General features: G+C 35.3%; 52 protein-coding genes, 1 tRNA gene, 1 riboswitch and 1 other annotated feature (1 of these 55 running past the window's edge). Of the genes, 11 read left to right on the plus strand and 42 right to left on the minus strand.

What is annotated here, in order from left to right; translation table 11 throughout:
* The first annotated feature begins 128 nt into the window (after window positions 1–128).
* Window positions 129–226: riboswitch (THF riboswitch) on the plus strand.
* Window positions 227–275: 49 nt separating this feature from the next.
* From ACQV2S_RS04530 to ACQV2S_RS04540, 3 genes are all read left to right on the plus strand, one after another.
* Entirely contained in the window at window positions 276–833 is a 558-nt protein-coding gene (locus tag ACQV2S_RS04530) for a folate family ECF transporter S component (protein WP_428872986.1), read from the plus strand.
* Between the two features lie 279 nt (window positions 834–1,112).
* Window positions 1,113–2,084: a rhodanese-related sulfurtransferase gene (locus ACQV2S_RS04535; protein ID WP_428874653.1), complete on the plus strand. Its 972-nt coding sequence runs from the start codon at window positions 1,113–1,115 to the stop codon at window positions 2,082–2,084.
* A gap of 26 nt (window positions 2,085–2,110) precedes the next feature.
* A complete protein-coding gene (locus ACQV2S_RS04540) occupies window positions 2,111–5,200 on the plus strand; it encodes a transglycosylase domain-containing protein (protein WP_428885084.1) in 3,090 nt (1,029 codons plus the stop codon).
* 65 nt (window positions 5,201–5,265) lie between these two features.
* On the opposite strand, the gene ccpA is transcribed toward ACQV2S_RS04540, so the two are convergent.
* From ccpA to zapA, 16 genes are all read right to left on the minus strand, one after another.
* Window positions 5,266–6,270, minus strand: coding sequence for a catabolite control protein A (gene ccpA / locus ACQV2S_RS04545; RefSeq protein WP_428872981.1), 1,005 nt, complete (start codon window positions 6,268–6,270; stop codon window positions 5,266–5,268).
* 811 nt (window positions 6,271–7,081) lie between these two features.
* Entirely contained in the window at window positions 7,082–7,516 is a 435-nt protein-coding gene (locus ACQV2S_RS04550) for a YtxH domain-containing protein (protein WP_428872980.1), read from the minus strand.
* 1 nt (window position 7,517) lies between these two features.
* Entirely contained in the window at window positions 7,518–8,072 is a 555-nt protein-coding gene (locus tag ACQV2S_RS04555) for a DUF948 domain-containing protein (RefSeq protein ID WP_428872979.1), read from the minus strand.
* Window positions 8,073–8,154: 82 nt separating this feature from the next.
* Complete coding sequence (cbpB, locus tag ACQV2S_RS04560; protein WP_428874651.1) at window positions 8,155–8,667, minus strand: cyclic-di-AMP-binding protein CbpB; 513 nt, start codon at window positions 8,665–8,667, stop codon at window positions 8,155–8,157.
* The gene (locus tag ACQV2S_RS04565; protein ID WP_428872975.1) at window positions 8,664–9,191 is read right to left on the minus strand and encodes a metallophosphoesterase; all 528 of its coding nucleotides are present in this window, start codon (window positions 9,189–9,191) and stop codon (window positions 8,664–8,666) included. The genes cbpB and ACQV2S_RS04565 overlap by 4 nt, the downstream gene beginning before the upstream one ends.
* Window positions 9,192–9,193: 2 nt before the next feature.
* Window positions 9,194–9,790: an XTP/dITP diphosphatase gene (locus ACQV2S_RS04570; protein ID WP_428872973.1), complete on the minus strand. Its 597-nt coding sequence runs from the start codon at window positions 9,788–9,790 to the stop codon at window positions 9,194–9,196.
* Window positions 9,771–10,613, minus strand: a complete 843-nt coding sequence (gene racE, locus ACQV2S_RS04575; protein WP_428885085.1) for a glutamate racemase — start codon at window positions 10,611–10,613, stop codon at window positions 9,771–9,773. The genes ACQV2S_RS04570 and racE overlap by 20 nt, the downstream gene beginning before the upstream one ends.
* 137 nt (window positions 10,614–10,750) lie before the next feature.
* Window positions 10,751–12,094 (minus strand): ABC transporter permease, encoded by a 1,344-nt coding sequence (locus ACQV2S_RS04580; protein WP_428872969.1) that lies wholly within the window; start codon window positions 12,092–12,094, stop codon window positions 10,751–10,753.
* Window positions 12,087–12,995 carry an ABC transporter ATP-binding protein gene (locus ACQV2S_RS04585; RefSeq protein ID WP_428872967.1) on the minus strand — a complete coding sequence of 303 codons (909 nt, stop codon included), beginning with the start codon at window positions 12,993–12,995 and terminating at the stop codon, window positions 12,087–12,089. Before ACQV2S_RS04585 ends, ACQV2S_RS04580 begins: the two co-directional genes overlap by 8 nt.
* A 26-nt stretch (window positions 12,996–13,021) precedes the next feature.
* Entirely contained in the window at window positions 13,022–14,770 is a 1,749-nt protein-coding gene (locus tag ACQV2S_RS04590; RefSeq protein WP_428872966.1) for a hypothetical protein, read from the minus strand.
* Between the two features lies 1 nt (window position 14,771).
* Window positions 14,772–15,665, minus strand: a complete 894-nt coding sequence (locus ACQV2S_RS04595) for a bifunctional hydroxymethylpyrimidine kinase/phosphomethylpyrimidine kinase (RefSeq protein ID WP_428872965.1) — start codon at window positions 15,663–15,665, stop codon at window positions 14,772–14,774.
* A gap of 117 nt (window positions 15,666–15,782) precedes the next feature.
* Window positions 15,783–16,889, minus strand: a complete 1,107-nt coding sequence (ald, locus tag ACQV2S_RS04600) for an alanine dehydrogenase (protein ID WP_428872963.1) — start codon at window positions 16,887–16,889, stop codon at window positions 15,783–15,785.
* 124 nt (window positions 16,890–17,013) lie between these two features.
* On the minus strand, window positions 17,014–17,325 hold the full coding sequence (gene trxA, locus ACQV2S_RS04605) for a thioredoxin (RefSeq protein WP_428872961.1): 312 nt from the start codon (window positions 17,323–17,325) through the stop codon (window positions 17,014–17,016).
* Window positions 17,326–17,407: 82 nt separating this feature from the next.
* A complete protein-coding gene (locus tag ACQV2S_RS04610; protein WP_428872960.1) occupies window positions 17,408–19,765 on the minus strand; it encodes an endonuclease MutS2 in 2,358 nt (785 codons plus the stop codon).
* 30 nt (window positions 19,766–19,795) lie between these two features.
* Complete coding sequence (locus ACQV2S_RS04615; protein WP_428872958.1) at window positions 19,796–20,335, minus strand: CvpA family protein; 540 nt, start codon at window positions 20,333–20,335, stop codon at window positions 19,796–19,798.
* A 72-nt stretch (window positions 20,336–20,407) separates the two neighbouring features.
* Window positions 20,408–20,656: a cell division protein ZapA gene (gene zapA / locus ACQV2S_RS04620; RefSeq protein ID WP_428872956.1), complete on the minus strand. Its 249-nt coding sequence runs from the start codon at window positions 20,654–20,656 to the stop codon at window positions 20,408–20,410.
* 135 nt (window positions 20,657–20,791) lie between these two features.
* On the opposite strand from zapA, the gene rnhC reads away from it, so the two are divergent.
* On the plus strand, window positions 20,792–21,730 hold the full coding sequence (gene rnhC / locus ACQV2S_RS04625) for a ribonuclease HIII (RefSeq protein WP_428872954.1): 939 nt from the start codon (window positions 20,792–20,794) through the stop codon (window positions 21,728–21,730).
* Window positions 21,731–21,788: 58 nt separating this feature from the next.
* On the opposite strand, the gene ACQV2S_RS04630 is transcribed toward rnhC, so the two are convergent.
* The 4 genes from ACQV2S_RS04630 to ACQV2S_RS04645 all read right to left on the minus strand — a co-directional run bounded on the left by ACQV2S_RS04630 (window position 21,789) and on the right by ACQV2S_RS04645 (window position 25,106).
* Window positions 21,789–22,364, minus strand: coding sequence for an NADPH-dependent FMN reductase (locus tag ACQV2S_RS04630; RefSeq protein ID WP_428872952.1), 576 nt, complete (start codon window positions 22,362–22,364; stop codon window positions 21,789–21,791).
* Between the two features lie 11 nt (window positions 22,365–22,375).
* The gene (locus ACQV2S_RS04635) at window positions 22,376–22,996 is read right to left on the minus strand and encodes an NADPH-dependent FMN reductase (RefSeq protein WP_428885086.1); all 621 of its coding nucleotides are present in this window, start codon (window positions 22,994–22,996) and stop codon (window positions 22,376–22,378) included.
* Between the two features lie 32 nt (window positions 22,997–23,028).
* On the minus strand, window positions 23,029–23,748 hold the full coding sequence (locus ACQV2S_RS04640) for a DUF554 domain-containing protein (RefSeq protein WP_428885087.1): 720 nt from the start codon (window positions 23,746–23,748) through the stop codon (window positions 23,029–23,031).
* Between the two features lie 101 nt (window positions 23,749–23,849).
* A complete protein-coding gene (locus ACQV2S_RS04645; protein ID WP_428872946.1) occupies window positions 23,850–25,106 on the minus strand; it encodes an AI-2E family transporter in 1,257 nt (418 codons plus the stop codon).
* A 128-nt stretch (window positions 25,107–25,234) separates the two neighbouring features.
* Between ACQV2S_RS04645 and ACQV2S_RS04650 the strand changes: the two genes are divergently transcribed.
* The gene (locus ACQV2S_RS04650; RefSeq protein WP_428885089.1) at window positions 25,235–26,275 is read left to right on the plus strand and encodes a lactonase family protein; all 1,041 of its coding nucleotides are present in this window, start codon (window positions 25,235–25,237) and stop codon (window positions 26,273–26,275) included.
* 99 nt (window positions 26,276–26,374) lie between these two features.
* Here ACQV2S_RS04650 and ACQV2S_RS04655 read toward each other — a convergent pair whose 3' ends face one another.
* The gene (locus tag ACQV2S_RS04655; protein WP_428872944.1) at window positions 26,375–26,860 is read right to left on the minus strand and encodes a PTS sugar transporter subunit IIA; all 486 of its coding nucleotides are present in this window, start codon (window positions 26,858–26,860) and stop codon (window positions 26,375–26,377) included.
* 148 nt (window positions 26,861–27,008) lie between these two features.
* On the opposite strand from ACQV2S_RS04655, the gene ACQV2S_RS04660 reads away from it, so the two are divergent.
* Window positions 27,009–27,824, plus strand: coding sequence for an undecaprenyl-diphosphate phosphatase (locus tag ACQV2S_RS04660; protein ID WP_428873012.1), 816 nt, complete (start codon window positions 27,009–27,011; stop codon window positions 27,822–27,824).
* 378 nt (window positions 27,825–28,202) lie between these two features.
* On the opposite strand, the gene ACQV2S_RS04665 is transcribed toward ACQV2S_RS04660, so the two are convergent.
* The 7 genes from ACQV2S_RS04665 to ACQV2S_RS04695 form a co-directional block, all read right to left on the minus strand.
* Window positions 28,203–29,738 carry an ATP-binding cassette domain-containing protein gene (locus ACQV2S_RS04665; protein ID WP_428874646.1) on the minus strand — a complete coding sequence of 512 codons (1,536 nt, stop codon included), beginning with the start codon at window positions 29,736–29,738 and terminating at the stop codon, window positions 28,203–28,205.
* A gap of 279 nt (window positions 29,739–30,017) precedes the next feature.
* Window positions 30,018–31,310: a serine--tRNA ligase gene (gene serS / locus ACQV2S_RS04670; protein ID WP_428872942.1), complete on the minus strand. Its 1,293-nt coding sequence runs from the start codon at window positions 31,308–31,310 to the stop codon at window positions 30,018–30,020.
* A gap of 41 nt (window positions 31,311–31,351) precedes the next feature.
* Window positions 31,352–31,575, minus strand: a binding site (T-box leader).
* 33 nt (window positions 31,576–31,608) lie between these two features.
* A complete protein-coding gene (gene trmL / locus ACQV2S_RS04675) occupies window positions 31,609–32,136 on the minus strand; it encodes a tRNA (uridine(34)/cytosine(34)/5-carboxymethylaminomethyluridine(34)-2'-O)-methyltransferase TrmL (protein WP_428872940.1) in 528 nt (175 codons plus the stop codon).
* 3 nt (window positions 32,137–32,139) lie between these two features.
* Complete coding sequence (queG, locus tag ACQV2S_RS04680) at window positions 32,140–33,321, minus strand: tRNA epoxyqueuosine(34) reductase QueG (RefSeq protein WP_428873011.1); 1,182 nt, start codon at window positions 33,319–33,321, stop codon at window positions 32,140–32,142.
* Window positions 33,322–33,391: 70 nt separating this feature from the next.
* Window positions 33,392–34,003 carry a 50S ribosomal protein L25 gene (locus ACQV2S_RS04685; RefSeq protein WP_428872939.1) on the minus strand — a complete coding sequence of 204 codons (612 nt, stop codon included), beginning with the start codon at window positions 34,001–34,003 and terminating at the stop codon, window positions 33,392–33,394.
* Between the two features lie 652 nt (window positions 34,004–34,655).
* Window positions 34,656–34,727, minus strand: a tRNA-Arg gene (locus ACQV2S_RS04690).
* A gap of 120 nt (window positions 34,728–34,847) precedes the next feature.
* On the minus strand, window positions 34,848–35,615 hold the full coding sequence (locus ACQV2S_RS04695; protein ID WP_428885090.1) for a hypothetical protein: 768 nt from the start codon (window positions 35,613–35,615) through the stop codon (window positions 34,848–34,850).
* Window positions 35,616–35,855: 240 nt separating this feature from the next.
* Here ACQV2S_RS04695 and ACQV2S_RS04700 point away from each other — a divergent pair, with 240 nt between their 5' ends.
* From ACQV2S_RS04700 to ACQV2S_RS04710, 3 genes are all read left to right on the plus strand, one after another.
* Window positions 35,856–36,290 (plus strand): HIT family protein, encoded by a 435-nt coding sequence (locus tag ACQV2S_RS04700; RefSeq protein WP_428874644.1) that lies wholly within the window; start codon window positions 35,856–35,858, stop codon window positions 36,288–36,290.
* A 1-nt stretch (window position 36,291) separates the two neighbouring features.
* Window positions 36,292–36,651, plus strand: coding sequence for a YtxH domain-containing protein (locus ACQV2S_RS04705; protein ID WP_428872935.1), 360 nt, complete (start codon window positions 36,292–36,294; stop codon window positions 36,649–36,651).
* Window positions 36,652–36,791: 140 nt separating this feature from the next.
* On the plus strand, window positions 36,792–37,763 hold the full coding sequence (locus ACQV2S_RS04710; protein WP_428885091.1) for a peptidylprolyl isomerase: 972 nt from the start codon (window positions 36,792–36,794) through the stop codon (window positions 37,761–37,763).
* A gap of 67 nt (window positions 37,764–37,830) precedes the next feature.
* On the opposite strand, the gene ACQV2S_RS04715 is transcribed toward ACQV2S_RS04710, so the two are convergent.
* The 14 genes from ACQV2S_RS04715 to ACQV2S_RS04780 all read right to left on the minus strand — a co-directional run bounded on the left by ACQV2S_RS04715 (window position 37,831) and on the right by ACQV2S_RS04780 (window position 54,951).
* Window positions 37,831–38,484: an SRPBCC domain-containing protein gene (locus ACQV2S_RS04715; protein WP_428885092.1), complete on the minus strand. Its 654-nt coding sequence runs from the start codon at window positions 38,482–38,484 to the stop codon at window positions 37,831–37,833.
* Between the two features lie 8 nt (window positions 38,485–38,492).
* Window positions 38,493–39,440 (minus strand): 3'-5' exoribonuclease YhaM family protein, encoded by a 948-nt coding sequence (locus tag ACQV2S_RS04720; protein WP_428872931.1) that lies wholly within the window; start codon window positions 39,438–39,440, stop codon window positions 38,493–38,495.
* Window positions 39,441–42,260, minus strand: a complete 2,820-nt coding sequence (locus ACQV2S_RS04725) for an AAA family ATPase (RefSeq protein ID WP_428872930.1) — start codon at window positions 42,258–42,260, stop codon at window positions 39,441–39,443.
* Window positions 42,250–43,518, minus strand: a complete 1,269-nt coding sequence (locus ACQV2S_RS04730; RefSeq protein ID WP_428885093.1) for a metallophosphoesterase family protein — start codon at window positions 43,516–43,518, stop codon at window positions 42,250–42,252. The genes ACQV2S_RS04725 and ACQV2S_RS04730 overlap by 11 nt, the downstream gene beginning before the upstream one ends.
* A 96-nt stretch (window positions 43,519–43,614) precedes the next feature.
* The gene (locus tag ACQV2S_RS04735; RefSeq protein ID WP_428872927.1) at window positions 43,615–43,959 is read right to left on the minus strand and encodes a YlbF family regulator; all 345 of its coding nucleotides are present in this window, start codon (window positions 43,957–43,959) and stop codon (window positions 43,615–43,617) included.
* A 92-nt stretch (window positions 43,960–44,051) separates the two neighbouring features.
* Window positions 44,052–46,178, minus strand: a complete 2,127-nt coding sequence (locus tag ACQV2S_RS04740) for a transglycosylase domain-containing protein (RefSeq protein ID WP_428885094.1) — start codon at window positions 46,176–46,178, stop codon at window positions 44,052–44,054.
* A gap of 218 nt (window positions 46,179–46,396) precedes the next feature.
* Window positions 46,397–47,848 (minus strand): glycogen synthase GlgA, encoded by a 1,452-nt coding sequence (gene glgA, locus ACQV2S_RS04745; protein ID WP_428885095.1) that lies wholly within the window; start codon window positions 47,846–47,848, stop codon window positions 46,397–46,399.
* 10 nt (window positions 47,849–47,858) lie between these two features.
* Window positions 47,859–49,013 (minus strand): glucose-1-phosphate adenylyltransferase subunit GlgD, encoded by a 1,155-nt coding sequence (glgD, locus tag ACQV2S_RS04750; protein WP_428872924.1) that lies wholly within the window; start codon window positions 49,011–49,013, stop codon window positions 47,859–47,861.
* Window positions 49,014–50,150: a glucose-1-phosphate adenylyltransferase gene (locus tag ACQV2S_RS04755; protein WP_428872923.1), complete on the minus strand. Its 1,137-nt coding sequence runs from the start codon at window positions 50,148–50,150 to the stop codon at window positions 49,014–49,016.
* Between the two features lies 1 nt (window position 50,151).
* On the minus strand, window positions 50,152–52,086 hold the full coding sequence (gene glgB / locus ACQV2S_RS04760; RefSeq protein WP_428885096.1) for a 1,4-alpha-glucan branching protein GlgB: 1,935 nt from the start codon (window positions 52,084–52,086) through the stop codon (window positions 50,152–50,154).
* Window positions 52,087–52,575: 489 nt separating this feature from the next.
* Window positions 52,576–52,968 carry a lactoylglutathione lyase gene (gloA, locus tag ACQV2S_RS04765; protein WP_428874635.1) on the minus strand — a complete coding sequence of 131 codons (393 nt, stop codon included), beginning with the start codon at window positions 52,966–52,968 and terminating at the stop codon, window positions 52,576–52,578.
* 20 nt (window positions 52,969–52,988) lie between these two features.
* Window positions 52,989–53,396 (minus strand): cytidine deaminase, encoded by a 408-nt coding sequence (gene cdd, locus ACQV2S_RS04770; RefSeq protein ID WP_428872834.1) that lies wholly within the window; start codon window positions 53,394–53,396, stop codon window positions 52,989–52,991.
* A gap of 36 nt (window positions 53,397–53,432) precedes the next feature.
* Window positions 53,433–54,713 (minus strand): hypothetical protein, encoded by a 1,281-nt coding sequence (locus ACQV2S_RS04775; RefSeq protein ID WP_428874634.1) that lies wholly within the window; start codon window positions 54,711–54,713, stop codon window positions 53,433–53,435.
* Window positions 54,700–54,951, minus strand: coding sequence for a hypothetical protein (locus ACQV2S_RS04780; RefSeq protein WP_428881688.1), 252 nt, complete (start codon window positions 54,949–54,951; stop codon window positions 54,700–54,702). Before ACQV2S_RS04780 ends, ACQV2S_RS04775 begins: the two co-directional genes overlap by 14 nt.
* 140 nt (window positions 54,952–55,091) lie before the next feature.
* Here ACQV2S_RS04780 and ACQV2S_RS04785 point away from each other — a divergent pair, with 140 nt between their 5' ends.
* On the plus strand, window positions 55,092–55,925 hold the full coding sequence (locus ACQV2S_RS04785; protein WP_428872831.1) for a DUF368 domain-containing protein: 834 nt from the start codon (window positions 55,092–55,094) through the stop codon (window positions 55,923–55,925).
* A 187-nt stretch (window positions 55,926–56,112) separates the two neighbouring features.
* Window positions 56,113–57,671, plus strand: the 5' portion of a protein-coding gene (locus ACQV2S_RS04790; RefSeq protein WP_428872830.1) for a glycogen/starch/alpha-glucan phosphorylase. 727 nt of this gene lie beyond the right edge of the window; 1,559 of the gene's 2,286 nt are visible here — the first part of the coding sequence; it begins with the start codon at window positions 56,113–56,115; its stop codon lies beyond the right edge, outside the window.

Consider the following 57,671-nt stretch of genomic DNA (forward strand, 5'->3'; position numbering starts at 1 on the left):
CATAAGCATGCCCATTTAGAAGCACCTTGTGTAACATATGTTTGACAACTCTAGAATACCACAAGTCCTCCTAAACGATTTTCCCTTCCAATTTCTTTGAAAGTAAGTTACACTGATGTATATCATTAGACAGAGTAAAAGATAGAACGTCAAGTGTTGTTGGATGGGATGTGGCCAACAAACGAAAAGAATTTATTCTTGCGATACTATCTTTGCATTCGCTGCATTAATATTATTTGTAGCGCTCTCTTGTCAAAAAAAGGAGCGTATTTTTTATGCAAAAACCTGATTCCCGTCGTATTATTTCATATGGTAATAAAGGAAAACTAACCACCCTACAATTAACTACCATGGCTTTATTATTAGCGTTTCGTATTATGTTAGCTTATATACCAGCGTTTAGAGTAGGTGAAATTGCCCAAATTGGAGTTGGCTTTATTGGTACTGCTATTTCCAGCGCTATAATTGGTCCATGGTGGGCTATCGTTATATCGGTAGCTAATGACATTATCACTGCTCTTCTAAATGGCTATAGCTTCTTCTTCGGTTATACCTTTAGTGCCGGTTTAGCTGGTTTCATTTATGGTTGGTTTTTGTGGCGTAAAGAACGTAATTGGAAAAATATTCTTATAGCAGTTGTTTTAGTAACCTTTATTGTAAACTTAGGATTTGGATCTCTATGGATTAAAATGATGCAAGGTAAAGCTTGGGCAGCATTCATGCCAATTCGTATCGCTAAAAACGCTGTCTCTCTTCCATTGAACACAATTATTTTAGTGATTATCCTAAAATTGCCTGTAATTGATCGTTTAATCAAAAAATTCCAATTTTAAACTTTATGGTAGCTCTTTTAGGTAGGTAACGCACTACTTACTATTTATGAATTATCTTATAAAATTAATAAAAAGGGCAGAAGTTTAAGCTTCTGCCCTTTTTATTAACGAAAATTTACTGTACTAAATATTATAAACTTCACTCAAAAAATCAAAAAATACTAGTAAACTTATTTAACAATCAGATTAAAAATTGTAAAAACTTGTGACATTTACTATATTTACGTATAATATGAAGATATGAAAATAAATGTAGCTTGCAACTACAGGAGGTATACTATGAAGAAAAATTATCGTGTATTGTTATATTACAAATATCAAAGAATTGAAGACCCTGAGTTATTTGCCAAAGAACACTTAGAGTTTTGCCGTCGTATCGGTTTAAAGGGGCGCGTATTAGTCGGTGAAGAAGGAATAAACGGAACCGTTTCAGGCACCCTAGATCAAACACAAAAGTATATGGACTATGTTCATTCACTAGAAGGTTTTGAAGATTTATGGTTTAAACAAGATCTTGCTGATGATTATGCGCATAAAAAGATGTCTGTGAGAACGCGTGAAGAAATTGTAGCTTTAAACTTAGATGATGATATTGATCCACATGAAATTACAGGACAATATCTATCCCCTAAAGAATTTAAAGATGCTCTACTTGACAAGGATACAGTTGTTCTTGACACTCGTAATGACTATGAGTATGATTTAGGTCATTTTAAGGGTGCGATCCGTCCTGAAATTCGTAATTTCCGTGAACTTCCTGACTGGGTGAAAGAAAACAAAGAAAAATTTATGGACAAACGCGTTGTTGTCTATTGCACAGGTGGTATCCGCTGCGAGAAATTCTCAGGTTGGTTACTTAAAGAAGGTTTTAAAGATGTTGGGCAATTACATGGTGGTATTGATACTTATGGAAAAGACCCTGAAACTAAAGGTGAGCTTTGGGAAGGTAAGATGTATGTTTTCGATGAACGCATTGCTGTCCCAGTTAATCAAGTAAATCCTACAGTAGTCGGAAAAGATTATTTTGATGGAACACCATGTGAAAGATACGTAAATTGTGCAAACCCAGAATGTAATGAACAAATATTAACTTCTAAAGCAAATGAAGATAAGTATTTACGTGGATGTAGTGAGGCCTGTCGTCGTCATCCTCGAAACCGCTATGTCGCTGAACATAACTTTTCCACAGAAGAATGGGAAGAAAGATTAAATGCAATTGGAGAAAGCTTAAGTAAAACACATTCTGCATAATTTAAGCCGATAAAGGGGATAATGAAATGACTAATAAAGAAAGCAAGAATCATCTGCCACCTTTGGAGGGTCATCATTTAAAAGATAGTAAGCCAAATCTCAATCAAAGGCGGCAAAGATTAATCAACCAGAAATCTTCTAACTATGTTAATAGCGAAGAAGCTCGAGCAAGAAGATTGAAAAGAATTAGTGAACTTGAAAATAAGAGCTTTAATAATTTTGATAAGGCTATTCCTCAGTCAAATGAGGATAGAAGACAGTTTTCTTCTAATCATTATCAATCGCTTAAAGTCAAAAAAGAAACTCCTATAGGTGAGTCAGTAAGCAATTTACACAATAAATCGATTAAAAAAGATCGCTCAGAGAAGAAAGTTATTAAAAAAACTGAAACTGACACTGATTTAAAGCTAGAAAATAAGACTATTAATCATACTAGCAGTAATAATTCTAGTAAGTTCAGTCGAGACGCTATAGAATCAAACAGACCTCAACAGAAGTCAAATCAAAAAACTGAAAGTGAAAGTGACAACCACTCAACGGATAAAAATCTTTTTCAGACTTACCTTGATAAAAGAAGAAAAAGAAAAAAAGAAGTGCGTAGTCAACTATCTTTGGAAGGGCTTGACCGGTTTTCAAAAATTTCCTTAGTCCTTTCGATTATCTTTAATGTATTTAGACGTCTATTCATCTACTTTGTAGTTGTGGGTCTTCTTTTTGGCTTTCTCTTATCAGGTGTTGGATTAGGCTACTTCACTTCATTAGTATCTGATACGACTCCACCAAGTAAACAAGAGATGGCTGAAGCTATTAATCAAGTCGAACAACAATCTAGTTTATATTATGACTCTGGCGACCTTATTGCTGATATAAGATCGGACGTCGTTAGATCTGTTACTAATTTAGAAGATATTTCACCCTATATTAAAGAAGGTTTAATTTCCATTGAAGATCAAGCTTTTTATGAGCATTACGGTGTTAACCCTAAATCAACACTTAGAGCAGTGCTTCAAACGCTTATTACCGGGTCTGGTACTGGAGGATCAACATTAACTCAGCAATTAGTTAAGCAGCAGTTATTAACAAATGATGTTACTTTCTTTAGAAAGGCTAACGAAATTCTCTTGGCCTTAAGAGTTGAAAAATATTTTACCAAAGACGAAATATTAAACGCTTATCTCAATGTTTCTCCTTTTGGCCGTAATAATGAAGGAGATAATATTGCGGGAATTCGTGAAGCTTCTGAAGGCATTTTTGGCAAAGAACCAAATGAAGTTAATTTAGCTCAAGCTGCCTTTTTAGTTGGTTTGCCTCAAGATCCTTATAGCTATACTCCTTATAACTATAACAGTTCACTTAGAGAGGATTTCAATCCTGGTATCAATCGAATGAAAGCTGTGCTATTCAGTATGTATCGTAACAAGGCTATTACTAAAGAAGAATACGAAACTGCGATTGATTATGATATTAGTAAAGATTTTATTAAACCTGAAAATCGTCCAATCGAACGCCAATCCTACCTGTATCAAACCGTCATGAATGAAGCCATTAAGAAATTAATGGAAATTAATGTCAATGACGATGGAAATCAGATGAGCGATGTTTTACAAGACATTGAATGGTATAATCAATATTATTCTGAAGCAGAAAACCAGCTGCGTACCGGGGGCTACAAAGTATATTCAACTATTGATAAAGAAATTTATGATCAATTACAAGAAACTGCTAAAGAAAACGTAGACTCATTAGGAGTAAGCTATGATGGGGTTTATACAGATCCTAGTACCGGTGAAGAAATCTATTATGTTGAAAATATTCAAACTGGTGTTGTGGTGATTGAAAACACTAGTGGAAAAGTACTGGGCTTTGTGGCTGGGACCGATTATGATAATAATCAAATTGACCATGCCTTTGCCACTCGCCGCTCTCCTGGTTCAACCATCAAACCACTTGCAGTCTATGCACCAGCAATTGAGAATAATCTTATTGCTCCTGCCACAATTGTACCCGATACACCATTTGTAGAAACTTATCCCGATGGAACTGAGTGGAAACCGACCAACTACGGCGAATCAATTTCTAATAAGTTTATCTCTGTCAGAGAATCATTAGCTAAGTCACTGAATTTACCAACTATTCGAATTTATCAAGGGCTTATACAGCAAAACGTACCAGTCTATGATTATCTTGAACTCATGGGCTTTAAAGATGGCTTTGCATATGATCAAGAAGAAACATACAACCTAGCCTTTTCCATTGGTGGAGTGAATACCGGACCGACTGTTTTTGAACAAACATCTGCTTTTTCAACTTTTGCCAATAATGGTTATTATATTCAAGGGCATATTATCAGTAAGATTGTCGATTCATTTGGAAATACTGTATTTGAACAAGAAGTAGAGCCACAAAAAGTATTTAGTGAGGATACAAACTACTTAATGGTAGATATTTTAAGGGATACAACCGAATTCGGTTCAGGACAATATGCCAAAGCTAATCTGCAAGTTCCAGGAGACTGGATTGCCAAATCCGGAACTAGTGAGAATGCTAAAGATCTATGGTTTATTGCCTCTACTCCTTCTGTTACCATTGGTACATGGGCTGGCTATGATTCACAATATTATGAATACTTTGTTAACCCAGATGATGGACTTGGCAATGAATCGGTTCGTTCACAAATATACTGGGCTAATATCGCCAACGCCTTATTCAGAGTTCGACCTGATATTTTTGGATCTAATGAAGTCTTTGCACAACCCGCTTCTGTTGTTAGCCAAAATATTGTAGCAATGACAGGAACTTTACCTGGAAACATTACCTATAATAACCGAATTGCTAGTCTAAATGGCCCTATTAAACAAGATTTGTTTAAAAATTCAAATCCTGCTGCTCCACTCTCTTATAACTTCATGTTTAACGCTAGTGATCAAGATACTGCACGTTTTTGGAATGCTTATATGGAATCTATTGAGGAAAAGACAACATCAACGACCTCTGCTGAAGAAACAACGGATGAGGATGATGAGTCTCGTTCTGAAAGCACAGATGAAAATGGTAATCTAATACCGGCGCAACCAGAAAATAGCGAGACTGTTACTGAAGAAGTATATTATGAATAATTTTGCAAAATAAAGGCTCTATAATAAAAAGCTATGAGTTAAAATCTCATAGCTTTTTAATGTTTTTATTCACTCAGTGTTGAACCACGGTGTACTAATTTATGGGGAAGAATGATTTGACGCTGCTCGATACCCTCATCATTCATAATTTTCGTTAGCAAGCGCATTGCTACCGCTCCAACATCATATAAAGGATATTGTAAAGATGATAGTTGAGGACGCGAATATTTTGTAAGGACTGAGTTTTTACTAGTAAGTACTTGAAAGTCTTCAGGTACTTTAATATTTCGATCAGTTAGGGCATTTAAAATGGCTACTGCTAAGAAATCTTTAGTAGCGATAACTCCGGTAGCTTTAGCAGCTAATAATTGATCTACAATTATATCTCCTTCATCATCAGTAAAGTCACTTTGGATAATCAAATCTTCATCTACCGCTATATTATGCTTAGCCAATGCTGATTTATAACCAGGAATCCGATGCACTCGATTGACATAATACTTTTCTGAATCGGTGATAATAGCTGGTCTGTTACCCTTTTGAAGTAAGAAATCTGTCATTTCTTCTATTGCTAATCGAATATCAATTGATACTGTATAGAGATCAGGATCTTCACTAATCATACCCGCAATAACTACAGGTGTTCTTGAAGTTTTAATTAATGACTTAAGTTCTTCGCCGACATTATAACCCATATAGATAATACCATCTACTTGTTTAGCTAATAAATTATTAAAAACATTAATTTCTTTGTCGACACTTTCGTCGGCATTTGCTAAAATAATGTCATATTTGTACATAGCTGCTATATCATCAATTCCGCGTGCCAATGCCGAAAAGAAGATATTAGTAATGTTAGGAATAATAACGCCTACTGTGGTTGTTTTTTTACTGGCTAGTCCTCTTGCTACAGCATTAGGTCTATAATCTAAACGTTCTATAACTTCTGAGACTTTTTTTCTAGTACTTGGCTTTACATTTGGATTACCATTTACAACTCGAGATACGGTGGCCATTGATACGCCAGCTTCACGAGCTACATCATATATTGTAATTGTTTGCTTTTCCATGCCTACCCTTCTTTCAAATTTTTAATTTACTCTTTGTAATTTAACATAAGCAGACAGATAGTGCAAGCGTTTTCTAGCTTTATTCTCAAGTTTTCACAGTTTTTTCATAAATAATGAACTCGCTCATTAGAGGGTGTTTGCTGTCTTCTCCAAACCAAAAGATAGGTTAACACTGATTTCATTTGTAGAGCAGTTTACCCTTCAACTTTTTGGATGGTCGGTGACACCAAATATGGCAGTGAGGAAAATTTAACTTAATTAACCTACCATGGGAATAAGCACCTTATCAGATATAATCTATTCGAGAAAGAAGAAACGAAGAAACATCATCGGAGCTTTTAATTTATGGGAATCGCCGAATCGAGCGCAATGACAGACCATCATACTGCTTAAAGGAAGTAGTTATTATTAATAGCATTCAAGATTTTTAAAATACGCAATGATTATGAAAGTACGAGCGATGTTTACCGACCGAAGGAGACAGACACGGCACCTCAAAAAGCAATCTACTACAAACCGTCTTATGAATCACTCAAGTTTAACGAACGAGCCAAGCTCTTATCTGACGAAGGAAAGACACTCTACAGTCAACGAAGAATTGCTGTAGAGTCTGTATTCGATCATGTAAAGACAAATTTAAGCTCCTTCTTCGCCTTAGAGATAAGGTGAAGACTATTGTAAGACTGGTATTAATGGCCAATAATCAAGCAAATATGCAAAGCAGCGAGCTTAGAACGAAAAACACCTTTCCATTCTAAGCTCGCTGCGTTTTATGTAGCGGGTGAAGAGGCCTTTTGTCCAGCCTCTAAATTTATTTTAGTAGTTCATCTGTTTGCTTCTCGACTTCTTTTTTCACATCTTTTAGTTCTTCTTTTGTATCAACTTCAATATCTTCAATTTTGGCACTCAAGATGTCTTTAGATTGACTGAGGTCTTCTTTTACATGATCCCATTCTTTGCTTGCTTCTTTCTTTAATTCTTCAGCAGAACGTTTAATATGATCAGCTGAAGTTTTAAGATTTACACGGAAATCTTCACTCGCATCAGAAGCTGCGTCATACATCTCTACACCTCTTTCCACGGCATAGTCTGTATAATCATTAGCCCGATCAATCCAATAATCTAATTCTTCATTTAAATCTTCACGTAACTCTCTACCTGATTTAGGAGCATATAAAAGAGCAGCTGCCCCTCCAATAAGAGCGCCTAATAAAGCTCCCGCTAAAAATCCATCATTATTTTTCATATTATTTTGCCTCCTTTAAATTAATTGAAATCTCACCAGCTGTTTTAGAAGGTTTTCCTTGAATAAAGGAATCTAAGCTTCTCTTTTCCTGTTTAGCTGGATCCTTAGCCAAAATCTCTGAATTTTTGGCTTGTGGCTTCACTTTGAAACGATTTACCATTCGCGATGCTTTTTGAATTGAATCAATTGGTGATTTTTTCTTGTTTTTCTTAAGCATATTTGAAACAAAGTTCGATGTCATTTCTTTAGTCGAGTCATTTAATTCTGAAACGGATGTTCCGACATCACCGATAGCAGTAAATAACGGATCGGTTTTTCCTAATTTAGCATTTAAATCATCTACAAGTGTATTTGACTTGTTCAGTAAACCTTCTACCTCAATTGATAGATGGTCAACATCTTTAGTCACCACATCAATGGTATTATTTAATTTGCTCACCGTTTCCTTCAGATTTGTCAGAATTTCACCAATTTTCATCAAGGTCATCGATAAGAATACAACGAGAATTGCAAAGGCTAAAGCTGCAATCATGGCTGCAATTTGACCAATTGTCATATCTAATCCTCCTTTGCTAAGTTACTAGCTTAAATATATCATGAAAGCGCATTTAACTCAAAGATAAGGGCTTAGAAATGAGCTATTTATTTATTAATTTTTTCTCACGCCCTTGTTGGAAGTTTGAAACCCTTAACTCTTTTAAACTTGTACGATGCAAGAAAGCATTTATTCGTTTTAAAATCATATTTCGAGTAATAATACCAATGAATTTCTTTTCTATATGGTTTTCAACCACACATAAAAAATTATTATCTACCAGTTTATGCAAAATTGATTCGAGCTTTTCGTTCATTGTTATAAATTCTGGTTTCCTTAAGTCTAAATGCTTAATTAATTTATAATTAAGGTTGTCAAAGTCTATGTCTTCTAAAGTAATAGCTTCTTTAACAATCATGTTAATACTTACTAAGCCCACTATTTGACCATTTTGATTGACCACAGGAATCATTGAATAGTCGACTTGATTAAGGACTAATAAGCCGTGAATTAATGAATTAAAGTCATAAAGATAGACTACATTATCAGCCGGGATAATAACTTCTTTTAGATTTTCAACAATATTTTTTGATAAGTTAGGATCTATCAAGATCAATCAGCTCCATCTAGTTTAAAATAATAAGACAAATCTTCTAACTGTATTGCATGTGAATTATAATAATCAACCTTAATAAAGTCATCGGAAATTTCAACTATAGAAAATGTTTTTTCTTGAATTTCGCCCCTTGCTTTTGCAATGGAACCAGGGTTCATAAATAAGATTCCTCGCTTCATTTCAGCATATAGGCGATGTGTATGGCCGTGGAAAACATATTTGGCATTCTTTTGTAAAGCTAATTCTAAAAGATTAATGTTTCCTTGATTTACTTGATACAAATGGCCATGAGTAATCAAAATTTTTCCCTTAGGGGTCGATAAAATTTCGCTAGATGGATAGCCTGGAGAAAAATCCATATTTCCTGCTACTTTAACATCGACAGCCTGCCAAATAGGATCATCAAATGAAAATTCTGAATCACCACAATGAATAATATAATCTACTTTATCCCTAAACTGCTGAATAATGTTTTTTACAATAGAGTAATTTCCATGATTGTCACTTAATACTAACAATTTCATCTCTATCCCTCCAACCAATCATTTAGTTTTTCTTTTAACTTCTCCACTGCTTGGCCTCTGTGAGAAATTTGGTTCTTACGTTCCGCAGAGATTTGAGCAAAGGTTTGTTGATCTTGAGGATAGTAAAATAGTGAATCATAACCAAAGCCACCCTCACCGATAGGCTCTTTGGTAATGATTCCTTCTACATTACCTTCAACAACTAATGAATCTTTTTGTGGATCTGCTAATACGATAACAGTTGTGAAATAGGCTTTTCGTTGATCACCGTTAAATTCTTTCAAATTTTCTAAAAGTTTCAAACGGTTTCTTTCGTCATTTTTTTCTTCTCCAGCATAGCGAGCCGAATAGACACCCGGCTCATTATTCAGTGCTGGAACACATAAGCCTGAATCATCTGATAGGGCTAAGCAGTTCATTTCCTTAGCGATTGTTTCTGCTTTTAAACGTGCATTCTCCTCAAATGTTGTACCTGTTTCTTCTACTTCTGGAATTTCAGGATAATCAAGCAAAGATTGAACTTGTAAATCAAAAGCTTCAAAAAGAGCTTTAAACTCTGCTATTTTTCCTGGATTATGACTAGCTATAATCAGTTTCATAAATTACTTCTCCTTTAATTTCACATTTTCTGACATCAAGATCTTTTCGAGCTAGCCAGTCGCTAGCCATTCGATCAAAGTGTTCGATGTCTCCTGTTGTATAGAAAGTTTGTGTAGGAGATTGTTGTAAGGCATCATTTGCTGTTCGACTTAAGTTAAAATAATCCAACAGCATACTAACATCATTAATTGTTTCAACTCCTGAATCAATCAGATGAACCTTAGGACCAACTACTTCTTGAATTAAACCGCGCATGATTGGATAGTGGGTACAACCAAGTACTAATGTGTCAATTTCTTTTTTTAATAGCGGGGAAAGTTCTTGCGACACTTTTTCTTTAGCTTGGCTACTATAAATTTGGCCAGTCTCTACCATTTCAACAAAAAACGGACATGCAAGTCCTTCTACGACCACATCATTTTTTTTATTGATAATCGTTTTTTCATAAATTTTACTCTGAATAGTTCCGATTGTTCCAATCACACCGATTTTTTTATTATTAGTTTGGATAATGGCAGCTCGACTACCGGGTTCAATTACGCCAACAACAGGTATGGGTAAAGTTCGCTTCAAATCTTCTAAAGCTGCAGCAGTCCCAGTATTACAAGCAATCACAAGCATTTTAATGCCTTTTTCACGCAAGAAATTGCTGAGTTGCCAAATATACTTCTTAACTTCATTTAACGGACGCGGACCATATGGACAACGAGCATTATCACCAATAAAAAGAACGGATTCATTAGGAAGTTGTTTTAAACTCTGTTTAACAACTGTTAATCCGCCGAATCCAGAATCAATAAAACCGATGGGTAAGTCTTTCATAAAATTCTCCTCACTTCACAATTATTATTTTAACATATCTATGCAAAAAAAGAATGGAAGTCATCTTGTTATTTACTAAAAAACAAGGCCCTTAATTAACAACCTACTGAAGTTGTTTGCAAGGCCTTGTTTTAAAATTAATTAACTTTTTTCTCGTTTTTCCATATAGCAAAGGACTTTTTAAAACTACCAATTAATCCTTTTTCACTATAAACTAGAACATTTGATTTATAGAACACAACCGATAACCAAATCGATAAGGCTAAGAAAACAATCGCAACTAATACCGATAACCATATTTCACTAGTGGCAACTGTGTCATTAGCCAAACGGAAAGGCATAATAAAAGGCGTAAATAATGGGAAATAAGAGCCTAAACGAACAATGGCTGAGTTAGGTGACTGCATACCGTATAAGGCAATATAAAAGCCTGCTACTGCTAATAAGGTGATTGGGGTGATCATTTTATTGACGTCTTCAGTTTTAGAAACTAATGAACCTAAGAAAGCTGCAAGTATTGAATAAATTGCCATTCCTATAACAGCAAACAATATTCCATATAATATCACCGGTCTAGCTTGTGAAATATAATCGCTGATTATGGCCGGATCAAAACTTTCGCTCATGGCTTGTGTGCCAGCTTGAATATTTTCCATATTTTCAGATGAGTTTACAAAAAATTGGGCTAATACTAAGCCGGATACATAGGAAATAATAACTCCTAGTATACCATATATGACTAATTGAGTAAGAATTACCAAGCCCACTCCAATCAGCTTACCTAAAAAATGCTGGGTAGCGGTGATACTGGAAAGAATAATTTCCATGATTTTAGAGCCCTTCTCTGCCGCAATTTCTTGAGAGACTATGGATACGTAACTCATAATAAACATTAAAACCACAAAACACACTACATAAGCCACTCCAATTTTAGCGGCAGTTACTGGATCATTTTCTGAAACCTCTGTAACAGCGCCATCATCGTCTGGTTGGATGCGAATAGTTTCAATGTCAACAGCACTATCTTTTAATTGATTCACTTCTTCTTGTTTTAAATTAAATGCTTCTGCTTGTTTTTGAATGCGATATTCTGAAAGTACTTCTTCGATATTATAAGTGGCAATATTCTTGCCTGAATTATGGCGATAGAACTTAGCATTAAGATCTACATTTTCGCCTTCAACAACTAAATAACCATCAATTTCTTCTGCAAATAAGGCTTCTTCAGCTTGCTTTTCATTTAAGTCAAATTGGTAGTCATTTTCATCTTCTATTGCAGCAATCAATTGATTAATCTCTGCATTTTCAGATACAATTCCAACATTGCCGACTGAAGAGCTGGATTGGTCAAGATAAATAAAATAACCGATTGCTAAAATAACCAACCCCATAATAATGGGGCCTGCTATCATCCAGAAAAAAGCCCAAGACTTCACATTTTTCCGATAAACCTCTTTTGCTACAAGCCACATTTTATTCATGAATTCGGTCACCTACTTTCAACTTAAATATTTCCTCTAAGGTCGGTGGTTGTTGAGAGAACATTGGGATAAATTGTCCTTGAGTGATTGTTTGGAAGATGCTAGGACCAAATGATTCATCGCTAAGATTTAAGGTGTAATGATCAGGGCTGGTACGAACTACCGAATCTACCCCTTCAATTTCTAGCAGGCTAGCTTCATTCCACTTTTTACTTTCAATATAAATGCGAATACGTCCAAACTGTTCTCTAACTTCATTAATCGAACCGTAAAGAACTTGCTCACCATCAAGAATCATGGCTAACTTATCACATATTTGTGACACATTTTCCATATTATGACTAGAAAAGATAATGCTCGATCCACCTTCTTTTAATTCTAAGATGCCTTGTTTTAAAAGGTCAGCATTGACTGGATCTAGGCCAGAGAATGGCTCATCTAAAATAACTAATTTAGGTCGATGGATTAATGTAGCAATCAATTGTATTTTTTGCTGGTTTCCTTTAGAAAGCGTATTAATCTTATCTTTTCGTTTACCTTTTACGGCAAATTTATCCATCCATTCATCTATTTGAGTGATAATATCAAGGTATTTCATTCCTCTAAGGCTAGCGAAATAGACAATTTGTTCTTCAATAGTCATCTTTTCATAAAGACCACGTTCTTCTGGTAAGTAACCAACTAAATCATATAATTGATTATTAATCGGCTTTTGATTCCAAGTAACTAGTCCCCCAGGTTCAGGATTTAAGAAATCTAAAATCATTCGAAAAACAGTTGTTTTCCCTGATCCATTTGGACCAATAAATCCCATAATCGTTCCCGATTCAATGTCAAAAGAAACATTCTTTACAGCTTGAAAACTACCAAATTTCTTGGATAGGTTTTTTACTTCTAACATTATATCCTCCTCTTAACTTTTTATGATTATTCCACATTGTCTAGCAGCGGATCAGTATCTTCACTGGTTGGAATCACTTCTTCTTGAGCCGCTTTGTCGCCAAATATTTCCGTCAAATCGACTAAATGAATGTTTGATCGATCATCTAATTTAAGCGTGATTGTTTGTCCTTCTTCTACAAATGGTAGGTAATCATTCAATTTTGCAGGCACTTGATAAACATTACCATCTAACATGAAATAATAGAAAGTTTCCCCCTCTTTTATAACAGCTTGGATTTTTTCAACTTTTCCGGTTACTTTTTCTAATGTGTCCTCATTGATTGCCTCTAAAACCACAGGATTATCTTCCCCATACTTTTGGATAAGCTGAGTCATATTGCTAGCAATGTAGACTTTCTGATAATCTTGAACATCTACTAAGCTATAATTTTTAATAAGACCGGAAGAGTCTTTTAAAGTTAAAATATACATAGGATTGCCTTGTAAGTTAATCAAGAGAGGGAATGTTGCAATATATCCTTTTTCTTGAACAGACCCTTCAGCTGAAGCCATAGCAGAGAACTCTTCGGCAGCAGATAAATTGTACATAGTAGCTTCTTTGGTTCTTAGATTAACTAATACAAAGCCAATGTTTGATTCATCTGATACAACAGAAGTGATACCAGTATAGAGGTAAATATCATCATTCATTGGTAGATAATTATAACCTTTGGAGGTTTCTGTTACGCCTTCTTTGGCAAAAACTGAGTTCCAAAAACCATTTTTAAATTTACCGTTTTGGTCTAACTGGTGCATGATTAAGTCAGCAGAATAAACGCGGTCTACCCAAGATGGGATCTCATCCATGGAGTATTTTTGGTGTTCTCCTGTCATCGCATTAACAATAATTAAACCATTAGGTTCTGGCTCATTAAGAAAGAAATTTCGTCCATAGCTAGTAGCTATATAATAAGGATTGCCCTCATCATCGATTTCAAAGTCAGGGCTTTCAAAAATACTGAATGGATAATTGAATCTTAAATGTCTAGAAATATTCCGACCGAAATGATCTGAATAAGAATATCTAATCGGTTTTTCAGGTGTTTTTACTTCCACTTTTCCAGTAACATTATCAACTTGAAGATAATGTGGGATTCCTTCTGAAAAGTTGTTTAACCACTTAAACAGTCCTGCATACTTCAAAGGAGTTACCCGGTAGGGTTCTGCTTCAATATTGATTTGGGTATATTCATCCGATACTTCAAATTGAGAAACAAGCTCAGTTAAAGCTCCTAAATAGCGATCTCCAAGGCGCACTGCTGTATCTCGATCCACTAATGGCACATTATCAATATTAACTTCAGGAAAAGTGGTCTCGAAATCTTTATTGACTGGTGAGATCATTTGACCATAATCTTTTGCCATAAAGAAAGGAGAAAAAACAAACTTCCCAATTAATCCTACTAATAAGACAATAACAACCGGCCAATAGAACAAGCGGTATTTCTTTGGCAATTTGCCGAATTTAATCTCAGTAACTTGATTAGGATTATTCTTGATCTGCTTGAACCACTGATTGGAATCTTTAATCAATTCGATGGCAAAAACACCGGCCACAATTAATAGAAGAAAAAACCAGCTTTGATAAGAAGCGTAATGGATAGGTGGTAGTGTGAGATAATAATAAACAAAGATAGCCAATGCTAATAATACATACAAATAGTTTGGATTAAATGAACGCTTGTTGGCTTTTTTATTAATCGTTTTTTCAGGTGTCACATCTTTAATAATCAATTTAAAACCCACTTTCTTTTTTCTGACTGAAATATGTAGAAATTTCTTTTATAAAAGGCTCAAAATGAATAGGACCCACATTACTTTCATTTTGACTAATAGAAAAAGGAATCATTTTCTCAATAATATCTGCTGTCAATCTAACAGAGTCTTTCAAGCTGTCACCAGCGATTCGACTGGCAGTAATGATTGAAGCAACAGTGTCTCCAGTTCCAAATATGTAACCATCAAAATACTCGTGAACTACAAGTCCTTTTTCACCCGATTGGCTGGCATAGTAGAAACCTAAGCGATTATTATCACTTCGATCATCTTTAGCTCCTGTAATAATGACATTTTTACAACCTAAAGTTAATAATTCATCGGCGATATCAGCAATCTCATTTAATCTGAAGTCCTCTTTGTAGTCTCGTCCTAAAATCAAACAAGCTTCTGTTAGATTGGGCATGACTAATTCTGCATACGGTATTAATTCACGCAAATGATGAGCGACGTCTTGATCAAAACCAGCATAGAACTGACCATGGTCCCCCATAATCGGATCCATATATAATGCAATGTTTGGATTGATTTCTTTTTCTTTTAAAAGATAGGTTTTCAAATCATCTATCTGCTGAGTATCAGCAAAATAACCCGTTAAAATTGCATCAAAATGATAGTCAACTTGCTGCCAATGGTGCAGCATTTCTTGATAAGCATTTCCCATGGAATAACGAACTAAATCCCCTTTTTCTCCAGCATGCGAAGAAAGGATTAAAGTTGGCAAAATAGTAGCTTCTAATTGGGCAGCAGCTAAAACTGGCAAATTAATTGAACCCGCTACTCTTCCGGCACCAGGAATATCATTAACAACTAAAATAGTATTTGAATAATTATTGCGATTAAGTGAAAACATAAGAACCCCCTACATTTATATAATCATAGTACCTCTTTTAAGCAAATAAATAAAGATAATTCATACTAAAAAAATAGCAGAGACATTGTCTCTGCTAGGGTGAGTGGTTTATCTTGTTTATAAAACTGTTTCAATATCAAAAAACTCTCTGTCTTGCGATTCAGCCACGGCAATGGATGTTAGATGTCCAAGATAAGTATTGATACCTAATAAAATCGCATCATTTTGCTTGGCAGCTTCTTTAATGCCTGCCCTAGCAATTTCTTTAGCATATTGTAAAGTAGCATTGGTCAAAGCAATGGTGGAAGTTCTTGGGACAGCTCCTGGAATATTAGCCACTGCATAATGAATAATATCATGTTTAAGGAAAATCGGTTCCTTATGAGTAGTTGGTTTAGTTGTCTCAAAGTTTCCACCTTGGTCAACTGCAATATCAATTAAAACGGAACCTGGTCTCATTTCTTGAATAGTTTCTTCTTTAACAAGAACTGGTGCACGGCGTCCAGCTATTAAAACTGATCCGACAACTACGTCTGAATCGATCACAGCTTTATGAATGTTTGTTTCATTCGACATCAATGTCTGTACACCATTACCAAGAATATTTTCAATCTCAGCCAAACGTTGTGGATTAATATCAAGAATTGTCACATTAGCACCTAAACCGTAAGCCAATTTAGCGGTATTAAAACCGACAACCCCTCCACCAATCACTGTCACATTGGCACGACGAACACCTGGTACACCACCAAATAAAATACCTGGACCACCGTGGTTCTTTTCTAATAAACGCGCTCCGATTTGAACAGCCATTCGACCGGCTACTTCAGACATGGGTGTTAATAAAGGAAGTGTCCCCTTATCGGCAACCGTTTCATAGGCTACTCCAATCACACCCTTATCGAGCAAGGCTTGTGTTAATTCTAGTTCAGGAGCAAGATGTAAATAGGTAAATAGAATGAGTCCTTCATAAAAATAGTCATATTCCTCTTTAACTGGCTCTTTCACTTTAATAACCATTTCTGCTTTCCAAACTTCTGCAGCTGTTTCAACGATACTTGCTCCAGCATCAATATATTCATGATCAGTAAACCCTGAACCCAATCCAGCCTCTTTTTCAACAATTATCTCATTTCCAGCTGAAACAAGTTCTTTAATATTATTAGGGGTGAGTCCTACACGATCTTCATTTGCTTTCAATTCTCTAGGTACTCCAATTTTCATTAATAAATCCCTCCTTTGTTTTTTTATTATACCACATGCTCTTTTCATCACAAATAAATTATATGATTATATCTTAAAATTTAAAGGGCCCAGCTTCTGAAGTTGGGCCCTTTTCTTAGTTATTCTAAATATGCTTTTTAAGCACCTCAGTCAAACGATCTTTATCATGAAAACCGACAAGTTTTTCTACAACCTGTCCATCTTTTTTTATAACCATGGTTGGAATGGACATAATACCGAATTCACCGGCTATTTTAGTTTCTTCATCGACATTCATCTTGAAGAAATTTACTTGTCCTTCCATCTCTTCTGATAATTCATCAATAATTGGAGATTGCATGCGACACGGTCCACACCATGGTGCCCAAAAATCTACAATGCTTACTCCTTGTGCTGTTTTCGTTTGAAATTCTGAATCTGTAATTGCCTTAACCATCTTAAAGCCCCTTTCACTAATCACGTTGATAGATGTATCTTAGCACATCAAAAAGGTCTTTGACTATTTATATGCTTACTAACTAATCGAAGTAAACCCTTGTTGAACCATCTCCTCCAGCGTTTGGTGGGGAGTATTCGAAGTGATCGACATGAGGATGATTGCTTAATTGATCTTTGACACCCTGTCTCAATGCTCCTGTACCCTTACCATGGATAATGGTGACCAGTGAATGGTTGGATAGAAGAGCTTGGTCTAAATACTGTTTCAACTTACTCATCGCTTCTTCGTACCTCAAACCACGTATATCTAAAGTCGTTTTTACCTTAGATCCAGCTTGCCTTTGTACATTAACCTTCTGCTTAGGCTCAACCTTACCAATCGGTTTTAGCTCGTCAGCCGCAATCTTCATCTTAATAATGCCCATTTGAACAACATACTCATTTTTTTCAACTTGTTCAAGCACAGTTCCTCTTTGTCCATAGGATAAGACCTCGACATCATCGCCCACCTGAATCTTTTTAGACTTTTTAACCCGTTTTAAGACTTTATTCTTTTTCAAGTTTTCTGGTTGTTTTAATTGATCAAAAGCCTTTTTCTTGTCGATTAAAACATGTTCTTTAATGGTTTGATTTTGTCCTTGGACTAACTGTAAGTCTCGAATTTCTTGCAGCAATTCTTCGGCCTCTTTTTGAGCTTGTTCCACTTTCTCATTAGTCTGACGCTTAGCTTTTTCAACTAAGTCATGCTTTTGCTCAAGATAGCGGTCATATTCAGTTCGTAAATCTTGCCATAAGAGTTCTGCTTTTTCTAAGAAAGCTTGAGCTTCTTTATTTTTTAGCTCACTTTCTCTTCTTTCACGCTCTAATTTAGCAACCATTTCGTTCAAAGATTGACTATCTTGTGAAATTCCTTCTTGAGCCCCCTCTAATATATCTTGTCTCAAGCCTAATCTTCTTGAGATTTCAATAGCATTGGACCGACCAGGTACACCTATCATTAAGCGATAAGTTGGCGATAAGGTCTGAACATCAAATTCCATAGAGGCATTAATTGTTTTTGCTCGTTCATGGGCATAAACTTTTAATTCCGGATAATGAGTTGTTGCTAAAACAGTAGCCCCTACTTTCCTTAAATAATCTAAAATAGAAATAGCTAAGGCTGCACCTTCTTGCGGATCAGTTCCAGAACCGAGTTCATCAAATAAAACGAGGGATTGATAGTCTGCTTCTTCGACTATATTCACAATATTCGTCATATGACTGGAGAAGGTAGAAAGAGACTGCTCAATGGACTGCTCATCTCCAATATCAGCATAAATCGATTGGAAAACGCCTAATTGAGAACCAGAATCGCAAGGAACATGAAGTCCTGATTGTCCCATTAATTGAATGAGACCAATCGTTTTTAAAATAATCGTCTTACCACCGGTGTTAGGACCTGTGATTAAGAGAATATGATAGTTTTCACCAATTAATATATCATTTGCTACAATATCGTCCGAATCAATTAAAGGATGTCTGGCTTGCCATAGAGCTACTTGGTTATCAATTGAAAAAACAGGCTTTGTCGCCTTAATCGCTTTAGCATACTCAGCTTTAGATTGAATAAAATCTAATTGGGCAATCATGGATTGATTATGTTTAATTTCTTCAACATAAGGCGCAATCATTAAAGATATTTCAAGAAGAATTCTTTCAATTTCGGTACGCTCATCTATCTCCAATTGGGCTAAGCGATTATTTAACTCCACAACAACCTTCGGTTCCATAAAGACTGTCTGACCAGTTGCTGACTGATCATGAATGGTACCACCAAATTGACCTTTATACTCCGCCTTAACGGGTAGAACATAACGATCGTTCCTGATAGTTATTAAGCGATCGCTCAACTGATTCCCTTTAGTTTTTAGTAATTGATTCAGTTGGTTGCGGATTTGATTTTCTGTTTGACTTTGATTTTTTCTAATAGCTGCCAATTGAGTGGATGCGGAATTTAAAACCGCCCCCTCATCACTTACCGTTGATTGTATTTCTTTGATAACTTGTGGAAGACTCACGCATTGATCCACCCAATACTTCAATGAAGGATAGATTTTTTCTTCAGCTTCTAAATCAGCAAAAAATTGTGTTACTTGATTGGTAGTAGTCAATAGGCGGCCAATTTGTCCTAACTCCTTAGGGTTTAAAGCAGCTGAAATCTCCAGCCGTCTAAAGGCCATACTTAACGCTACTAAGCGAGGAATAGGTATGTTCTTACCTTGTTGAAGAATTGCTAAATTTTCTTCCACTTCCTCTTGCCATTTTTGAATTGTTTCCAAATCGGTGGATGGCTGCATTTTGAGAATCTTAGATTTAGCCATCTCGGTATTTGCAAAGTGGGAGACTTGCTGAATAATTTTATGATACTCTAATTTCTCCAAAGTTTTACTATTAGTCATCAAAGATTCCCCCTTTCCTATTAATAATCATTAGGATCCCAAGCCAAACTTCCCTACAAAGTCGGTCAAAATAGGCGTGGAATCCACCATTCTAAAAATCAATGGGTTGTTAACAAATTGCTGTTGGATAAATTCTATAGGAATTAACGATAATAAGTATAAAACCATAAATACGATAAAATAGACAACAGCGAAATTGAGTACACCACCAATTAACCGATTACTAATATTTAAAACACTATAATAAGTTACTTTGGTAAATAAAATGGATAATACATTCGTTAACAACCAGCCGATTAACCAGATAATTAGAAAAGTAATCAATTTATAGAAAGTTTGATCGAGTAGAAAAGTTTGAGCTTCCGTATATAGAGCGAGTTGACTATCTGGTTGGACAGCTGGAAATGGTATAATCATCTCCACCCACTTGCTCAAAACATCAAAATATTGTGTAGCAATGATATAGGTAATAATATAACCTAACAATCTTACAATCTGCATAATCATTCCTGACCGATAGCCAGAGTAAAAGGCGAAGGCCAAAATTAAAATTACAATAACACTTAACATAAAGTACCCCCTCTAATGATTTCCTCATTAGTCCTGTTCAAAAAATTCATAATCATTCTATTTCTTTAAAAATTAGCCTAAGCCTAGTCTTTTCTCTAGCGCTGCAATTTTTTCTTCTTTTGTAATCTGGTCTGAAATAGCATTAATTGCCATCAAAATAGCGCGATCTTCTTGAGTCAAATTGGGATCAAGTTCTTTTAATTGTTGTAATTGTTGAGTCAGTAATTGAACAACTGCATCCATGTGCTCTCTCGAACGATGACCCACAATGGTATAGACTCTGCCTTCAATCAATGCCTTATAACGGTTCTTCTCTTCCATGTAATCTCCTCTTTAAGCTTGATTCTCCCACTATTTTACCAAAAGTCCCTCTATAATGCACCTTTCCTATACGAATATTAAAGAAGATGGTAAACTGATAATTATGATAGCCAATTCATAAAAGGTGGGATATAAATGAACAGCGTCACTCTCGAAGTAAACCCAGCAACTCTTAAAGTTATGGAAGAAAATTACCAAAGACACTTAATTGACCCCGTTCCCTATAGCCTCTTTAGAGCTAAATTAGCTTATGTAACCATTACAGCTTATAAATCTGGCAAAGTCCTCTTTCAAGGAAAAGCAGCTGAAGAAGAAGCGCGAATATGGGCTAAAGACTTGCCTCAATCAATCCACACGAATTTTCTCGAAAACAACACTCATTTACCTGACCGGATTCAATTTAAGAATTTAATTGGGTCGGATGAAGTGGGAAACGGATCTTACTTTGGACCCTTGACTGTATGTGCAGTCTATCTTCCTTTTGAAAAACAAGAATTAATTAAAGAACTTGGCGTAAAAGATTCTAAAAATTTATCTGATCATGAAATCGAAAGCATTGCGGCTAATCTCATACACTCAGTTGATTATCATTTAACAATTGCTAATCCACAAAAATACAATCAAATGATTAAAAAATATAATGCTAACGGACTTAAGGCGAGATTACATAACTTTACTATTAAAGAACTATATAAAAAACTATCTCCTGAACAGAAAAAGCAACTTGATGGAGTAATAATTGATCAATTTACGTCAGAAAAGAATTATTACCAACACTTAAAAAACGAAAAGGAAGTTTATCGCGCCCATGTCTATTTTGCTAAAAGGGCCGAATCTATTCATCTGGCCGTTGCTTGTGCTTCCATTATTGCAAGAGATGCCTTTGTTAAAAAACTTCATTCGCTCGGTGAAACTTTTGGCGGCAAACTACCTTCAGGGGCAGGCAGAAATGTTGATCTTTATGCATCAAAATTAATCGACCGCTATGGGATTGAAAGTCTCAATCAAACAGCTAAACTCCATTTTGCTAACACACAAAAAGCTAAAAAGTTAAGCAAAAAATATCGTCATTAAGAAAAAGCTGCCGATTTTTATCGACAGCTTTTTTATAGTCAATGCGAGGGTCATTTATCTAGTCAATTGTAGTTTCAGGAATATTTTCCAGTTGATTGATTAATTTTACATAGCGAATAAATTTAGCTATACATTTTTCTAAATGGTCAACTGTTTTAGGGTCGGTAATGTTCCCTTCAGCATCAAATTTATTTTTAGCACCACCTAGTAAAAATTCATTTCCAGGGAAGACATAAGCATCCACTCTAGGAGACTCCAAAATTTGATCCATATGTAATTGAGCACGCGAGGTCCCTTGTTCCAAATAGGATGCTCCAATAACATACACAGGCTTATGAATAAAAGGTGTAACTTTATAAGATAGCCATTCAATTGTAGATTTTAAAGCAGGTGGAACAGTATGGATATGTTCTGGGGTGGCTATTAATATACCATCCGCTTGAAGTATTTTTTTATTTAATAACTGAATCGCCGGATGATCTGTTTGATCATTACTAGCATCAAACATCGGAATTTGGTTAATTTCAAGAATTTCTAATTCAAAATATTCAGCAAAGTGCCGCTTTATATACTGTAATAATAAACGATTAGACGAAAATTCTGCATTAGAGCCTACGATTCCTACTAATTTCATATTATCCCCCCTTACTCTTTAGCTTCGAACTGTTGATGATAGAACTTGCGAGCTTCATCCACATTTGCTTGATGCCTTTCTTGTAATAGTTCTGTGACACCAATAAATTGAAGAAAATCATTAAAATAAGCTTCTAACTGATTGACCTTATCTGGGAAAACTAAATTCCCTTCTTTATCAAAAGCCTCTAAAGAGTTCCCCATTAAAAATTCACAACCAGGCATAAGCATTGCACGAATAACTGGTGCATTCATAATTGAACGCAGGTGTTGTTGGGCTCTAGAAGTCCCTAAAACACCATAGGAAGTTCCCACAATCATTAAAGGTTTATCCACAAAAGGAAATATATTATAAGATAACCAAGATAAAGCGTTCGTCAAAGCGGCTGGAATAGAATGATCGTACTCTGCAGTAGCAATAACCACTCCATCGGCTGCCTCAATTTTTTCAGCCATTTCAATGATTACCTCAGGTAATTTTCCATCCGCTGGTTTATTAAAGATTGGCAGGCCTCGAACTTCAAGTAATTCGATATTCGCTCTATCTTGAAAATGTTTTTGAATAAATTGTAATAACTTACGATTGGTAGATTCCATAGAATTATTTCCAACGATGCCAACAATTTTCTTCATATTATTATACCTCCATAGAATAGTATTCCTAATTAGAATAAAGATAATAGCGTCAAGAAAATAGGGGGTAAAAAGATTGCCGGTGTATAATTTAAAATCTTTAATTCAGTAATATTTAAAATATTCATGCCTAAGCCAATCAATAATAGTGACCCTACTGCAATAATCTCATTTACCACTGCTACTGATAAAATAGGAGCTAAAAAGCCTGCTAAGATTACTAATAAGCCTTGGATGATTATTACTGGAATTGCCGATAGTAAAACACCTGCTCCCAAAGATGAACTCAATAGAATGGCGGTAATGCCATCTAAGATAGACTTGGTATAGAGCGTGGTATTATCACCGGTTAATCCACTTTCTAAAGATCCTAAAATAGACATTGAACCAATACAAAAGATCATTGCTGCTGAAATAAAACCTTGCCCTAACTGACTATCAGATCCTGGTTTTGATATTTTTTTTTCAATTAATGAAATCCCATAAGTTACCTTTTGATCAATATCAATTGATTCCCCAATCATTGCTCCTACAACAATTGACAAAATCATAACAATCGTATTTTCTCCAGCTAAGGTGCCATCAATTCCAATTGCGAGCACGCATAAAGCAATACCATGCATCAATCGCTCATGGATTTTTACAGGGATTCCTGCCTTTAAACCCATACCGATTAAACTACATATAACGATTACGATACCATTAATAATTACACCCATCTTAACAAATCCTTCACATAAAATTAAGAGCATCCAAAGGATACTCTTGCTTGACTGGCGTACTATCTCACCTTGACACTTAATTATTATAAAGATAAATTCATGATTTTTCCATAGAAAACCAAGAACTAATTTTATTTTAATAATTGATTGGAATTTAGTAATTTATCAACTTGATCTTCTGCAGCAAAACCATCCTGCCCATCTTCAACCAAACACATATCAATTAAAGTTTCTTTAGAAAGCGATTGGTTCTTTAAATCATCACCATATAAATTAGAGTGTTTGCGGTAAATACGATATAGTTCTGTTACGATCACTTTAAGTACTGCAAAAGCAGGAACACCTAGAATCACACCCGTTACACCAAATATGCGCCCCGCTCCTAACAGAACAATTAAAATTGTAACTGGATGGATTTTTAAATTCGAGCTAAGAATTTGCGGTTGAATAAGTCTTCCTTCAACTAAAGCCTCAATCCCTATAACCAATAAGACCTTTATTAACATAAAAGGAGAGGCAATTAAACCAATAATTATGGCAGGAATAGCGGCAATGACTGACCCAATATAGGGAATGACATTAAGAAAAGTAGCAAGTACTCCTAAAGTAATCGCATAGTCTAGGCCTATAATGGAAAAACCAGCAGCGAAAATCATGCCCACAATAATTGCAACAATAATTTGGCCACGAATATATTGACCAATCTGATAGTGAGATTGATAAATCATAGTCTTAGTCGTTTCTCTATAGCGATCAGGAATATAATAAAGTATTTTAGGGAATAGCTTATAACCTTCTAATAAAAGATAATAAAGTAAGACAGGAATAGTAACTAAGCCGGTTACAACCGTTGAAACCGTACCTATCACGCTACCTAATCCACCAAAAGTCGATGTAATTAGCGGTTGAATTTGCTGGATAAGTCCGTTTAAATCAACACTCCCCTCTTGATTAGCCAGATTAGGAAAGACTTCATTAAAATCAGGTAGTAAAGGAAGCTTGTTAAAAACATCTTGAATTCCTGCTACATATTTAGGTAAATCATTAATAAATGAGCGCGTCTGACTTTGTACTATCGGCACGAGTGTAGCTACACCCCAAGTTACTAATAATGAGAGGCCAATAAAAATTAACCATATTGATAAATGACGGTTTACACCGCGTCTAGAGAGTTTAACCACTAAGGGCGAGAACAGATAGTACATAATGCCCGTTCCAATGAAAGGAAAGGCAAAGAAGTTCAAGAAATCAAAGAGTGGTTGAAATAAATAAGAAATTTGTGTAAAAGCATAGATTGCCAAGACAATTAAAATAAATTTTAATAGCCGAATAACATTGCGATCATTCAAGAATTCTGACTTAAATAAAAACTGATTTAATTTTCGCATCAATACCCTCCTATCCTATATGAATTCATCTCAATCATACCACAAATAGAATTAAAATGATTGGCTTAACTACGATATAAATCTACCCTTATGCTATAATACTTTTGAAGAAGAAAGGAGTCCATCTTATGAAAGAAAAATATTTTTTAGGTGGTTATACCCGTCGAGTTAATGAAGGATTAACATCGATCACTTTTGATTCTCAAAAAGAAACTTTCACAGAAAGAGAGTTAATCGATACAATTCAAAACCCCACCTATCTTGCCCTCTCAAAAGATAATCGCTATTTATTTACAATTGAAAAAGAAGAACCTTTTTCAGGAGTGGCAGTATACAAAAAAAAGCATAATGATACCTGGATTAAAAAAAATTATTTTTATCACACCAAAGCAGCAGGATGTCATCTTTTCTATTTAGATTCTAAAAAAGTCCTCTACCTATCAAACTATCATGAAGGCACTATAGAAATCTATCACTTAAATGATGATGAAATAAAACATATACAGACTGTTACCCACGATGGTTCATCTGTCCATCCTAATCAAACTCAGTCTCGTATCCACTTTACCTCTACTTTCAATCAAGATAAGTTTCTTTATGTTTGTGATTTGGGTAGTGATAAAATTTATGTATATTCCTTAGCTGAGAATGGCTCAATCTCCCATCTTGAGCAATCTTTAAATATTCCAGCTGGAACCGGTCCACGGCATTTAGCAATCCATCCTAATCAGAAATTTATCTACATTATTGGTGAGCTGAATAATACCACGATTTTATGTCATCTAAAACAAAATGGCCATTTAGAGATTATTGAAAGTTATCATAATATTCCAACCGATAGTCACCCAGAAGCCACCGGAGCTGCAATTAGAATTTCAAAAGATGGTAACTTTTTATATGTTTCGACACGCTATCAAGATCAAATTACCCTCTTTGGAGTGGATAAAACTAGCGGTAAGTTAAGCCTTCTACAGAGTATTTCATCATATGGAAAAGTTCCAAGAGATTTCTGCTTATCGCATGATGAAAAATATTTGATTGTGGCTCATCAAGATTCTGATTACCTCACTTTATTTAAGAGAAATTCTGCAAGTGGAACAATTTCTTTAACCGATACAAAAGCTTATGCTCCTGAATGCGTTTGTATATTAGCATTAAATAATAAGTAAATTTCATTAAAAAATATATTCAAAAAGTTAGTGATTAGTTAAAAATCAAAATGATTAGCAGATTCAATAGAATTTGCTAATCATTTTTTTGATAACCTTTTACCTTAATGTCACATACCCAATTTCTTGTCCTTTAGTAACTGAACCGCTAGCAGTAATCTTAAACTCATCGATGACCTCTGAACCATTAACAAAGATAACTAACATCACATTATCCTTACCTGCTGCTTCAATTTCTTGATAATCAACTTCTGAAACAGCAGTGGTTGGTGTTAAGTTATCCCCTTCATTAACCAAAGTATTAAAAGGCTTACCTTCTAATTCCACCGTATCTAATCCCATATGAAGTAGTAATTCTAAATTTTCTATTTGTATTCCCATCGCATGTTTAGTCGGAAAAACATTCATTAATTTACCCTGAACTGGTGAGTAGATGGTTGATTGACTCGGTTGAATAGCGTAGCCATCTCCCATCATTTTCTGAGAAAAAACTTGATCGTTGACTTCTTCTAAAGGAATTATTTGACCATCACAGACAGCATGTAGGCTGATTTTTTTAGCTTTTTTCTTAAATAACCCAAACATTTTATTCCTCCTCTTGACTTCATTTTATCATATTTCTTCACAGACTCCTATTTTAAGAATTGACCACATAGTGACATTTGTTTAATTGTTAGCTATAATAAGCGAGAAAAAGATCACGAGGTGATATATAGTGCAAAACCTAGAATGGATGGAATTATTAAAAATTATTTTCTTAAGTATTGTTCAAGGAATTACAGAGTGGTTACCCATTTCTTCAACTGGACACTTAATTTTAGTTGAGGAATTTATTCAATTAAATCTCAATCCAAATTTTGTTGAAATGTTTCGAACTGTTGTACAATTTGGTTCAATTTTAGCTGTAGTCGTCCTTTATTTTAATAAACTTAACCCTTTGGATTTTAAAAAGTCTAGCCAAGAAAGAAAAAATATCTGGGTAATTTGGTTTAAAGTTGCTTTTGCTACCCTGCCAGCAGGAGTTCTGGGCCTATTGATCAATGATTACATGGAAGAGTATTTTAATACTCCTTATGTGGTCGCTGCTGCCTTAATCATTTATGGTTTTGCTTTCTTGTGGATTGAAAATAAAAAGCCAGCTCGTCATGCTAAACAAGTTAATACTCTTAAAAAGATTTCTTTCCCTACGGCTTTTAAAACCGGTCTATTTCAGGCCTTGTCTTTAATTCCAGGTACTTCACGGTCGGGGTCAACCATCCTCGGTGGACTTTTATTAGGAATGGAAAGAACAGTTGCGACAGAGTTTTCTTTCTTTATGTCAATACCTGTTATGTTCGGAGCTTCTTTAGTTAAGTTAAAAGACTTTGGCTTTGCTTTTACTAGTGCTGAACTTGTTTACCTCTTGGTAGGTATGTTTGTTGCCTTTCTTGTTTCCTTAATCGTCATCCGTTCACTTCTTAAATTCATCAAAACGAATGACTTTAAACCTTTCGGTTACTACCGTATTATTTTGGGTGCCGTTGTCATTTTGTATTATTTATTTAAGTAATCTAAAAGAAATAAGAGTTGACCCTATAGTGACCCCAAGAAGTTGGACCAGAAAGATGCGTACATGTTATATGTGCTTGTCTTTCTTATTTTATTGTTTTCTAAGCAGCTTGAAGTGATTGGCGATAAGCAAATCGGGCTCAGCCAGATCAGGCTTTAAGATACAAAATATATACTTCTAACTTGTTTACGTATAAGGACTTATTTTTATTTCAATTTTATGATTGTTTTTATCTTCTTTTGATTCGCATAAATAATATTTTTTTAAGTTGGTCCATCATACTCAAAGCCAATGGAAGCCCAAAAGCTAGACTTTCGGTCTCACGCTTGGACTTCGGCTTTAAAACTACTCATTAACTAAATTCATAAACGTTTGAATTTAATCAATAAGTTTAAGACCCTCTGGTTTAAGTAGATACAGTTGATGACATACCTCTTTTAAATATAAACGATCATGGGAAACGCTAATAATAGTTCCTGGAAATTCGCTTAAAACTTTCCGTATTTTTGGTTGTGAATTCGGAGAAAAATTTCGCGTCGGCTCATCTAAGAAAAGAAGATTCGCTCTCATCAAATCCATTTTTAAAAATAATAATTTTGCTTTTTGTCCTCCTGATAATTCATTGATAGGGTGAGACATTTCCTCAGGAAGAAAATTCATACTGGCCAAAAAAGTCATTATTTGTGTTAATTCTTCGCTGCTTCCTTCCTTAGCAAGTAATTGAATCGGTGTCAAATTCGTATCAACGAATTCACTATGATTTTGAGGCATATAGGCAGGTATAATTCCTTCTCTATCACCATCTTGATTGAATAAAAGCCACATATGCTTTAAAAGCGTTGATTTGCCCACCCCATTGGCTCCCACAATTCCTATTTTATCCTGTCCTTGAACCGTTAGATTAATGTTTGGTGCTAGTAAACGACCTTCAACCTTTAAATTAAGATTGCTTACCTCCATAATCTTGCGCGAATCAGCAATTGGAATGGAGTGGTTAAAAAATATCTTAATTGGGTCTTCAATTATCACTTGCTGACTTCCTTGTTGATGTTCGCGTTCAAGTCTTTTGCCCAATGACTTAACGGTCTTCATCTTTTTCGCTAGTAGTCGTCCGCTTGCTGAATCCTTAGTATGATTTAAACGATGATGCAAAGCTGACTCAAGCCTTTGTTGACGAGCAAACTTTTTAGCATATATTCTTTCATTTTGCTCAAAGTCTTTTTGCTGACTCGCGATCCTCTTATCACGATATAGAAGATAGTCCTTATAAGCTAATTTCGAAACTGTATGACATGGGTCTTTTCTATGCAACAATCGCTCTAAATGAATAATCGAAGTGGCTGTTGATTGTAGTAGCGATTCATCATGTGAAACAAATAATATTGCTTGTTTACTTTCGCTAATAAATTTTTCTAAATACCTTATTGAATCAATATCTAAATCATTAGATGGTTCATCTAGTAGAACTAAATCCGCTTGCTGAGCTGCTATTCTTAACAGTGATAGTTTTATTTTTTCACCACCTGAGAGGGATCTCACTATTTGTTCAGAATGTAGTCGCTCCCAATCAAAACCTATTTTCATTCCAAATTTGATTATTTTATTATAATCCATTAAAAAGGGATCTACCTTTGCGAAAAAGAACTTTTCAATACTTAAACTAAGATCTTCCTCCTTCATTTGTTGAGGGAGGTATGCCATTTGACTGAAAGAATTAATTTTTTCGCCTTTAATAATTAGATAGTTACTAAGTGATTCATCATTCATTAACCACTTTAAGATAGTCGATTTCCCATTACCTTCTTCGCCAATAATCGCTACTTTTTCGCCGGGATGAATAATAAAAGACAAGTCATCAATAATTTTAACGAAATCCTTACGATGGTATAAGCTTAGACTATTTACCTGTAACATAAAAAAACTCCTTTCTACTCTTGTGCCAAAAATCCATTATTAGCAGCTTAGAATAGAATAGAAGTATCCCCTATGTAACATTTGATACTTTCTAAAAAAGTTCACACTAAATAGAAGTCACTTCTACTCATGCTGCTTTCTTAGAAATTGTTCAAATGTAACACTCCTCTTAATAAGTTACTTTAATTAAAGCATATCTTTTTTTAAAATTCAAATTTCACACTCTAAATACTTATACAAAAAGCTTTCCTTAAAAAAATTTAAGAAAAGCTTTGTATATTATCCCATTGCATTCTCTTTGGTAATTTCAGTCACTCCACCCATATAAGGTACCAATACTTCTGGAATTTTAACACTGCCGTCCGCTTGCTGGTAGTTTTCTAGGATGGCTACAACTGTTCGACCAACAGCTAAGCCAGATCCATTCAAGGTGTGAACATAATTCAACTTGCCTTCAGCGTTGCGGTAACGAATCATGGCGCGTCGCGCTTGGAAAGCTTCTGTGTTAGAGCAAGAAGATATTTCTCGATAGGTATCTTGAGCTGGAACCCAAACTTCAATATCATATGTTTTAGCGGCTGAAAAGCCCATATCTCCAGTACAAAGGGTGATTACCCGATAAGGTAGTTTTAAAGCTTGTAAGATACCTTCAGCATCTTTGACCATAAATTCTAATTCTTCATAAGAACTTTCTGGATGGGCAAATTTAACCATTTCAACCTTATGAAATTGGTGCATACGAATCAGACCTCTAGTATCACGACCGGCTGATCCGGCTTCTGATCTAAATGATGGAGACATGGCGGTAAATTTGACCGGTAACTCTTCCATTGCAATTACTTCATCTCGATAGTAGTTGGTTAGAGGAACTTCCGCTGTTGGGATTAAGACAAATTGACGATCATCACTCAACTCAAAAGTATCTTCTTTAAATTTAGGATATTGTCCTGTTCCAAACATTGACTTTTCATTAACTATATAAGGCGGTATAACTTCGGTATAACCATTTCTAGCCGTATGAGTATCTAACATAAAGTTATAAATAGCGCGCTCCAACCTTGCGCCTAACCCCTTATAGAATACAAAGCGTGAACCTGATACTTTGCCTGCTCGTTCAAAATCAAGAATGCCTAAATTCTCTGCAATATCCCAATGATTTAAAGGTTCGAAATCAAAGTCTGTAATCTGACCCCAACGGCGATTTTCAACATTATCTTCTTCATCTTCACCTATTGGTACTGATTCATGAGGTAAATTAGGTAATCCATGTTCAATTTGAGCCAAAGCAATGTCTAGCTGATTTAAAGTCTCATCTAATTCAGCTATTTCTTGCCCTATAACTTGCATGGCTTGAATCTGTTCATCCACATTTCCTTTATTGCGCTTAATAGTGGCAATTTCTTGCGAAACTTTATTACGGACCCCTTTTTTCTCTTCTACTTGAGTTAATAGAGCTCTTCTTTTTTTATCCAACTCTTTAAATTCATTTAAAATTTCTGTTTTTACTCCGCGATGACTTAATTGCTCAACTACTTCATCCATATGGTTTCTCAAATAGCGCCTATCTAACATCTTAATTCCTCCTTTATGTAATAAAAAAGAGACCTCCGTCTATTTGGGACGAAAAAGTCTCTTGTTCCGCGGTACCACCCGTTTTTAAGAATTGATTTAAATTCTTACACTTGTATCATAACGGCGATGACCGGCTTTATTTATGCTTAGCTTTCATAAAGCAGAATGAATACGTGGATTCACTGAATAAGTGATTAGCTCTCATCAACCGCTAACTTTCTGCTTGACCCTTATTTCAGATACTATTCGTACTAACTATTAAATTTATTATATTAAATAGATTTTATTTGTCAAGCTATTACCATTTAAGTCTTTGAGCCTTTTCAGTATCACGATAATGATGTATGGCTTCCAATCCTTCATAGTTCTGTTGTCTTAGAGCTTCATAAATAATAATATTAGCCGTATTAGATAAATTTAAAGAACGAATATGCTGATCATTCATCGGGATTCTTAAAGATTGATCTTTATGAGCTTGCATAAAATCTTCAGGTAGCCCAGTCGTTTCCTTACCAAAGATAAAAAACTGCTCATCAATCGTTGAATCAGCTAAATTAGCTTCGCTATAAACTCTTGGTGCAAATTTAGAAATCAAGTACAATTTACGATTACCTAAAAACTTCATAAAGGCTGGTAAACTGTCATGGTAAGTAATGTCGACATGCTCCCAATAATCTAGCCCTGCTCGTTTAAGCATTTTATCCTCAGTAGAAAAACCAAGCGGTTCAATCAAATGTAAACTAGTATTAGTTCCTGCGCAAGTTCTCGAAATATTGCCAGTATTAGCTGGCATTAGGGGCTCATAAAGTACGATATGGTTTTTCATCGTTTAACTCCTTTTAGACTTTAACTCTTTTTTATTTTTGAGACGTTCAATAGCTTTTTTCATTTCTTTGATGGTTTCTGGTTCAGATTCCTTCTGCAGTTGGTCATAAATCATACTAATCATCGCTTGATTTTTATCTCTTTGGATTACACTAACAGCATAGGCAGCAGTTGCTCGAATCACTGGTCGTGGATCTTTTTCAATTAATTCAAGCAGATGCGGCAAGGCTGTTCGGTCCCGATAATTAGCCAAAGCGATAATTGCATTTCTTTGCAAGGGCTTCTTGCCTCGCCAAGACCCCGCTAAATGTCCAAATTGTCGTTTAAAGGCTCTATTGCTAAGTGATAACATATTCTTTAATATTGGTTTTACTTCGTCTTGGATAGGCTCCATTTCAGGATGAAGATGAAAATCAATGCCCTTGTTATAAGGACATGAAATCTGACAAATATCACAGCCATAAATGACATGAGTCATTTTTCGGCGATAGTCTTCAGCTAAATGTCCTTTGGTTTGAGTCTGATAGGATAAACATTTCTGCGCATTCATCTTACCGTCACCAAAAAGAGCTTGAGTAGGACAGGCTGTCACACAACGATAACAATCGCCACAACCATATGTAACCCTTTTATCTGGCATAAAAGGAATGTTCGTGATAATTTCACCTAAATAAACGTAACTGCCAAATTCTTTAGTGACCAGCAAACCATTACGACCTATAAAGCCTAATCCAGCTCTTTCAGCCACAACCACATCAATCAATTCCCCCGTATCAACCATCGGTTTAAAACGAGCATCAGGAATTTCTGCTTGGATAAGATCAATAACCCTTTGCATACGTTCTAATAAAATATGATGGTAGTCTTCCCCCCAAGAAGCACGAGCAAAACTACCACGACGTTCTTCTTTATTAGAAGCTGGTTCCTTTCTAAAGTTACTAGGATAAGCCAAAGCAATCGAAATAATTGATTGGGCCCCTTCAAAGATTTTTTCAGGATAGATTCTCTCCTCAATGATAGGATGTTCAAAACCAGTGGTATGTCCTTTCGCCTTTTGCTCTCTTAAACTTTCCTCTAAATGGTCAAAAGGTTCCGCTGTCGTAAAACCGATCTTATCCACTCCTAAGTCTTTCAGCGATTTTTTTAAAATGGATTTGACTTTAATAGCCTCTTCTTTTGAGATCAGTTTGTTCAACTCCTATCTAAAAAAAGCACCATAAACGACAAGCGTTTACAGTGCTTCATAATACAAATTTTTACTCTTCTTCTTCGTCTTTAGCACCAATTACTTCAGGTTCTATCACTTCAGTTTCTTCCTCTTCTTCTGGTTCTTCTGTTGGAGCAGAAACTGAAACGATTGTTTCAGTTGAATCTTCTAAGATTTCAACGCCTGCTGGAACTGCTAAGTCAGCAATTGTCTTAGTGTCACCAATTTCCATTCCAGTAACATCAATTTCAAATGAGTTCGGAATAGTGTCTGGTTTAGTTTCGATTTCCACTGTATTAAGTGTTTGTTCCACAATGCCAATTTTAACTGTTTCTTCGTTAATAATGCTTAATGGAACTTCAACAATAATCTTCTGATCAGCAGAGATAGCTTCTAGGTCAACTGAATAGAAAATATCTTTTAAAGCTGCTTTAGAAAAGTCTTTCAAGATTACTTTTTGCGTTTTACCGTCGTAGTTTAAATCAAAAACCGCGTTAGATCCTTCTTTTTTTAGAAGTGATTCGAATTCGCGACGATCAACTAATAAAGAAGTTGCTTCTAATTTTTGCCCATATAAAACTACTGGAATTTTACCTTCACGACGTGCTTGTTTAGAAGCACCGGTACCTGTCTTTGTTCTTAATTCTGCACTAATTGCCATATATAAGAGCTCCTTTATAACTTATTGCATATAGAATGCTAGATTTGCTGTAAATTTTTACACATAAATTATCATATCAAAAACCAGCTCACAATACCAGTGTTTTATGACTAGTCTTAGTGATTTTTCTATATAATTTTCTTTTTTGCCCTTATTCTTTTAAAAAATAACTACAAACTTAATTTATTTATCTTTGGTAGTGGTTTTTCTACTAGTCGTTTTATCTTTTGTTGTTACTTTTTAGCGCTTTTTTCCTTTTCATAAATATTTGAGGGATTATCTAAATCAATATTTTGTTTATCTTGATTACCTTCTTGAGCAGCCTTAATAAGAGTATAAGTTGACATCTTATAAGCATCACTTGCAATATTTGTTTTATTGGTACTATCACAAGCAGCTAATACAAGAATGGTAATAAGAAATAAACTTACTCTTAAAAATGGGCTTTTTAATTTTCTAAGTTTTCCTTTCTAATTGCTTGTCTTATAACTAGTTAAATCTTAGTCAACCCTTGTGCGATTGTCTAGTCAATCCCCTTATTCTAGCTAGTCTAATTTAAAATAAAAAACAGCCAATCTGGCTGAACTCTCTAAAAAGTATTTTTTAAAAAAATATGAGATTTTTTGCTAAAAATCTTTAGCTTTATTACAAATACCGCCGGAGGGAATCGAACCCCCATCGAAAGAACCGGAATCTTCCGTGATATCCATTACACTACGGCGGCCTAACGATTACCTATTATACCAAACTCAAATTGCTAAAAGCAAGAAATAAGCCAATAAAAAAGGACTAACAATTAATGATGCTAGTCCTATTATAAAAATAAGATTGTAAAAATTATCCACTATTGGTCCATGATTGAACCTTGTCTAGACCTAAGGTAAATTATTGGTGTGGTTGTGCCATCTGGATGAAGACGCTCAATTAAAATCAAACCTGCGTCATTGGCATAATAGATACGGATTGTATCTCCGTTATTCTTTGCCATCTCTTCAACAAGCAAAACATCAGTATAAATTTCTTGACCAATTGTTAGCGAGTCCACCCTACCAATTACTTTTTTCTTAATTTCTTCTTGATAGCCTGATTTAAAAATTGTTCCTTCACTTATATCTACAGGTAGAATGAGTGAAACATTGTCATCTGAAGCATCAGCGGAATACCTCAGGTCTTCCACTACCGTATAATTATCAAAGTAAGCGAGTTCATATAGACCATCGGGCTTAATTTGATAAACGTAGGCTACGGCTTTTGTATCTGTAAACTCTGCGACTTGAAAAACTCCATTTGCATCAGGCATGAATTCCATGATGATATCTTTAGTAAAGTATTCACTTCCATCTCCCACGTATTGATAATTTAAATAATGCACATAAGGAATGAGTTGCTTAAATAGACCGACATCAGCTAGAGGGTCAAAAACAGCTTCATTACTTGTTTCAAAAATTTCTTGACTAGACGGCTCGTCAGTTTGCTCTATCCCTACTTGCTCTTCTGTCGTTTCCTCTTGGCCGTGAACTATTGCTAAAGGATTTAAATTAAAAACCAGGAAAATGCCTAAAAGAGTTAAGAGCAGGTACATTTTTTGAAATTTACTTTTATTCAAATTCATTCTACCTCCCATGTAATTGTTATTATATCTATAATATATCCTTCTTCAACATAACTATTATATCATAGCTAGTTTAAAGGAGGCTTGAGTTAAAATGGAATATTTAATGAAATTAAGCCTGTAACACGCTAATCTTATGAATTTTTTATGAAGACTCATTTTAAGATGTTATTAATAGCGTTTTCTAAAATCCTTATGATATGCTATAGAGACAAGACGTAAGTTAAAGGAGAGAGAAAAATGACAAATTGTATTTTTTGTAAGATTATCAACGGAGAGGTTCCTAGCGCTAAGGTCTATGAAGATGATGAGGTCTTTGCCTTTTTAGATATCACTCAAGTTACCAAAGGACATACTTTAGTCATACCAAAGAAACATGTTAAAGATATTTTTGAGTATGATCCAGAGTTAGCAAGTACCGTTTTTAGTCGAATTCCGAAAATTGCCGACGCCATTAAAAAAAGCATACCAGGTGTTAAGGGCATGAATATTCTCAATAACAATGGAGAAGTCGCCTATCAATCTGTTTTCCATTCACACATTCACCTGATTCCACGTTATCATAAAGAAGAAGGATTTAAATTACATTTTGAAGACCATTCAGATGGTTACACTCAGGATGAATTTCAGCAATTGGCAGCATCAATTAAACAAACAATAGAAAGTGGCGATTAGTATGAAAAATTTCCCACAAGGTTTTCTAACTGGCTTAGCTCTTGGAGTACTAGCGGGGTTAATGAATGCTAAACAATCTGGTGAGAAAACAAGACATCAACTAAAAAAGACTTATAAAGATTTTAAAGTTGATTTCCAACAAGTTGATCAAGACTATGCCCGTTTTCATTCAGCTATTCAGTCATTGACTGCAGAAGCTAAGCAAACTATGGACTTTATTTCTCATTTAACCAATCAAACTAAACAAAAAGTCATGGATGAAACAGAACCTAGAATAAGAAGAATTAAAGAAAATGTTAAGCAATTAAATGAAGATATTGAGGGAATGTCTTCAGCTAATTTAAACTCATATAAGAATTAAATTCAGGTTTTAATTTATAAAAATTATGATGTTTTTTAGAATTTCTAGCTTATATTATCTTTTCTAATCATTAAGTGTTAAGATATATTTATGCTTATGTTATAGCAAATTATAGTAGAACTATAGGAGTGAAAATTAATATGAAAAAATCAATCCGTACTTGGATTTTAACAGCAGCAAGTGTCGCACTTGTTGCATTGCCGAATTTAACAAGCGTTTCAGCTCAAGAGGGTGTAATTGCCACTATTGGAGAGACAACTATCACTGCTGAAGATTTTTATCAAGATATGAAAGAACAATTTGGCTCTACTGCTCTACGCTCAAAAATTATTGAAGCTGTTTTAATTGAAAATGTAGAAGACGCTGAAGGAGCTAAAACAAGAGCTGCTGAAGAAGTTCAGTCACAAATTCAAGAATTAGGTGGAGAAGAGGTATTCCAACAATTCTTATCTTACCAACAATTAGGTAGCGCTGAACAATATGAATACCAATTATATATCCGTAATCTTTTACAAGAAATTGTTGAAGGTCGCATCGATATGTCAGATGAAGCCATTCAAAATTTCTATGATAATGATTACCAACCAATGATGGAAGCACAGCATATTCTAGTTGATACGGAAGAAGAAGCTTTAAATGCTATTGAACGCATCAATAATGGCGAAGAATTCGATACCGTTGCTCAAGAATTATCTAAAGATGGTTCTGCAGAAAATGGTGGATTATTAGCCCCTTTCTCGCCAGGACAAATGGTTCCAGAATTTGAAGAAGCAGTTAAGTCTTTAGCTAATGGAGAAATGACGAGCGAACCTGTTCAATCTGAATTTGGCTACCACGTTATTAAAACAATCAACAATGGTGAAAAGAAACCATTAGAAGAGAGTAAAGAAGAAGTAGTTGAAGCATATAAACAAAGTAAGTATGCTGACTCTAACTTTACCTATGGAATTGTCGGAGAGCTTATTAAAAACTCTGACTTAAAGATTGAAGATCCTGAATTAAAAAATGCAGTAGATGATTTAATCAATTTAGCTGACCAACCAGAGGATGCTTCTGCTGAGGAAGTACCTGCTGCTGAAGAGGCTCCTGCTGAAGAAGCGCCAGCCGAATAGAAACTATTTTAAATATAAAAAGGTTGAGGAAAATCCTCAACCTTTTTTGTTTTACTGTATTAAAATATTAAAGCGTTTCACGTGATTTTTGCTCTTTAATTAAGTTATTAACTTCTGCCATCAATGCTTTCGGCAAGTCTTTAGTATCCATTAATTCATTATGAACAATAAAGTGTTCAAGTTCATAAAGATTTATAATCCATGGAGCTACATCCTCAGCATTGGCTTCTTCTCTATCAGCAAACCAATATTCAAAAGTAAAGAGCGTAGTATCTTTTTCTCCAGGATCAATTGTTAGAACCATATCGTCATTTTTCCATAAATAGGCCAATAAATGTCCTTCTTCAACATCTGTTAACATCAAATGATGCGCTTGTCCATTTCTTGTTACTTTAAATGACCCACCTGGTTTGCAGTCAATCATCCTCATATCTGACTTCCACTTAGATAAGTATTCATTATCAGTCAAATGGTTCCATACTGCTTCCGGAGTTGCATTAATTTCTCCTTCAAAGAATAGAGAAAAACCAAGATCAGTTTGAGGGTTTTCTACTTGTTCATGGTGACAACCACATCCATGATGGTAGTTATGTTCTGCATGATGATGGCATCCACATAAGTGCTCAGAGTTCGATTTAGAATGATTAACTTGGCATTGACTCTCATGATTAGACGCATGATTTTTGCAATTACATTTCTTTGGATTGCTATTATCTGTCATTTATTTGCCTACTTTCTGAAATTTGGTTTATAAAAACTACGACGATCCAATGGGAAAATTTGAGCACTTTCTTGACCTTCTTGTGTCTTATCTAAAACAGACAAAATCATATTAACAGTAGCATCTAAATTATCAATATGGTGAAGAATTTCTGCTTCAAGAATACGCGGTTGAACAGGACTACCATATTCCAATTTACCATGATGTGCTAGTACAACGTGCTTTAATAAAACAACGGCTTCTTTATTAGGATCAATACCAATTTGTTGACATACTTGTTCAATCATTTCTGACATAATGACGATATGACCTAACATTTTACCTTTAAAAGTATATTCGGTTGAGATAGCTCCAGATAGTTCAATTGTTTTGCCGATATCGTGAAGTATCAGTCCACCAATAAGTAGGCTAGAATTTATTTGCGGATAGATAGCCAAAAGTGCTCTAGCAATTTTCAACATAGAAACAGTATGATAACTTAAACCGCCTGCCATTGCATGATGGTTTCTTTTAGCAGCTGGATAGCTGTAAAAAGCTTCTTCATGTTCACTCAAAATTTTTCGCACAATTCGATTAATATTCGGTTCTTGAATGAGAAATAAAGCGTCATTAATCTGTTCTTTTATATCATCAATTTTCATAGAAATTCGTTCAACATAAAGTGTTGGATCGTTGGGTTCTCCTTCTTCAGCTAAACGAAGTGCTTTAATTTTTACTTGAGGACTTCCTTGATAAGTATCCCGATTAGCTCTCAGAAAAACAACCTTACCGACTTGGAATTTGTTAATTTCTTCTTCAGTAGCAGACCAATACATACCATCCATAGATCCAGAACGGTCTTGAAAACGGAAGGCAATAAATGGTTTGCCATTTCTAGCGGTTCTCACATCTGCTGCTTTAATAAGAACATAAATTCCAAATTCGTCTCCTTCATTAATCTCATATAATAAACTCATTTAGCTCTCCTCCTGGGTTGAATTCGTTTCTATTAGCTCGTCTAAGTTAATCATCGAATCAATCGCTAATGTATCCGCAGCCATTTGATCAAAAGTAAAGAATAAAACTTGATGATTTTGACTGATGGTCTCTAAAACTTTATACATGCTTGCTTTACGTATTTCGTCGAAGTTCACAAAAGCATCGTCGATTATGATAGGCATTGATACCATTGAAGAGGCATTCACTATAAAAGCTAAACGTAGAGCGACATATAATTGCTCCAAGGTTCCTTGCGAAAGTTCATGAGGTGAAAACAGCACATCTGAAAACTGTTTAACTTTGATTCCAGTTTTATTCAATTTAATTTGATCATAACGCCCATAGGTTAATTTAGAAAAAATTTCATTAGCCATTTTATTCATTTCAGGAATCGGATTATCCATTCCTTGTCTTAATGTTTGATAGATTAAATCGACAGCAATTTTTTTCTTACTCCACTCTTGAACATATTTAATGATTTCTGCTTTCTTATCTTCCAGTTTTTGTTGTAAGACTTGATAACTTCCATCTTGCTCAAGCTGATTTAAAGCCACTTCAATATTTGCACGCTGATATTGATGAGGTTGTACACGACTTTTATTAAGCGTTAATTCATTTTGAACCTTATTATATTGATTGATTAATGACTGTTTACTTTCGATAGCTGACATCTCATTTTCATAACCTCTAATCTGCTCACTATACAAGTGACGTTTTTCTTTGAGTTGCTGAATTTGATTATTGGCTTGAACTTTTTGTCTAAAGTCAACTTGGTCAAAGGAGTTTGTTGATTGATAAATTGATTCAATGATTTCTTGCTGCTCTTGTAGATGTTTTTTCTCTTGAGCAATGATATCTTGAGCATTTCTTATACGTTCCTCCATCGCTTTACCACGTTCCACTTGACGGGCGATTGAAACTTCAGTTTCTTCAACGTGGTGTATAAGAACCTTGATACTTTGATCTCCCAAAGGAAAACGCTCAAGTAGTGGAGCGATTTGTTTGCGCCATTTGGCAATCTCGACATTGAGGTCATTTCGCTCTTCTTCATATTGTTGACGAATTGTTTCAGCTTGAAAGTACTCTTTAACCGGATTCGATTTAAGAACAATTTCTGCATCTGCAGTTGGATAAAAGCCTAAGGCAACTAACCATCGTTGCTGCTCTTGTCTTTTTCTGACTAAGTTTTCTTCAACCGATCGAAGATTGGCTTCTCGTTGATTGATGTCTTGACCTAGTTCTTGACTTCTATCTTGATAATGGCGCTCTTTTCTTTGTAATTCAGCCATTTTCTCAATTGCTGGAGAGGAATGAAATTTCTTTTTATATTTTAGATGCTCAAAGAAGACATAAGCGGTTGAAAGTATACCTAATCCGATTAAAATCAAAGCAATCCAACGGAAATTCGCCCCTGTCTGATTAAGTAAATGATAAATACCCATTGCTAGTCCTAAAATGATTGAAAGAGCCCCTATAAGATAATGCCTAATATTTGTAGCTTGTTGTAATTGAGCTCTTTCATTCATACGCATACTTTCTAGTTTTGCGTGCTGCTGTCTAACTGTGACAGAGTAGGTTTGCAATTCTTTTCGCTGATCTAGGAAAACTTTTCTCTCTGCTTGAATAGAATCTTTTTGTCCTTCAAAATCATCTATGGCCGCTTGAATTTCGTAACCTTGCTCGATTTCACGGTCAAACTCTGAGGACTTCTTTACTTTTTCAGGATAAAACTGTCCTTCACGAGCCAGTCGAGCCATAGTATTGGTTTGTTCTTGAATTCTTTCTAAAACGTGTTCTAAACGTAAATCCACCTTTTTAATATGGGCGGTATCACTTGACCATTGTCTCCTTTGGTCTTCGTGGTTTTTTCCCCAATTTAGACGGGTTAGGGTACTCATTTCATTGTTTAAATTGTGAATACGCTCTTGCATTTGTTGTATAGTCTTTTGACTATCATTTTTGGTCCGAACAGCCTCTTCTAATTTTTCTGGCATATCCTTATCCATTTTAGTAAAAACTAATTGCTCTAACTCTCTTTGAGCGACGAGGTCTTTTTGATAAATATCAAACCTTGTCATCAACTGATCCAATTGTCTTTGCTTTTCTTCTAAATCATGAATAGACTGATTAAGACCTTCAATTTGATCTATTTCAGCTTGCTGTTGGTCGAACAGGTCATCATACTTCGCCATATTTTGCTTCATTTTCTCAATGGATTGACTAAGTTCTTCAAATTCCAATAACGCTTGATTAAGTTTAGGATTTTTCCCCTTTAATTTATAAAGTTGCCCCAGATCTTTTTCGAAATATTTAGCCACAGAAAGAAATTTATCTGATCCAACCGTTCCGATTGATAGGAAATAATCACCCAATTTTTCTGCATCAACATTTGACAGTTCCTGCAAATTTTGCAGTGAAAAGGCATAAAAGGAGTCAAAGAGGTTTTCATCTAATCCACTTAAGATTTGATCTAACACTAGTTGTTCAAGCTCATGCCCTTTTGTATCTGTTAAAGTTAGACCTCTATTAGTTCTTTCCACCCAAATATCTCCATGGCTAGTTTCTTTTAAAAGAATTCTGCCCCCATATACTTCACTAAGTTTGGGTTCATAGCGATTAATTTGATTGACCCGTCGATGTTTAGAAGGAAATCCGAAAAGAATACTTCGAATAAAAGATTGGAGTGTTGATTTCCCAGCTTCGTTCTGACCAAAAATCAACTGTAATTGATCATCTAAATCAAAGCGTTGATTAACCCATTTACCGTATCCATAGATATCAAGGGTGCTAATCTTCACTATCAATCGCCTCCTTAAATTCAAATCCGATTGCTTGAATCATTAACTCTTGTGCTGATCGAATAGATTCCTTCTTCAATTCTTCATCCAATGATAAATCTGACATCCTTTGCTTAATAATTGGGTGGTCAAATAATTCTGCTAGACTTTCATGATATGCTTTACCTTCTTGCATATCTTGACAAGCCGCTTGGAAGCTAGTTTTTAATGTTTTATCATATTCGAAGGCATCTAATACCATTTGACGCTCAAGCTTTACCCTAACAATAATCGCGAATTTTTCGATCGACTGGGGTTCAGTGAGTATCGATTCAACCTCACCTTTTTCAATTTGTTCTTGTATATCGATTGGCAAACGTTGTGCATTTTTTAAAGTTAAAGAAATAATCTTCGAAGGTAGGCCCTTATCAACCTCATCTTTAAAGTTATTGACTAAGGATTCTATCGCCCATAACAAATCATTAACTTGCCAGTTTTCCTGACACTCTATGATTTCATCTCTCCATTCAATTTCAGCTAAATGAATAAATTCAGATTTTACCTTTTGATCGACTTCTAAGGTGACTAAATAGGCTCCCTTGTCGCCAATCTCCAGGCGATTTCTACCTTGAGGACTACCAGCATATTGAATAAGCGGGAATGTGGATAAAGTATTTGCCTGATGGATATGTCCAAGAGCCCAGTAATCATAATTTTTTGAGATTAGTTGCTCCAATGTAAAAGGAGCATAATTTCCCTTTTGCGTCGTACTTAACAATTCCCCGTGATATAAACCTACGGTAAAGTCCGTTTCATTGTTTTTTGCAGGGAATTCTTGGGCCTTGGACTCATGAATCCAACGTTTATTATAAGAAAAACCATAGAAGCGACAAGTTTGATTATCATTTGTCTTTATATCGATATGGTCAATCGACTCATCTTTAAAGACGTAAACATTTTCAGGATATTGCATCAGTAAGCGTTGGTTATTAAGAAAGTCATGATTCCCATGACAAATAACCACTGGGATTTCTGCTGCTTTCAGTCGTTCTAATTCTTTTAAAAAAGCATGTTGAGCATAAATTGTTTGTTTTTGAGTATCATAAATATCTCCTACAATAACAACAGCGTCTACATCTTCTTTAATAGCGTATGAAACGCCTCGATGGAATGCCTTATATGGAGCTTGGATTAGAACTTCTTGTAAGCTAGGGTATTGTTTTTGCATTCCAGCAAAGGGGCTATCTAAATGTAGGTCAGCAAAATGCATGAAACGCATCTCGGTCTCCTCTCTCCAAAATAATTGGTTGATAAAAGCAACTGAAAGAACCTCGAAAGATAATTGTTCGATGGCTTCCAGTTGCCAAATTCAAATTTATTCAGTTGGCGCTTGATATAAGTCTTGTAGTGGCTTGGTAATAATTTGATTGATTTCTTCCATTAGAAATCCGAGTTGTTGTTCGTTTTCCATTAACTTCTTAATTGAAGGGTTTTCCATTACTTTTGCATACAAGTTTTGAACTTCTGTGATTTTCTCTTCACTCGGCTGTTCAGTCATTGTCTGAAGTGACTGTGAGACCTGACGAAACTCTTCAAACAACTGATTGCTTTCAGGATCTTTCTTTATTTCTTCGAGTGCCGATTTTACATTCAAATAAGCTGGCAACTGTCGTAATTCGCGTTCTAAAGTGTTAGCTGTATCATAAATATTAATGTTCATAATAACCTCATTTCTATATGATAATAGTATCAATTTTTAGTCTTTTTTTCAATCAAACTGAGGTGAAAGCACCCATTTTTATTGGGCGTTTTTTAAATAGGTAGGTCTAAGTTTTCGATCCAATTGATAACCTCTTGTGTTTTTTCACTACTAAAAGATTTAACCTTTTCCCAAAGATTACTTCCGTTCTCTTTAAGTGTTGAAAAAAGTTCTCCGTCAAAGTTGAAATCAACATTTTCCAACCAATCACCACCCATTTTACCATTGGTATCTGCTTCCATTTGCGAAGCGTAGCTGACATCAAATGGTGTTTGTGGCGAGTATGCCATCATGTAAGAAGTTTGACTATTAAATAATCTCCCCATGCCAGTTGGCATAATTTCATCCAAATTAGCACTTTCTACGTCATCCAGACCAATCCATGTCGCTATCGCAAAATCTGGGGTATAACCAACCATCCAACGGTCTCGCGTTTGGGTTGAACCGTCTGATACTTCAGTTGTTCCTGTTTTACCAGCAATCAAACCTGTATTAGGGCCTGCGCCATATCCAGTACCATTGCCACCATATGTATCTAACATCATGCTGGTCATATCTGCGGCAATCGTTTTGGTCATGATTAAGTGACGTTTAGGTTTTTCGTTATCATATACAACTTTCCCAGAAATATCTTCAATTCGTCGAATAAAGTAAGATTCATTTCTTATTCCCTTATTAGCAAAAGTCGCATAAGCTGAGGCTAATTGCACAGGGCTTACTCCTGTCGAAAAAGCCCCTAAGGCCAAGGTCAACTGCTGGTCTTGTTGGGGAACTTCAATACCAAATTGATGCAGTTTATCGACTGCGGTTTGAATTCCTAATTTATCTAGTAAATAAACAGCGGATGTATTTTTACTTTGTGATAAAGCATAGTATAAGGGGACTTCTCCTCTAGGATCCGTTTGACGATTAAAGTTTTCTGGAGCAAATTGATCCTTACCATAAGCCTTAACAACATCAGGAACCATCGAATGCATATTAAATCCATTCTCAAGAGCTGGTAAATAAACTGCTAAGGGCTTAATGGTCGATCCAGGAGCACGATACATATCGCTAGCACGGTTAAAGCCGCGATAGACATATTCTCCTCTTCCTCCATAAATTGCCATAATTCCCCCAGTACGAGTATCAACTATCGCACTTGCGCTTTGAACAATCGGCGCATCATATGCCCCATCATTAAATAAATAAGCATTCTCTTGATAAGCGTTATTAAGACCTTGTTGAGCATTGATATCTAAATTAGTATAAATTCGATAGCCCTTGGACATAAGGTCTTCTTCAGGGATGTTTACCTTACGAATAGCTTCATTGATCACCGCATCAAAGTAAAATGGATATTCATGTCCAGAACTGGCTGGAACATAATTGTCTAAAAGAGGTATAGACATTGCTTTGTAATCCTCTGCGTTAGAAAATGAGATAACCCCTTCATCAGCCAAAAGATCAGCAATGACATTTCGTCGGTCAATAGCTGCTTGATAATCATCAATTGGATTATATAAGGAAGGACCTTTTAAGATACCGGTTAGAACCATTGATTGATTCTGATCTAATTGGTAAGCATTAATGCCAAAGTATTTTTGAGCCGCATCTTGAATGCCCCAGACTCCATTACCAAAGTAGGCATTGTTTAAATACATTTCAAGAATTTGATCTTTTGAATAAGTTTTCTCAATTTCAAGTGCTAGAAACAATTCTTTTAATTTACGTTGAAAAGTTTGATCCAAGCTGAGAAAAGCATTTTTAGCTAATTGCTGTGTTAAAGTGGAGCCTCCCCCACCAGAAGTATTGCGATTAATAACTAAACGCAAAAAAGCTCGACCAATTCCAATTGTATCGAATCCATTGTGATCATAAAAGCGCTTGTCTTCAGTTTTAACAACTGTTTCTTGCATTAAGGGAGATATCTCATCTAAGGTCACATAGCTTCCTTTTTGCGATAAGAGTGTACCTACATATTGATCTTGCTTGTCATAGATTTCTGTTTTTGTTTGCAGGGAATCTTGCAGTTGTTTAACATCAGTCGTTTTCGCAATAAAAACCAAATAAGAGGTTAAGAATAAGGTAAGTGATAAAGCAATAAACACTAACCACTTCCATCCTCGGTAATAGCGCCAAATATTTTTGATCCCTTGAAATATTTTATGTTTACTCGATTGCATTTTAAATTTCTCCATTTAATCATTCACCTACTTTGTTAATTCTATCCTAGACAGAATTATATCGACCGCCTTCCAACTAAAGGCCGAGGTCAATCTTTTTATTAAATTATACTAAATGATTAAGAAAATTTATGAAAGATTGTATGACTTTTGCCTAAGTATTCAAATAGCCATCTAACTGATGTCTCAATGAAACATTTTTAGAAGGCTAATAATTGAAAATTAATTAAATTCTATAAATTGACAGATGTATTTAAAAGTTCATCATAAACAGCTTTATATGCTTTAGCAGGTGCAGTCCAAGAGAAATCTTTACCCATGGCTTGCTTCACTAACTTCTGCCAAACTTCCTTTTGATTAATATAAATATCTAAGGCCATATTAATGGTAAAAAGTAAATTGTCGCGGTTAAAACCTTTAAATGAAAAACCGGTTCCCTGGCCAGTATATTTATTATAAGCTTCGACAGTATCTTTTAAGCCTCCTGTCTCATGCACTAGAGGCAGTGTGCCATAGCGCATGGCAATCATTTGCGAGAGACCACAAGGTTCAAAAGCAGATGGCATCAAGAAAATATCGCTGGCAGCATATATTTGCTGAGCCAGTCCAAGATCAAATTGAATGCAAGCTCTCAGTTGATCAGGGTATTTCTGCTCGAAATAGCGAAATGAATCTTCAAAGTGTTGGTCTCCAGTACCTAAAATAACCATTTGAACATTTTGTTGCAGTAAATCATCCATAATTTGCTCAACTAATTGCAAACCTTTTTGGTCTGTCAGCCGGCTGACGATTCCAATTAAAGGGATCTGATTATCTTGTTTAAGAGTAAGTTGCCTTTGAAGGTAGCTTTTTACTTTAGCTTTGTTTGAAAGATCTGATTGATCATAATGATAAGGCAAATAGCTGTCTGTCTTGGGATTATTGATTTCTAAATCGATTCCATTAATAATTCCTTTAAGTTTCCATTCATTTCGCCTTAATACTGCATCTAAACCTTCACCAAATTCTGGAGTTAATATTTCTTGAGCGTAGGTCGGACTGACCGTTGTTACTCGATCGGCAAAGTTAATACCACCCTTAAGGTAATTCATATTGTTGTGGTACTTCAAACCATCGTCGGTAAAGGTATTAAAGCCAGTGCCAAAGACATTCGAAAGCATGGATGCATCATAAATCCCTTGAAAACGTAAATTGTGAATAGTGAGTACTTTTCGAATGTTTTTTAAGGATTCCTTCCAGTGATAACGATCGATTAAAAGAGCGGGTATCATAGCCGTTTGCCAATCATTGCAATGAATAATTTCTGGTATCCAATTAATTACTTCCAGCATTTCAATGATAGCAGTTGAAAAATAGGCAAAGCGTTCGCCATCATCCCATTCTCCATATAAAGAAGCGCGATCAAAATAAGCCAAATTATCAATGAAGTAATAGGTTACTCCATGGTCCTTCAATTGCTTAATTCCACAGTAGACATTTCGTTGCCCCAGTTGGAAACGAAAATGTGCAATTTCTTCTAGCTGTTGCGCATATTCATTAGCCATTTGACTATAGAAAGGAAGCACCACACGAACATCAAGCTCGGGTTCCTTCGCTAACTCTTTTGGCAATGCAGAAGCGACATCTCCTAGACCTCCTGTTTTAAAGAAAGGAGCCGCTTCAGCTGAGGCATAAAGTATTTTCATTTAAATCCTCCTAATCTACCCTTGCATCCACAATTTCATTTTTAGCTTTTACAATTAATTTATCAGGGCGTCCACGAATCACTGTGCCGGGCTTAACCACGACATTTTTATCTAAAATGGCGTACTCTACTGTGGCTCCCTCTCCAATTTCAACCCCTTGTTGAATAATTGAATTTCTCACACTAGCATTCTCCCCAATTTGAACTCGCCGATTAATTAAAGAGTCGATTACTTCACCGTAAACGGTCGTTCCAGTTGCTAAAATTGCATTTCGCACATAGGAACGCTCATGGTAATAGGTTGGAATTCCATTTTTGGATTTGGTACGAACAGCCTGATCCGTATGGAATAAAGCTGCAAAGGATAAATGGTTTAACATGTCCATATTGGCTTGATAGTAGGCTTCTACCGTATTAATATTTGCGGTATAACCAGTATATTCATAAGGATGAATGCTATAATCCAATAAATAAAACTGAATAAGATCATCTATTTCAAGATACTGCTCTTCTCTATCAGCTCGGTCAATTAAAGCTAAAAGAATGTCTACAGATAGAAAATACATATCTAAGCTGGAACTAACGGATGCAAGAGCGGGTTTTTCTGAGTTAGGTAATAGATCGACGATATTTTTTTCTTCATCAAACGCAACGATGCGTTCGTTGGGATGGTCCATCCCTATAGTCGATGCAATCACATTTTTATAAACTAAAGTTACATCTTTCTTACTTCTAATGTGCGATTGACGTAAGTCATTAATATTTAAATTAGCGATAATCTTCGATCCAGATACAAAGACATACTTAGCTTTCGATCTTTCTAAGAAGATTCGATGATTATAATAGTAGTCTTCATGGTCGTTCTCTCGATGATAACGCGCCTTCCAGTCTTGTTGAGAGAAGGTGAAAATACCTCCTCTAATCCGTGAATCAAGATTCCATGAGGCTCCTGAGCGGATATGATCATACAGAGAGCGTCCGGACTCACCAATAAACATAGCCACCGATTGAACTTGAGCGTAAGAAAGAGAAGATAAAATAAAATCAATAATGCGATAACGACTCGCAAATGGCAAAGCTGCGATAGGACGATTATAAGTTAAAGGATATAGAGGTTGATTGTCTTCTGTTAAATTTAAAATTGCACAAGTCTTATGCTGAACCATTTAATTCTTCCTTTCTATCTGATCGCCAAAACCGACAACTGCAATGTCTCTTTCTGTTCCAATCACCATTGCTCCATCTGCTATTCGAGCATTCTCGCCAACAATTGCATACTCAATTCGACAAGATGCTCCAATCCTAGCATTAGCCATGATCACTGAATCGGTAATCTGAGAATCCAGCCCCACCTTTACGTTTTCGGAAAGAATAGACCGGTGAATTTCTCCTGATACATAACATCCATCAGTAACAAAGGAATCATAGATCGCCGCATGGTCCGTCACTACTTGCGGAGGTAGAACCGGATTATTCGAGTAGACACGCCAATCAGGATTGGAGTGATAGAGTGGGTGATCTTGATTCAAAATCTCCATATTTGCTTCCCATAAGGATGAAATAGTTCCCACATCTTTCCAGTAACCGTCAAAGGCATAAGCATAAGATGCTTCATCATTGGCTAAATAAAGTGGAATAACGTGTTTACCAAAATCTTCTAATTGATTATCTTGATCTTGATCTTCAATTAAATAGTTACGTAATTTCTGCCAATTGAAAATGTAGATCCCCATTGAAGCCAAATTTGATTGTGGCTGATCAGGTTTTTCCTCGAATTCAACGATACGATCATTTTTATCTGTGTTCATAATTCCAAAGCGTGTTGCTTCTTTGATAGGCACAGGTTTCACAGCAACTGTTAAAGAAGCGCCTTTTTCTTTATGAAAATCTAACATCTTTGAATAATCCATTTTATAAATATGATCTCCAGATAAAATTAAAACATATTCTGGATTAACAGAATCGATATAGGTTATGTTCTGATAAATAGCATTTGATGTCCCTTTAAACCACTTTTCTCCATCAGTGGATGAATAAGGTTGTAAAATAGTTGTGCCACCACCGCTAGCATTAAAGCCCCAAGCCTCCCCATTAGCGATATGACCATTTAATTCTAGAGGTTGGTACTGAGTAATGACCCCCACTTTATGAATGTTAGAATTTGCACAGTTACTTAAAGCAAAGTCAATAATACGATACCTTCCTCCAAATGGCACTGCGGGCTTAGCAATCTGCTTGGTCAAAACGCCCAACCTACTTCCTTGACCTCCGGCTAGTATCATCGCAATCATTTCATCTTTCATTTTAGCGTTTGGATACTAACTGCTTAGCATCCTTCTCCTTTCTATCTTGATGCAAATTTATATGTTCAATAAATTGAACGGATAAAGCTGGAACTTCAATCAAACAACAATAATCTTGCTTACAACAGCTTTTATTTTTTGCTTGGTAAAACTTTTGCCAATTTTGTTGATAACCTGCAAATTGATCTGCTTGACTATTAAGATAGACAAGAAAATCTCCACTTTCAGGGACACCTAATTCCACATCATAATAATGATTTTTTGAAAAATTAATCATTATCACAGAGTATGATTGTTTGTTTTTAGACCAACGAATAAAACTTAGCAATCCTCTCTCTAAATCATCCGCATCCAAAACTGTTATTCCTTCTGGATGATGATCCAATTGATAAAATTCTGGCCTATTTAAGCCAATCTTATTGATAGTTCGCATAAACGCTTGATATTCACTATTATATTCTTGCTTTAGTCCTTGCCAATCTAATTCTTCATAATAACGCCACTCTATAAATTGTCCCAATTCATTACCCATAAAATGAAGTTTTTTACCAGGTTGAGCTAACATATAGGCATGTAAAAGTCTCAAATCAGCAAATTGATCATAGCGACTACCTGGCATTTTAGCTAGCAAGGATTTTTTCCCATGAACAACCTCATCATGAGAGAAAGGAAGTAAGTAACGTTCTTTAAATTGATACATAAAAACAAAAGTAATGAGACGTAATTGAGCTGGCCTTTGATTGTAAGGAAGTTGGAAAAACCGTAAGACATCATTCATCCAACCCATATTCCATTTATAATCAAAACCCAATCCTCCATGAGCAATATCCAAAGTTATTCCGCTAGATGAAGTGGCTTCTTCAGCAATCATATAAACCTCAGGATAGTAATCTTGAACCCATTGATTCATTATGCGTAAGAAATGATAGCCTTCAAGGTTGTCATTTCCTCCATATTTATTAGGCGTCCAGGGACCTTGATCAAAATCGAGATAAAGAATATTTGAAATAGCATCTGCTCGAATACCATCCAAATGAAATTCAGACAGCCAATAATTTAAATTTGAGATTAGAAAAGATTGTACCTGTAATTTTCCAAGGTCAAAATTTAAACTACCCCAGCTAATATTTTTAGCTCGTTGAGGATCTGCATACTCATAACAAGCCTGACCATCAAAATATGCCAAAGCATTCGCATTTTGATTGAAATGACCAGGTACCCAATCAAGAATGACACCAATGCCTTCTTGATGAGCATAATTAACGAAATATTTAAAATCTTCATTACTTCCATATTGACCAGCGACTGCGTAATAGCCGGTTACCTGATAGCCCCAAGAAGGAGCATAAGGAAAGGCAGTTAGAGGCATAAACTCAATGTAGTTATAACCCATTTCTTTAACATAAGGAACTAAACTGTGAGCTAACTCTTTAAAAGAATAAGATCTTCCATCGGGATGCTGTCGCCATGAACTCTGATGAACTTCATAAATTTGTAAAGGACTGTCAAATTTATCTTTAGCCTTGCGTGCTTTTAGCCACTTTTGATCATTCCATGGGAATGGTGTGAGATCTTCGATAATCGATGCATCTTGAGGGGGGGTTTCAAATCGCATAGCGTAAGGATCAATTTTATATTCAATGTGATTATTTCCATGATCCATTCCATATTTATAACAATGTCCTGCTTGAGCGTTTTCAACATATAGACTCCATACACCGCCATCAAGTTTTTCCATCCATAGATTTTTCCAATTAGAAAAATCGCCTTGTAAATATACCTGCCAAGCATTGGGTGCCCATACACTAAACTGATAACCTTTTGAATTTGACTGAACCTGCTTGGCACCTAAAAAATGATAGGCTTGGTCATGCAATTGTGTTGAAAACTTTTCTATTTCTTTGTTTAAGCTACTTCGATCCAAGGAAAATGTCATTGGCAACCTTCCATTCTTATAATTGATAAGTTTGAGACGGACTATTAAGTGAATTGGGTAACTTGTTCAATTACCAATATTGTAACGGAACGCCCTCTAATTTAAAAGAATAATCCCATGACAAAGCCCATTTTAAAGTCAAAATGATATGTTCATTAATATTGAAATTAATTAGTTATAAATATTAAAAATTTAAGCTCTAAAACTCTTGTTTTTTAAATTCATACAAAAAAGCCTCTAACTGACTGAATTTCAGAAAGTTAAAGGCTCTTTTATAAGGGACACTCCATAAGAGTGTCGGTGAGTAACTAGTACTCACGAATCGCAAAATATCCTAAGATACTGCAAGTTGCAGTTCACAGCTCCAACTTGCTCTGTCGCCTTCCTGGCTTGAGCTCTTAGCTCTAGACAGCTTGCTTCCAATCTACCAGATTGTATTCGACTCATCGCATGTATAAATCTTACCATAAGCAACGGGCATAGACAAGCTTATACTGCTAAGTTTTTATTATCCATCACTTCCAGTCGATAGCCATCAGGGTCAGATACAAAGAAGTAAGAAGCTTTTTGACCTGGAAGTCCTTTGAGCTCTGTTGTTTCGTAACCAGCTTCCTTACATTTTTGATGTTGCGCTTGAAGATTATCCACTCCAATAGCCATGTGAGAGAATCCATCTCCGATAGTATAGCCTTCCGAGTCATAGTTATAGGTTAACTCTAATTCAAAATCTGATCCAGGAACTTGTAAATAAAGCAAATCGAACTGATGTTCTGGAAAGCGACGATCACGCATCACTTTAAAATCAAAAACTTCCGTATAGAAAGTCAAGCTCGCTTTTCTATCTTTAATTCGATAGCAAGTATGTAACAATTTTTGTGTCATTATAATTCCTCCTGTATTTTTTACATATCTAGGCTTTGGAAAGCCATTGGTACAAGTTCACTGACTGTTGTTTGATAGATGGATTGGTCCTTACGTGTTAAATAGACAGGAGTGTCAGGCTCTGCCATTTCTACCAATACTTGACGGCAAATTGAGCAAGGCATTAAAAAGTCTTCCGTATCCCCTGCTACTGCAATTGCCTCAATAAAACCTGGACGGTATCCTTCGGATACAGCCGTAAAGATTGCTGAGCGCTCTGCACAATTAGTAGCACCAAAGGACACATTTTCAATATTAACACCTGTATAAACTTTACCGTCCTTAGTTAACAATGCTGCTCCAACGGGAAAATTTGAGTATGGGCAATAGGCTCTTTTTACTGCTTCACGAGCTTGTTCCATCAAAGAATTAATTGTTGTTTGATCCACTTTGATCCTTCTTCCTGTGTGTGATAATTAGTGATTTTATTCATCAATTTGAAGATTAATAATTTGATCTTGTTGTATACTTGCAATTAATTGGCGGATATTATCCGAAAAGCTCACCCATGAATAATAAGAAAAGCCAGTCATCATATAATATGCCGCACTATCAGCTGAACCGAGGTCTTCTTCAATTTCTGCTACTGTGATAGAACCATTGTTTTCATAATCTGTTAGCAGAGACTGGAAATCTTTACCTTCTTTAAAACAATTTTCATCGAAATAATGGAAATTAGCTTGCAACAATTGTTCTTCACTATAAATAAAGTTAAGATAGACTAAATTATTTTTAGAAAGAAAGTAATATTCGTCCGACTCTAAGTTATCTTGCTTTTTGCTCTTACTTGCTTGTCCTAATTGTTCGATAATAGATTCTCGAGAAAAATTATCAGCCGTAATCTCTGTCTGGATTCTGGATTGATAAAGCTTAATTTGATCTTCAAGACTTATAATATTATCTTGATAGTCATCAAATGCAACTATTTCAGACTCAGCTAAGGAAGCGGGTATCATGCCCTTTAATTTCTCTTCTAGAGGACGCTTATCGTCTTCTAAATCCTCTGACTTTTCATCTGTTGGATCAGGAATTTCTTTCTTTTCTGCTAATTCAAGGGTTAGTTGAGAATTGATGCCCTCAATCTTTTGGCTTTTTAAAAATTCATTGATCAGATAGTCTGATAAAACCGCTTGCTCTCTAAAATAAGCTAAACGATAGTCATCTTGCTTGTCTTTAGACGATACTTCTACTAACAGGCCGTCATCTTCCATAATATTCCCTTGCAGACTGGCCATTATTTGAAAATCTTTGGCAACAGCACGAGCTATTTCAATGGATTGATTTTGTTCTTCAATAAATTCGAGGGCCCCATAATATTGACTGGCTAGATAGACTAACTGATCGACTTGATAGATAGCAATTAATTCCATACCATATGGGGCATCTTCTCTTAAAAGGAAGGACTCCATACGGTAATTTTCTTCTAAATCGAGGGTCGTTCTTTTAGGTTCTAGATCATATTTCTTAGCCAATTGTTCTACTTTATACTCCACATCAAACTCTGTTAAGGAATCTTTTAAGGTTCGTAACTGTTGATCTTCTTGATCACTAACTTCAGTTGTTAAGTCATTTACTATCTCAATAGACATGTCATAAAAATCAGACTCCGTTTGGGCGTGGCTAGTCGGCAGTCTTAAAAAGAGGCTGAAAATAATGAAGGTAATACTTATAACTATTCTCTTGAAGACTTGTTTACTTTTTTTCATTAATTGTATCCAAATCATAGATTAATCGATCCTCAGAATATAAAACAGGAATACCCACATTGCCATTTTTTTTAACTTCATCGAATTCATTACGACTATCTCTTAATTTAAGAAACTCTTTTAAATTCTTCATTGAATCAGTTATATTGACTGCTTTGTAGCTCACTTCCATTTGATCTAAGCGGCTAATAAAAGCCTCCGTATTCGGACATTTATCAGAAAAATAAACTATGTTCATAACTTTTCCTCCTATATCATACTAATATTATTATACAATAGATTCCTCAAAAGACCTACTCAAGCATCATGCTAACTTTCATTGAAAATTTTACCAAGAAGGGCTAAACTGAAAAAGTATTGAACTATGGAGGGCAATTTATGAAAAAAACAATTGATTGGATTTGGCGCTTTGTCAAAGGCATGTTCATTGGATCAGGCTTTATTTTACCCGGAGTCTCTGGTGGTGCTTTAGCGGCAATTTTTGGTTTATATGAACGAATTATCCGTTTTCTAGCTAATATCACTAAAGACTTCGTTGAAAACATCATTTTCTTCATACCTGTCGGTTTAGGTGCCCTGTTTGGCATAGTCATCCTATCCTTCGGGGTTAGCCATGTTCTCGAAAATTATGAAACTTATGTCATGTGGTTTTTTGTAGGATGCATAGTGGGTATGATTCCTTCACTGTGGAAAGAAGCTAGTCAAGAAGGACGCAATCAGTCAGATTTGATTGTAATGGTTCTTTCTTTTATTGCGGCCTTATGTTTGCTTATATTTGGACAATCATGGTTTGGCGGACAGGTTTCAGCAAACTTCTTTACTTGGATGATCGCAGGAGCTTTGATTGCATTAGGAGTTCTGATTCCGGGATTGAGCCCTTCAAATTTTATTCTTTACATGGGCATGTACAAGCTAATGTCTGATGGGTTCAAAAGTTTAGACCTGACTGTAATTATTCCAATTGGAGTTGGTGGTCTATTAACAATACTGCTCTTGTCTAAACTAATTGAGAGAATTTTTGACCGCTACTATGCAAAGTTCTTCCACTTTATTTTCGGTGTTGTTCTGGCATCTACCTTTATGATCATTCCAACCGAATACACAAGTTTTCAACTTAGTGGCTATGCAATTTGCGGCCTCATGCTCTTATTAGGAAGTGCTTTAGGTTGGTGGATGGCACGCTTAGAAGAGAAGTATAAAAAAATTAATTAATTATAAATATTCACACTCCACCCTATTCATCAGCTTTAATCGATGGATGGGAACCTTTTTCGTCCCATTCAGTAGTAGATTAAATTGCAGGTCATTGCCCTTTCACTTATAATGAAGAAGACAAAAGGATATTTGAATTTTGTTATAAAACGATTCTTTTCAATAAATCGCTATAAAGGAGAAACTTATGACTTTACTAGAGCGTTATACTCAAGACCTCTTTCAAAAAAAAGTTTATGATTGTGATAATAAAGAACTATATACCGTATTAATGGAAGTGGTAAAAGATGAATCTCGCCGATTACCCTACCGAGATCAAGACCAAAAGCGAAAACTCTATTACTTTTCTGCAGAATTCTTAATTGGAAAAGTATTGAGTAACAATTTAATTAATTTAGGTATTTACAATCAAATTAATAACGAATTAATCGCTAACGGAAAGAACTTAATGGACATAGAACATGCTGAAAGAGAACCTTCCTTAGGAAACGGCGGCCTCGGTAGACTCGCTGCTTGTTTCGTCGATTCTATTACCAAGATGGGGATTAATGGTGATGGAATTGGCTTGAATTATCATTTTGGTTTATTCAAACAAGAGTTTTTTGATAATCAACAACACACCGTGCCAGATGCATGGTTAACTGGTCAAGACTGGATTAAAAAATCTCACCTGACTTTCGAAGTCCCCTATGCTTCTTTCACTCTAAAATCAACTCTGTATGACTTAGATGTTTTAGGTTATAAACAAACTCATCGTAATCGCTTGCGTCTATTTGATTTAGACACTGTCAATGAGTCTATTGTTTCTGAAGACTCAATTGATTTTGATAAGACAAATATTAAAGAAAACCTTACACTCTTCCTCTATCCTGATGATTCAGACCATGAAGGAAGATTGCTACGGATTTATCAACAATATTTTATGGTTTCAAATGGAGCGCAACTTGTTCTACATGAAGCTAAAGAAAAAGGTAGCAATTTACATGATTTAGCTGATTATGCCGTTATTCAAATCAATGATACCCATCCAAGCTTTATAATTCCTGAATTAGTGCGCCTTTTAATGAAGGAAGGCATTGACTTTGAAGAAGCCTATCAAATTGTGACTAAGATTACTGCTTTTACAAATCATACTATTTTAGCCGAAGCCTTAGAAACTTGGCCTTTCAATGATATTCAATTAATCATGCCAGAAATCGCCAATATTATTCAACGGCTCGACCAAGTGATTAGAAAACACTATCCCGATCAGGCTGAAGTTTGGATTATTGATAATTCAAATTATGTCCACATGGCTCATTTAGCCATTCACTTTGGTTTTTCTGTCAACGGTGTCGCAGAATTACATACTGAAATCTTAAAAACAACGGCTTTAAAACCTTTTTATGAGATCTATCCTGACAAGTTCCACAATATGACCAATGGCATCACCTTCCGCCGTTGGGTAATGGACGCTAACAAGGAACTTTCAGAATATCTAGACCTTAAAATCGGAACGCTTTGGCATAGAAATGCTGATCTTTCACAATTTATAGATTTTAAAGACGATGAGCGCACATTAAGTAAACTAAGAGCCATCAAACACAATAACAAGATGCGGTTGAAGAAAAGATTGCAAGACCGAATGAAGATTACAATTAATGAACACTCAATTATTGATATTCAAATCAAACGATTCCACGAATATAAACGACAACAGATGAATGCTTTATGGGTAATTCATAAATATTTAGATATTAAAAAGGG

Source organism: Facklamia sp. P13064, from assembly GCF_050409425.1.
Classification (GTDB): domain Bacteria; phylum Bacillota; class Bacilli; order Lactobacillales; family Aerococcaceae; genus Facklamia.

What these genes read in the sequence shown, in the direction of transcription:
- ACQV2S_RS04530 (WP_428872986.1), top strand. Translation starts at nt 276, where the DNA reads ATGCAAAAACCTGATTCCCGTCGTATTATTTCATATGGTAATAAAGGA.
- ACQV2S_RS04535 (WP_428874653.1), top strand. Translation starts at nt 1,113, where the DNA reads ATGAAGAAAAATTATCGTGTATTGTTATATTACAAATATCAAAGAATT.
- ACQV2S_RS04540 (WP_428885084.1), top strand. Translation starts at nt 2,111, where the DNA reads ATGACTAATAAAGAAAGCAAGAATCATCTGCCACCTTTGGAGGGTCAT.
- ccpA (WP_428872981.1), bottom strand. Translation starts at nt 6,270, where the DNA reads ATGGAAAAGCAAACAATTACAATATATGATGTAGCTCGTGAAGCTGGC.
- ACQV2S_RS04550 (WP_428872980.1), bottom strand. Translation starts at nt 7,516, where the DNA reads ATGAAAAATAATGATGGATTTTTAGCGGGAGCTTTATTAGGCGCTCTT.
- ACQV2S_RS04555 (WP_428872979.1), bottom strand. Translation starts at nt 8,072, where the DNA reads ATGACAATTGGTCAAATTGCAGCCATGATTGCAGCTTTAGCCTTTGCA.
- ACQV2S_RS04565 (WP_428872975.1), bottom strand. Translation starts at nt 9,191, where the DNA reads ATGAAATTGTTAGTATTAAGTGACAATCATGGAAATTACTCTATTGTA.
- ACQV2S_RS04570 (WP_428872973.1), bottom strand. Translation starts at nt 9,790, where the DNA reads ATGAAACTGATTATAGCTAGTCATAATCCAGGAAAAATAGCAGAGTTT.
- racE (WP_428885085.1), bottom strand. Translation starts at nt 10,613, where the DNA reads ATGAAAGACTTACCCATCGGTTTTATTGATTCTGGATTCGGCGGATTA.
- ACQV2S_RS04580 (WP_428872969.1), bottom strand. Translation starts at nt 12,094, where the DNA reads ATGAATAAAATGTGGCTTGTAGCAAAAGAGGTTTATCGGAAAAATGTG.
- ACQV2S_RS04585 (WP_428872967.1), bottom strand. Translation starts at nt 12,995, where the DNA reads ATGTTAGAAGTAAAAAACCTATCCAAGAAATTTGGTAGTTTTCAAGCT.
- ACQV2S_RS04595 (WP_428872965.1), bottom strand. Translation starts at nt 15,665, where the DNA reads ATGTTTTCACTTAATCGCAATAATTATTCAAATACTATTTTAGTTGTT.
- ald (WP_428872963.1), bottom strand. Translation starts at nt 16,889, where the DNA reads ATGAAAATTGGAGTACCTAGAGAATTGAAAGCAAATGAAGATCGTGTA.
- trxA (WP_428872961.1), bottom strand. Translation starts at nt 17,325, where the DNA reads ATGGTTAAGGCAATTACAGATTCAGAATTTCAAACGAAAACAGCACAA.
- ACQV2S_RS04610 (WP_428872960.1), bottom strand. Translation starts at nt 19,765, where the DNA reads ATGACTAATAGTAAAACTTTGGAGAAATTAGAGTATCATAAAATTATT.
- ACQV2S_RS04615 (WP_428872958.1), bottom strand. Translation starts at nt 20,335, where the DNA reads ATGTTAAGTGTTATTGTAATTTTAATTTTGGCCTTCGCCTTTTACTCT.
- zapA (WP_428872956.1), bottom strand. Translation starts at nt 20,656, where the DNA reads ATGGAAGAGAAGAACCGTTATAAGGCATTGATTGAAGGCAGAGTCTAT.
- rnhC (WP_428872954.1), top strand. Translation starts at nt 20,792, where the DNA reads ATGAACAGCGTCACTCTCGAAGTAAACCCAGCAACTCTTAAAGTTATG.
- ACQV2S_RS04630 (WP_428872952.1), bottom strand. Translation starts at nt 22,364, where the DNA reads ATGAAATTAGTAGGAATCGTAGGCTCTAATGCAGAATTTTCGTCTAAT.
- ACQV2S_RS04635 (WP_428885086.1), bottom strand. Translation starts at nt 22,996, where the DNA reads ATGAAGAAAATTGTTGGCATCGTTGGAAATAATTCTATGGAATCTACC.
- ACQV2S_RS04640 (WP_428885087.1), bottom strand. Translation starts at nt 23,748, where the DNA reads ATGCTCTTAATTTTATGTGAAGGATTTGTTAAGATGGGTGTAATTATT.
- ACQV2S_RS04645 (WP_428872946.1), bottom strand. Translation starts at nt 25,106, where the DNA reads ATGCGAAAATTAAATCAGTTTTTATTTAAGTCAGAATTCTTGAATGAT.
- ACQV2S_RS04650 (WP_428885089.1), top strand. Translation starts at nt 25,235, where the DNA reads ATGAAAGAAAAATATTTTTTAGGTGGTTATACCCGTCGAGTTAATGAA.
- ACQV2S_RS04655 (WP_428872944.1), bottom strand. Translation starts at nt 26,860, where the DNA reads ATGTTTGGGTTATTTAAGAAAAAAGCTAAAAAAATCAGCCTACATGCT.
- ACQV2S_RS04660 (WP_428873012.1), top strand. Translation starts at nt 27,009, where the DNA reads ATGGAATTATTAAAAATTATTTTCTTAAGTATTGTTCAAGGAATTACA.
- ACQV2S_RS04665 (WP_428874646.1), bottom strand. Translation starts at nt 29,738, where the DNA reads ATGTTACAGGTAAATAGTCTAAGCTTATACCATCGTAAGGATTTCGTT.
- serS (WP_428872942.1), bottom strand. Translation starts at nt 31,310, where the DNA reads ATGTTAGATAGGCGCTATTTGAGAAACCATATGGATGAAGTAGTTGAG.
- trmL (WP_428872940.1), bottom strand. Translation starts at nt 32,136, where the DNA reads ATGAAAAACCATATCGTACTTTATGAGCCCCTAATGCCAGCTAATACT.
- ACQV2S_RS04685 (WP_428872939.1), bottom strand. Translation starts at nt 34,003, where the DNA reads ATGGCAATTAGTGCAGAATTAAGAACAAAGACAGGTACCGGTGCTTCT.
- ACQV2S_RS04695 (WP_428885090.1), bottom strand. Translation starts at nt 35,615, where the DNA reads ATGAATTTGAATAAAAGTAAATTTCAAAAAATGTACCTGCTCTTAACT.
- ACQV2S_RS04700 (WP_428874644.1), top strand. Translation starts at nt 35,856, where the DNA reads ATGACAAATTGTATTTTTTGTAAGATTATCAACGGAGAGGTTCCTAGC.
- ACQV2S_RS04705 (WP_428872935.1), top strand. Translation starts at nt 36,292, where the DNA reads ATGAAAAATTTCCCACAAGGTTTTCTAACTGGCTTAGCTCTTGGAGTA.
- ACQV2S_RS04710 (WP_428885091.1), top strand. Translation starts at nt 36,792, where the DNA reads ATGAAAAAATCAATCCGTACTTGGATTTTAACAGCAGCAAGTGTCGCA.
- ACQV2S_RS04715 (WP_428885092.1), bottom strand. Translation starts at nt 38,484, where the DNA reads ATGACAGATAATAGCAATCCAAAGAAATGTAATTGCAAAAATCATGCG.
- ACQV2S_RS04720 (WP_428872931.1), bottom strand. Translation starts at nt 39,440, where the DNA reads ATGAGTTTATTATATGAGATTAATGAAGGAGACGAATTTGGAATTTAT.
- ACQV2S_RS04730 (WP_428885093.1), bottom strand. Translation starts at nt 43,518, where the DNA reads ATGCGTTTCATGCATTTTGCTGACCTACATTTAGATAGCCCCTTTGCT.
- ACQV2S_RS04735 (WP_428872927.1), bottom strand. Translation starts at nt 43,959, where the DNA reads ATGAACATTAATATTTATGATACAGCTAACACTTTAGAACGCGAATTA.
- ACQV2S_RS04740 (WP_428885094.1), bottom strand. Translation starts at nt 46,178, where the DNA reads ATGGAGAAATTTAAAATGCAATCGAGTAAACATAAAATATTTCAAGGG.
- glgA (WP_428885095.1), bottom strand. Translation starts at nt 47,848, where the DNA reads ATGAAAATACTTTATGCCTCAGCTGAAGCGGCTCCTTTCTTTAAAACA.
- glgD (WP_428872924.1), bottom strand. Translation starts at nt 49,013, where the DNA reads ATGGTTCAGCATAAGACTTGTGCAATTTTAAATTTAACAGAAGACAAT.
- ACQV2S_RS04755 (WP_428872923.1), bottom strand. Translation starts at nt 50,150, where the DNA reads ATGAAAGATGAAATGATTGCGATGATACTAGCCGGAGGTCAAGGAAGT.
- glgB (WP_428885096.1), bottom strand. Translation starts at nt 52,086, where the DNA reads ATGACATTTTCCTTGGATCGAAGTAGCTTAAACAAAGAAATAGAAAAG.
- gloA (WP_428874635.1), bottom strand. Translation starts at nt 52,968, where the DNA reads ATGACACAAAAATTGTTACATACTTGCTATCGAATTAAAGATAGAAAA.
- ACQV2S_RS04775 (WP_428874634.1), bottom strand. Translation starts at nt 54,713, where the DNA reads ATGAAAAAAAGTAAACAAGTCTTCAAGAGAATAGTTATAAGTATTACC.
- ACQV2S_RS04780 (WP_428881688.1), bottom strand. Translation starts at nt 54,951, where the DNA reads ATGAACATAGTTTATTTTTCTGATAAATGTCCGAATACGGAGGCTTTT.
- ACQV2S_RS04785 (WP_428872831.1), top strand. Translation starts at nt 55,092, where the DNA reads ATGAAAAAAACAATTGATTGGATTTGGCGCTTTGTCAAAGGCATGTTC.